General features: G+C 45.0%; 54 protein-coding genes and 1 other RNA gene (1 of these 55 running past the window's edge). 15 read left to right on the top strand and 40 right to left on the bottom strand.

The window, feature by feature from the left end; all coding sequences use genetic code 11:
- The 4 genes from gad to gadC form a co-directional block, all read left to right on the top strand.
- On the top strand, positions 1-608 hold the 3' portion of the coding sequence (gene gad / locus C233_RS0113520; protein ID WP_018668109.1) for a glutamate decarboxylase. It extends 829 nt beyond the left edge of the window; only the last 608 of its 1,437 coding nucleotides appear in the window; its start codon lies off the left edge, out of view; the stop codon is at positions 606-608.
- 129 nt (positions 609-737) lie between these two features.
- Positions 738-1,703 carry a glutaminase A gene (gene glsA, locus C233_RS0113515; RefSeq protein ID WP_018668108.1) on the top strand — a complete coding sequence of 322 codons (966 nt, stop codon included), beginning with the start codon at positions 738-740 and terminating at the stop codon, positions 1,701-1,703.
- Between the two features lie 109 nt (positions 1,704-1,812).
- Positions 1,813-2,556 carry a potassium channel family protein gene (locus C233_RS0113510; RefSeq protein WP_018668107.1) on the top strand — a complete coding sequence of 248 codons (744 nt, stop codon included), beginning with the start codon at positions 1,813-1,815 and terminating at the stop codon, positions 2,554-2,556.
- 103 nt (positions 2,557-2,659) lie between these two features.
- On the top strand, positions 2,660-4,309 hold the full coding sequence (gadC, locus tag C233_RS0113505) for a glutamine/gamma-aminobutyrate antiporter GadC (RefSeq protein WP_018668106.1): 1,650 nt from the start codon (positions 2,660-2,662) through the stop codon (positions 4,307-4,309).
- A gap of 270 nt (positions 4,310-4,579) precedes the next feature.
- On the opposite strand, the gene C233_RS0113500 is transcribed toward gadC, so the two are convergent.
- From C233_RS0113500 to C233_RS0113470, 7 genes are all read right to left on the bottom strand, one after another.
- The gene (locus tag C233_RS0113500; RefSeq protein WP_018668105.1) at positions 4,580-5,545 is read right to left on the bottom strand and encodes an NAD(P)H-dependent flavin oxidoreductase; all 966 of its coding nucleotides are present in this window, start codon (positions 5,543-5,545) and stop codon (positions 4,580-4,582) included.
- A gap of 134 nt (positions 5,546-5,679) precedes the next feature.
- Positions 5,680-6,351 (bottom strand): DUF4858 domain-containing protein, encoded by a 672-nt coding sequence (locus C233_RS0113495; protein ID WP_025068960.1) that lies wholly within the window; start codon positions 6,349-6,351, stop codon positions 5,680-5,682.
- A gap of 56 nt (positions 6,352-6,407) precedes the next feature.
- Positions 6,408-6,953: a DUF4943 family protein gene (locus tag C233_RS0113490; RefSeq protein WP_026314856.1), complete on the bottom strand. Its 546-nt coding sequence runs from the start codon at positions 6,951-6,953 to the stop codon at positions 6,408-6,410.
- 21 nt (positions 6,954-6,974) lie between these two features.
- Complete coding sequence (locus C233_RS0113485; RefSeq protein ID WP_018668102.1) at positions 6,975-8,060, bottom strand: porin family protein; 1,086 nt, start codon at positions 8,058-8,060, stop codon at positions 6,975-6,977.
- Complete coding sequence (locus C233_RS0113480; protein ID WP_051089648.1) at positions 8,044-8,655, bottom strand: RNA polymerase sigma factor; 612 nt, start codon at positions 8,653-8,655, stop codon at positions 8,044-8,046. Before C233_RS0113480 ends, C233_RS0113485 begins: the two co-directional genes overlap by 17 nt.
- Positions 8,656-8,798: 143 nt before the next feature.
- On the bottom strand, positions 8,799-9,647 hold the full coding sequence (nadC, locus tag C233_RS0113475) for a carboxylating nicotinate-nucleotide diphosphorylase (protein ID WP_018668100.1): 849 nt from the start codon (positions 9,645-9,647) through the stop codon (positions 8,799-8,801).
- Positions 9,640-10,032, bottom strand: coding sequence for a DUF4783 domain-containing protein (locus tag C233_RS0113470; protein ID WP_025068959.1), 393 nt, complete (start codon positions 10,030-10,032; stop codon positions 9,640-9,642). The genes nadC and C233_RS0113470 overlap by 8 nt, the downstream gene beginning before the upstream one ends.
- A 423-nt stretch (positions 10,033-10,455) precedes the next feature.
- On the opposite strand from C233_RS0113470, the gene rlmH reads away from it, so the two are divergent.
- Positions 10,456-10,929, top strand: coding sequence for a 23S rRNA (pseudouridine(1915)-N(3))-methyltransferase RlmH (rlmH, locus tag C233_RS0113465; RefSeq protein ID WP_018668098.1), 474 nt, complete (start codon positions 10,456-10,458; stop codon positions 10,927-10,929).
- Between the two features lie 20 nt (positions 10,930-10,949).
- Here the strand turns inward: rlmH and C233_RS0113460 are convergent, their stop codons facing one another.
- The 7 genes from C233_RS0113460 to C233_RS0113430 form a co-directional block, all read right to left on the bottom strand.
- Complete coding sequence (locus tag C233_RS0113460) at positions 10,950-12,167, bottom strand: clostripain-related cysteine peptidase (protein WP_018668097.1); 1,218 nt, start codon at positions 12,165-12,167, stop codon at positions 10,950-10,952.
- 28 nt (positions 12,168-12,195) lie between these two features.
- Positions 12,196-12,588: a hypothetical protein gene (locus C233_RS0113455; protein WP_018668096.1), complete on the bottom strand. Its 393-nt coding sequence runs from the start codon at positions 12,586-12,588 to the stop codon at positions 12,196-12,198.
- 185 nt (positions 12,589-12,773) lie between these two features.
- Complete coding sequence (locus tag C233_RS0113450) at positions 12,774-13,634, bottom strand: sigma-70 family RNA polymerase sigma factor (RefSeq protein ID WP_002561589.1); 861 nt, start codon at positions 13,632-13,634, stop codon at positions 12,774-12,776.
- 192 nt (positions 13,635-13,826) lie between these two features.
- On the bottom strand, positions 13,827-15,356 hold the full coding sequence (locus C233_RS0113445; protein WP_018668095.1) for a Do family serine endopeptidase: 1,530 nt from the start codon (positions 15,354-15,356) through the stop codon (positions 13,827-13,829).
- A gap of 322 nt (positions 15,357-15,678) precedes the next feature.
- Positions 15,679-17,013: a transglutaminase-like domain-containing protein gene (locus C233_RS0113440; RefSeq protein ID WP_018668094.1), complete on the bottom strand. Its 1,335-nt coding sequence runs from the start codon at positions 17,011-17,013 to the stop codon at positions 15,679-15,681.
- Positions 17,014-17,105: 92 nt separating this feature from the next.
- Positions 17,106-18,275 carry a dipeptide epimerase gene (locus C233_RS0113435; protein WP_018668093.1) on the bottom strand — a complete coding sequence of 390 codons (1,170 nt, stop codon included), beginning with the start codon at positions 18,273-18,275 and terminating at the stop codon, positions 17,106-17,108.
- A 31-nt stretch (positions 18,276-18,306) separates the two neighbouring features.
- Positions 18,307-19,509, bottom strand: coding sequence for a C40 family peptidase (locus C233_RS0113430; protein ID WP_018668092.1), 1,203 nt, complete (start codon positions 19,507-19,509; stop codon positions 18,307-18,309).
- Between the two features lie 171 nt (positions 19,510-19,680).
- Here C233_RS0113430 and rnpB point away from each other — a divergent pair.
- Both rnpB and C233_RS0113425 read left to right on the top strand, forming a co-directional pair.
- An RNA gene (rnpB, locus tag C233_RS23265) (RNase P RNA component class A) lies at positions 19,681-20,083 on the top strand.
- 99 nt (positions 20,084-20,182) lie between these two features.
- Positions 20,183-21,502: a YihY/virulence factor BrkB family protein gene (locus C233_RS0113425; RefSeq protein WP_018668091.1), complete on the top strand. Its 1,320-nt coding sequence runs from the start codon at positions 20,183-20,185 to the stop codon at positions 21,500-21,502.
- Positions 21,503-21,578: 76 nt separating this feature from the next.
- Here the strand turns inward: C233_RS0113425 and C233_RS0113420 are convergent, their stop codons facing one another.
- The 3 genes from C233_RS0113420 to phoU all read right to left on the bottom strand — a co-directional run bounded on the left by C233_RS0113420 (position 21,579) and on the right by phoU (position 23,785).
- The gene (locus C233_RS0113420) at positions 21,579-22,118 is read right to left on the bottom strand and encodes a nitroreductase family protein (protein WP_018668090.1); all 540 of its coding nucleotides are present in this window, start codon (positions 22,116-22,118) and stop codon (positions 21,579-21,581) included.
- 14 nt (positions 22,119-22,132) lie between these two features.
- A complete protein-coding gene (locus tag C233_RS0113415) occupies positions 22,133-22,735 on the bottom strand; it encodes a riboflavin synthase (protein WP_018668089.1) in 603 nt (200 codons plus the stop codon).
- A 354-nt stretch (positions 22,736-23,089) separates the two neighbouring features.
- Positions 23,090-23,785, bottom strand: a complete 696-nt coding sequence (gene phoU, locus C233_RS0113410; RefSeq protein ID WP_018668088.1) for a phosphate signaling complex protein PhoU — start codon at positions 23,783-23,785, stop codon at positions 23,090-23,092.
- A gap of 492 nt (positions 23,786-24,277) precedes the next feature.
- Here phoU and C233_RS0113405 point away from each other — a divergent pair, with 492 nt between their 5' ends.
- From C233_RS0113405 to C233_RS0113395, 3 genes are read left to right on the top strand one after another with little or no spacing between them, the layout of a single operon-like run.
- The gene (locus C233_RS0113405; RefSeq protein ID WP_018668087.1) at positions 24,278-26,017 is read left to right on the top strand and encodes a glutamine--tRNA ligase/YqeY domain fusion protein; all 1,740 of its coding nucleotides are present in this window, start codon (positions 24,278-24,280) and stop codon (positions 26,015-26,017) included.
- Positions 26,018-26,030: 13 nt separating this feature from the next.
- Entirely contained in the window at positions 26,031-27,446 is a 1,416-nt protein-coding gene (locus tag C233_RS0113400) for a tetratricopeptide repeat protein (protein ID WP_018668086.1), read from the top strand.
- Positions 27,447-27,480: 34 nt separating this feature from the next.
- Positions 27,481-28,128: a DedA family protein gene (locus C233_RS0113395; RefSeq protein WP_018668085.1), complete on the top strand. Its 648-nt coding sequence runs from the start codon at positions 27,481-27,483 to the stop codon at positions 28,126-28,128.
- Between the two features lie 71 nt (positions 28,129-28,199).
- On the opposite strand, the gene tpx is transcribed toward C233_RS0113395, so the two are convergent.
- A complete protein-coding gene (gene tpx / locus C233_RS0113390) occupies positions 28,200-28,703 on the bottom strand; it encodes a thiol peroxidase (protein ID WP_018668084.1) in 504 nt (167 codons plus the stop codon).
- A 126-nt stretch (positions 28,704-28,829) separates the two neighbouring features.
- Here tpx and C233_RS0113385 point away from each other — a divergent pair, with 126 nt between their 5' ends.
- Entirely contained in the window at positions 28,830-29,405 is a 576-nt protein-coding gene (locus C233_RS0113385; protein WP_018668083.1) for an HdeD family acid-resistance protein, read from the top strand.
- Positions 29,406-29,526: 121 nt separating this feature from the next.
- On the opposite strand, the gene C233_RS0113380 is transcribed toward C233_RS0113385, so the two are convergent.
- The 19 genes from C233_RS0113380 to C233_RS0113290 all read right to left on the bottom strand — a co-directional run bounded on the left by C233_RS0113380 (position 29,527) and on the right by C233_RS0113290 (position 49,370).
- A complete protein-coding gene (locus C233_RS0113380; RefSeq protein ID WP_018668082.1) occupies positions 29,527-30,117 on the bottom strand; it encodes a master DNA invertase Mpi family serine-type recombinase in 591 nt (196 codons plus the stop codon).
- Between the two features lie 216 nt (positions 30,118-30,333).
- The gene (locus C233_RS0113375) at positions 30,334-30,921 is read right to left on the bottom strand and encodes a sugar transferase (protein WP_018668081.1); all 588 of its coding nucleotides are present in this window, start codon (positions 30,919-30,921) and stop codon (positions 30,334-30,336) included.
- A gap of 9 nt (positions 30,922-30,930) precedes the next feature.
- Complete coding sequence (locus tag C233_RS0113370) at positions 30,931-32,163, bottom strand: DegT/DnrJ/EryC1/StrS family aminotransferase (protein ID WP_018668080.1); 1,233 nt, start codon at positions 32,161-32,163, stop codon at positions 30,931-30,933.
- A gap of 141 nt (positions 32,164-32,304) precedes the next feature.
- Positions 32,305-33,093, bottom strand: coding sequence for a glycosyltransferase family 2 protein (locus C233_RS0113365; RefSeq protein WP_018668079.1), 789 nt, complete (start codon positions 33,091-33,093; stop codon positions 32,305-32,307).
- A 65-nt stretch (positions 33,094-33,158) separates the two neighbouring features.
- A complete protein-coding gene (locus C233_RS0113360) occupies positions 33,159-34,478 on the bottom strand; it encodes a UDP-glucose dehydrogenase family protein (protein ID WP_018668078.1) in 1,320 nt (439 codons plus the stop codon).
- Between the two features lie 14 nt (positions 34,479-34,492).
- Positions 34,493-35,368 (bottom strand): hypothetical protein, encoded by an 876-nt coding sequence (locus C233_RS0113355; RefSeq protein ID WP_025069141.1) that lies wholly within the window; start codon positions 35,366-35,368, stop codon positions 34,493-34,495.
- Positions 35,368-36,525, bottom strand: coding sequence for a hypothetical protein (locus tag C233_RS0113350; protein ID WP_018668076.1), 1,158 nt, complete (start codon positions 36,523-36,525; stop codon positions 35,368-35,370). The genes C233_RS0113355 and C233_RS0113350 overlap by 1 nt, the downstream gene beginning before the upstream one ends.
- 3 nt (positions 36,526-36,528) lie before the next feature.
- A complete protein-coding gene (locus tag C233_RS0113345) occupies positions 36,529-37,614 on the bottom strand; it encodes an EpsG family protein (RefSeq protein WP_018668075.1) in 1,086 nt (361 codons plus the stop codon).
- Positions 37,615-37,617: 3 nt separating this feature from the next.
- Entirely contained in the window at positions 37,618-38,481 is an 864-nt protein-coding gene (locus C233_RS22715; protein ID WP_018668074.1) for a glycosyltransferase family 2 protein, read from the bottom strand.
- A gap of 989 nt (positions 38,482-39,470) precedes the next feature.
- Positions 39,471-40,445, bottom strand: coding sequence for a glycosyltransferase family 2 protein (locus tag C233_RS0113335; RefSeq protein ID WP_018668073.1), 975 nt, complete (start codon positions 40,443-40,445; stop codon positions 39,471-39,473).
- On the bottom strand, positions 40,435-41,799 hold the full coding sequence (locus C233_RS0113330; protein WP_018668072.1) for a lipopolysaccharide biosynthesis protein: 1,365 nt from the start codon (positions 41,797-41,799) through the stop codon (positions 40,435-40,437). The genes C233_RS0113335 and C233_RS0113330 overlap by 11 nt, the downstream gene beginning before the upstream one ends.
- 1 nt (position 41,800) lies before the next feature.
- The gene (locus C233_RS0113325) at positions 41,801-42,700 is read right to left on the bottom strand and encodes a transketolase family protein (protein ID WP_018668071.1); all 900 of its coding nucleotides are present in this window, start codon (positions 42,698-42,700) and stop codon (positions 41,801-41,803) included.
- Positions 42,697-43,503 (bottom strand): transketolase, encoded by an 807-nt coding sequence (locus C233_RS0113320; RefSeq protein WP_018668070.1) that lies wholly within the window; start codon positions 43,501-43,503, stop codon positions 42,697-42,699. The genes C233_RS0113325 and C233_RS0113320 overlap by 4 nt, the downstream gene beginning before the upstream one ends.
- Positions 43,504-44,397: an NAD-dependent epimerase/dehydratase family protein gene (locus C233_RS0113315; RefSeq protein WP_018668069.1), complete on the bottom strand. Its 894-nt coding sequence runs from the start codon at positions 44,395-44,397 to the stop codon at positions 43,504-43,506. It abuts the gene before it with no gap.
- Positions 44,394-45,470 carry a CDP-glucose 4,6-dehydratase gene (gene rfbG, locus C233_RS0113310; protein WP_018668068.1) on the bottom strand — a complete coding sequence of 359 codons (1,077 nt, stop codon included), beginning with the start codon at positions 45,468-45,470 and terminating at the stop codon, positions 44,394-44,396. The genes C233_RS0113315 and rfbG overlap by 4 nt, the downstream gene beginning before the upstream one ends.
- Positions 45,471-45,579: 109 nt before the next feature.
- The gene (gene rfbF / locus C233_RS0113305; protein WP_025069138.1) at positions 45,580-46,359 is read right to left on the bottom strand and encodes a glucose-1-phosphate cytidylyltransferase; all 780 of its coding nucleotides are present in this window, start codon (positions 46,357-46,359) and stop codon (positions 45,580-45,582) included.
- Positions 46,356-47,690, bottom strand: a complete 1,335-nt coding sequence (rfbH, locus tag C233_RS0113300; protein ID WP_018668066.1) for a lipopolysaccharide biosynthesis protein RfbH — start codon at positions 47,688-47,690, stop codon at positions 46,356-46,358. Before rfbH ends, rfbF begins: the two co-directional genes overlap by 4 nt.
- Before the next feature lie 146 nt (positions 47,691-47,836).
- Positions 47,837-48,025 (bottom strand): hypothetical protein, encoded by a 189-nt coding sequence (locus C233_RS23685; protein WP_241217616.1) that lies wholly within the window; start codon positions 48,023-48,025, stop codon positions 47,837-47,839.
- An 829-nt stretch (positions 48,026-48,854) separates the two neighbouring features.
- Positions 48,855-49,370 (bottom strand): UpxY family transcription antiterminator, encoded by a 516-nt coding sequence (locus C233_RS0113290; protein WP_025069137.1) that lies wholly within the window; start codon positions 49,368-49,370, stop codon positions 48,855-48,857.
- A gap of 375 nt (positions 49,371-49,745) precedes the next feature.
- Here C233_RS0113290 and C233_RS0113280 point away from each other — a divergent pair, with 375 nt between their 5' ends.
- From C233_RS0113280 to C233_RS0113270, 3 genes are all read left to right on the top strand, one after another.
- On the top strand, positions 49,746-50,210 hold the full coding sequence (locus tag C233_RS0113280) for a DUF4494 domain-containing protein (protein WP_018668061.1): 465 nt from the start codon (positions 49,746-49,748) through the stop codon (positions 50,208-50,210).
- Between the two features lie 97 nt (positions 50,211-50,307).
- Positions 50,308-50,976: a YggS family pyridoxal phosphate-dependent enzyme gene (locus C233_RS0113275; protein WP_018668060.1), complete on the top strand. Its 669-nt coding sequence runs from the start codon at positions 50,308-50,310 to the stop codon at positions 50,974-50,976.
- Between the two features lie 18 nt (positions 50,977-50,994).
- On the top strand, positions 50,995-51,972 hold the full coding sequence (locus C233_RS0113270) for a dihydroorotate dehydrogenase-like protein (RefSeq protein ID WP_018668059.1): 978 nt from the start codon (positions 50,995-50,997) through the stop codon (positions 51,970-51,972).
- Between the two features lie 468 nt (positions 51,973-52,440).
- On the opposite strand, the gene C233_RS0113265 is transcribed toward C233_RS0113270, so the two are convergent.
- Both C233_RS0113265 and C233_RS0113260 read right to left on the bottom strand, forming a co-directional pair.
- Positions 52,441-54,345, bottom strand: coding sequence for a polysaccharide biosynthesis protein (locus C233_RS0113265; protein WP_025069136.1), 1,905 nt, complete (start codon positions 54,343-54,345; stop codon positions 52,441-52,443).
- 78 nt (positions 54,346-54,423) lie between these two features.
- Positions 54,424-55,749, bottom strand: a complete 1,326-nt coding sequence (locus C233_RS0113260) for a PhoH family protein (protein ID WP_018668057.1) — start codon at positions 55,747-55,749, stop codon at positions 54,424-54,426.
- Positions 55,750-55,901: 152 nt separating this feature from the next.
- Between C233_RS0113260 and C233_RS0113255 the strand changes: the two genes are divergently transcribed.
- On the top strand, positions 55,902-57,155 hold the full coding sequence (locus tag C233_RS0113255; RefSeq protein ID WP_018668056.1) for a bifunctional folylpolyglutamate synthase/dihydrofolate synthase: 1,254 nt from the start codon (positions 55,902-55,904) through the stop codon (positions 57,153-57,155).
- On the opposite strand, the gene C233_RS0113250 is transcribed toward C233_RS0113255, so the two are convergent.
- Positions 57,123-57,497, bottom strand: a complete 375-nt coding sequence (locus C233_RS0113250) for a RidA family protein (RefSeq protein ID WP_018668055.1) — start codon at positions 57,495-57,497, stop codon at positions 57,123-57,125. The two genes, C233_RS0113255 and C233_RS0113250, sit on opposite strands and share 33 nt — an antisense overlap.
- Positions 57,498-57,671: the final 174 nt, after the last annotated feature.

Below are 57,671 nucleotides of genomic sequence, written 5' to 3'. Positions count from 1 at the left end.
TGGTTTATCCGGGTCTGGGCTGGGTTTGCTGGAAGGGCAAGGAATACCTGCCCGAAGAAATGTCGTTCAGTGTAAACTACCTCGGCGCCAACATCACCCAGGTAGGTCTGAACTTCTCGCGTCCTGCCGCACAGATTTTAGGACAGTACTACCAGTTTATCCGCTTGGGATTCCAGGGGTACAAAGAAGTGCAGTACAACTCGCTCACGATTGCCAAGTATATCCACGACGAAATCGGTAAAATGGCTCCGTTCGTCAACTACTCCGACGAGGTGGTGAACCCGCTGTTCATCTGGTACTTGAAACCGGAATATGCCAAGACTGCCAAGTGGACTTTGTACGACTTGCAGGACAAACTTTCGCAACATGGCTGGATGGTTCCGGCTTACACGCTGCCTGACAAACTGGAAGATTACGTAGTAATGCGCGTCGTGGTACGCCAGGGATTCAGCCGCGACATGGCGGATATGTTGCTGGGCGACATCAAGAATGCCATTGCCGAACTGGAGAAGCTGGACTTCCCTACTCCTACCCGTATGGCGCAGGACAAGAATCTGCCGGTAGAGAGCAAGATGTTCAACCACGGAGGGAGACGCAAGAAAAAATAACGAAGCCATAAAGCGGCAGGACGGCGACGTAACGGCGGCTCAGGGCGGCATCGGGCACATTGCATATGCAGGAAGCCGCGGCTGCGCTGCTGCCTTACCGTCCCGTCGCTTTCTCTAACATTAATATATATGGAAAAGAAAATATCGATTTCGCAAATCAAGGAAGTTGCCCAGGAGGCATATAACGAGGTAAAAGGGAAAACCGGTGGCAAGAATGCGGATTACATCCCCTACCTTGCCAACATAGATTCCAATCTGTTCGGGCTCAGCATCTGCCTGATGAACGGGCAAACCGTAAACATCGGCGATACAGGCTATCGCTTCGGGATAGAATCCGTGTCGAAGGTACATACCGCCATACTTGTCCTGCGCCAGTACGGTGCTCAAAAAGTGCTGGATATGATTGGCGCCGACGCTACGGGGCTGCCCTTCAACTCTATCATCGCCATTTTGCTGGAGAACGACCACCCCTCTACTCCATTGGTAAATGCAGGCGCTATCTCCGCCTGCTCCATGGTACAGCCGGTGGGCAATGCCGACAAGAAGTGGGAAGCCATTGTACAGAACGTTACCGAGTTGTGCGGCTCCGCCCCGCAGCTCATCGAGGAGCTATACAAATCGGAAACGGCTACGAACTTCAATAACCGCTCCATTGCCTGGCTGTTGAAGAACTACAACCGCATCTACGACGACCCGGACTTGGCGCTCGACCTTTACACCCGCCAATGTTCGCTGGGCATCACCGCCGAGCAGTTGGGCATCGCAGCCGGAACGATTGCCAACAACGGCGTCAACCCCGTTACCGGGCAAACCGTATTTGAAGCCGGCCTCGCACCGAAAATCACCTCGATGATTTCCACCGTAGGTTTCTACGAGCATTCGGGCGACTGGATGTACACCGCCGGCATACCGGCAAAGAGCGGCGTGGGCGGCGGTGTAATGGCCGTGCTGCCCGGCGTAATGGGCATATCGGCTTTCGCTCCTCCTCTGGACGAGGCGGGTAACTCCTTCAAGGCGCAACTGGCTATCAAGTTCATCATGAACAAGCTCGGGCTGGGCGTGTTCAATGGCGACAATGTGACGATTACAGAATAATCTCTTCATCGGCTATGAGTTATTAAGTTACGGGGTATTTGCCTGCATATGCTGCTACCGGCAAATGACCGGTAACTGGTAACTCATAACTTTATAATAGGACTTCATTATGAAAATGGCTCTATCGGAATTCGTGCTGCGGAAAAAAGGGATATACGGCATACTGCATGTCGTCATCCTGCTGCTTTCGTTGTTCCTGGTTATCAGCATCTCCGTCGATACGTTCAAAGGCATCCCCTTCTACGAGCAGTCGGTGTACATGGAGGTACAGCTATGGATTTGTGCATTGTTCCTGGCGGACTTCGTACTGGAATGGATTTTGGCGTCCGATAAGAAACGCTATGTCGCCACGCACTTCATCTTTCTCCTGGTAGCTATTCCTTATCAGAATATCATTGCCTACATGGGTTGGGACTTCTCACCCGAAATCACCTATATGCTACGCTTCATTCCATTGGTACGGGGCGGCTACGCTATGGCTATCGTGGTGGGCTGGCTGACGTACAACCGTGCATCGGGCTTGTTCGTGTCTTACCTCACGATGTTGCTGGCCACCGTCTATTTCTCGAGCCTTGCCTTCTATGTCATGGAGCACGGAACCAATCCCCTGGTAACGGGTTACGGCGATGCCCTGTGGTGGGCTTTCATGGATGTAACGACGGTAGGTTCCAATATCATTGCGGTTACCGTTACCGGACGGGTGCTGTCCGTACTGCTGGCGGCGCTGGGCATGATGATGTTCCCCATTTTCACGGTGTACGTAACGAGCCTGGTAGAGAGGCGTAACAAGGAAAAGCAGGACTATTACAAAAAGATAGAACAAAACCGGGAACCGGCAAACGGCGTTTCCTAATTGTTAAAGCCGTAATTTTCCTTTATCCACCGGGAACAACTGTTTTCCGGACTTGTTATAAACGCTGAATTTCGAATATATTTTTTATCTAAAACCTTAACTTATGGCAAATATTAAACAAACGGTGAAGCTGGGCGTGTTTACCCTGGCAATCATGAATGTGACGGCTGTAGTATCCCTGCGTGGACTGCCCGCCGAGGCCGTGTACGGAATGAGTTCGGCCTTCTATTACTTATTTGCAGCCATAGTCTTTCTTATTCCGACATCGCTCGTCGCTGCGGAACTGGCTGCCATGTTTCAGGACAAGCAGGGCGGTGTATTCCGCTGGGTGGGCGAAGCCTACGGAAAGAAGCTCGGCTTCCTCGCTATCTGGGTGCAGTGGATTGAGAGTACAATCTGGTATCCTACGGTACTGACGTTCGGCGCCGTGTCTATCGCGTTCATCGGCATGAACGACGTACACGACATGTCGTTGGCAAACAACAAGTACTACACGCTGGTGGTGGTGCTCATTATTTACTGGCTGGCTACCTTCATCTCCCTGAAAGGTATGAGCTGGGTAGGCAAGGTTGCCAAAGTAGGCGGCCTGGTAGGAACAATCATCCCCGCCGGATTGCTGATAATCCTCGGCATCGTTTACCTGGCTACGGGCGGCCACTCCAACATGGACTTCCACAGCAGCTTCTTCCCGGACCTGACGAACTTCGACAACGTAGTGCTCGCTGCAAGTATATTCCTCTTCTATGCCGGTATGGAAATGGGCGGTATCCATGTAAAGGATGTGAACAATCCTTCGAAAAACTACCCTAAAGCCGTGTTTATCGGTGCTTTGATTACGGTGCTTATCTTCGTGCTGGGCACATTCGCCCTGGGCGTCATCATCCCCGCCAAAGATATCAGCCTGACGCAGAGCCTGCTGGTAGGCTTCGACAATTACTTCCGCTACATCCATGCCTCCTGGTTGTCGCCTATCATCGCCATTGCACTGGCATTCGGCGTACTGGCAGGCGTATTGACATGGGTTGCCGGTCCGTCCAAAGGTATCTTTGCCGTAGGTAAGGCAGGTTATATGCCTCCGTTCTTCCAAAAGACCAACAAGCTGGGCGTACAGAAGAATATCCTGTTCGTACAGGGCGGTGCAGTAACCATACTAAGCCTTTTGTTCGTTGTGATGCCTTCCGTACAGAGTTTCTACCAGATTCTTTCGCAGTTGACGGTAATTCTTTACCTCATCATGTATATGCTGATGTTCTCCGGCGCTATCGTACTGCGCTACAAGATGAAGAAACTGAACCGCCCGTTCCGCATCGGCAAAGGCGGTAATGGCCTGATGTGGTTCATCGGCGGCCTGGGCTTCTGCGGTTCATTGCTCGCATTCGTGCTGAGCTTCATCCCGCCCAGCCAGATTTCCACGGGTAGCAACACCGTATGGTTCTCCGTACTCATCATCGGCGCGCTCGTCGTTGTAATCGCCCCGTTCATTATCTACGCTTCCAAGAAGCCGAGCTGGGTAGACCCGAACACGAACTTCGAGCCGTTCCACTGGGAGGAACAACCTGCCGCACAAGTTGCCGGTAAAGCTGCCGCAACCACGACGGCAACCGATACGGCTGCTTCTGCAACCACAACAGCAACTACAACTGCAAACGCAACTGTAAATGCAACTGCAAACGGAAGCGCCGCATCTTCCGCCCCCGGAAATACTCCGCCGGCAAGCAGCAGCAAAACTCCGGATACCCCTCCCAAAGGGTAAGGATTATCCTACTGCATAATTTTGCCTATACTGGAAAACCGGGCGATGTACAATCGCAACCGGATTCCGGTATAGGCAAAACTTTTTTTAGATAAATCGAGTGCCAAAGGGAAGAAAGTTCACTGTATAATTCCAAGGCTTGAACAAATATTCTCCCAAGAAAGAATCGTTGAATAAACTACATGCACTTCAACACCAATGTAGTGCATCCAGCTTTCATATGTATTCAATTCAACATCCCAATCCATTACGGAATGACTTGAATCCGTGTTAATCCGTGGCGAACAAGCCTCCTTTGGCAGTAAGCGCCTCATATGCCCTCCGGTAACCCGTCACCAACTCCTCCATGACCGCTGCTGCCGGTTGTATTCCTTTTTCATTGAGTAAGGCGGAGGCCTGCCCTATTTCAAGTTCGCCTTCTTCAAGGTCGCCCTCGAAGATGCCGCGCTTGGCACGTCCTCTCGACAGGAGGATGCGCAATTCTTCTTCCGTAGCTCCGGCTGCCTCGGCTGCCGCTACCGCTTGCTGAAAATTGCCGCGTGCCAAGCGTACGGGAGACAGTTTCTTCAATAACAGGCGGGTATCGCCCTCTTTCAGGTGCAGGCAGTATTCCTTGAATACCTCGCTGGCGGAACTTTCCTCAGTCAAGGCAAACCGCGTACCTATCTGAACACCCTCCGCACCCAATGCGCGTGCGGCAAGAATCGCCTCGCCGGTAGCGATGCCGCCGGCAGCAATCAACGGCAAGGCGGTAACCGCACGTACGGCAGGTATCAGGCAAAGCGTAGTCGTTTCCTCGCGCCCGTTGTGTCCGCCGGCCTCGAAGCCTTCGGCAACAATGGCATCCACACCGGCCTCCTCCGCTTTCATGGCGAAACGCGACGAGGACACGACGTGCACCACCGTAATGCCTCGTTCCTTCAGCCACCCCGTCCATGTATTCGGATTGCCGGCGGATGTAAATACGATGCGGACACATTCGTCCACCACAATCTGCATGATTTCTTCTATTTGGGGATACATCAGGGGAATGTTCACTCCGAATGGACGGCGTGTAGCCTCGCGGCATTTCCGTATATGTTCGCGCAAAGTCTCGGGATGCATGGAGCCCGCACCCAGCAAGCCCAAGCCGCCGGCATTACTTACAGCCGACGCCAGCCGCCAGCCACTGCACCACACCATACCGCCTTGAATAATGGGGTATTTTATCCCGAACAGGGAAGTTATTCTATCCATTGTCTTATCCTTTAATTGTTTTATCTTTTAATCGTTCTATCCTTTAATTGTCCTACCCTTTAAGGGTTATCTTATAAAAACAAGAACAAGAGAGATAAAGTTCGATATTCAAGAACCCGCCGCCCGGACCGTCCCTATTCGGCAACCACCTCTTTACGGCGGACACTGACAGAGTCGCCATAAGCCCTTAACACCTCCAATGTACGCGCACGCCGCCGGGCAGCCTTCCTGTTCCAGAAATCTTTTGTAAAAGGACGCATGAAATCGCCCGAGACAGCACCGCCGCCGACACCCCGCCAGCTACCTACCGCCATATTGTTAGCGCGTTCGGTTACCATATACCGCAGTCCGGTGGCTTCTATCTGCTCCACACTCTCGCGCGGCCCGGCATCCAGCGGAGTCTTAGCCCAATCAGTGTAAATCTTGAGTACCGTCAACTCGTAGAACGGATTGCCCCGCCACGTATTCTTATCCACCTTAATCTTTTTCTGATAAACCGGGTCCCAGTTGTATTTGGTATTTGCCGTATAAGGGTGCAAGGTAAGCACCACCTTCTTTTTCGGCGTCCGGGGCAGTGCGGGCATGGAAACATCGAAGTCCAGCCACGGCTTATCCTCCTCAGCCTCCGGAGTACCCCAGGGAGTGTCGATACCCATTTCCCTAAGCACATCCGGGTTCAGCTCCACCTCTCCCTCGCTATCGAGCAACCGACGCAGGCGCAAGGAGTCCTGCGGCGTCCACTCTTGAGCGCAAAGGGGGAAGGCTACCGCACAAAGCAGCCCCAAAAAGAGAATACGATTTTTCACCGGTTATTCCTTTACCTTATGTTTTATACCCGACATTCCGTGTCCGCCCTCAGAACTCACCACCACATATAGCCGCTTCCGCAAAGCGGTTCGTCGTAACACGGGTCTACAGTCCACATGGTACGCGGATATTTCCGTCCCTCCCACCAGCGACGGTAGCGGGCGGCTGCATCCAACACCTCTTCATCCGTCAGGAAGTAAATGCCTTCATAGTTCTCAGCATCGGTATGCACCATTTTACACCCCATGGAGGCATTGTGCCCAAGCCTGATTGTTTCCACCGTCCACAAGATACACTCGCCCAGCCGCAGCTTACCGCCTGCCGAATAGGATACGGGAGCTAACGGAAAGGAAGGTATCACCGTTAAATCCTCGGCATACTCCAGAAGTTCCCCGATGTCCTCCTTGGCGAAGTTGGGAACATTGTTCAGCCCCTCGGGGCTTTGGGCGGAGTATTTACCGGCTTTCAGTTGTTTCACAAACAAATCCACATCCGGATGCTCGTAGTCCAGCGATTCTTCACCGCAAGAAGCAAGTGCGAGGCAGCATACCGCTGCAAGCACCATGTATCCGTATCTATATATTCTGTAAAGAGTGTCCATTTTGTTGTACTGTCTTGAAGGTTAATAAGTCATGCGTACCCCGCACAAAAGATTCAGGTTCGTGGGGCGTTCCGTTCGCAAAGTCCTGGTTTCGGAATCCGTATCGAAATGGTGGGACACGGACGGTTCGGCAAACAAGGTGAAGCGGTCGTTCAATTTATAGCGTACCCCTACGCCTGCCGCTACCGAGAGCTGGACGGGCTCGGCATTGAACCCGTTGTCCGGAGCGCCGGCGATACATTTATCGGCGGCTCCCCCCACAGTAGCGTATAAATCGACTTTCGGGGTACTTGCCAACGTCATATTCAGCTTCACGGGAATGCCCAGGGTGTGAAGCGCATGACCGGCATGCAAACGGTTATACCGTACACCCGCTTCCAAGGCGAGCCAACCGTTGAGGCTGCGCTCCACCGTAACCTCCGCCGTGAGCGGCATGTGGTAATCCCCTTTAGGCAGAGATGTCCCGAGGGCTGCCTTCAGCGCCCACTTACGCGCTTTCCGGTACTTTAAGGGAGAGGCTTCCCGCTCCTCTACCGGAACGGCAGAAAAGAGACCGGAAACCGGGCTTGCCCCGCCGGTGGTTTGCTGATAAGGATTGCTGTCCTGTGCGGTGGCATCGTTGCCGAAGTAACCGCCACCTGCCTGTACCCGCTGGCGGATAGTAATGGAAAACCTGACGGATACGGACTCGTCCGCATCTCCCTGCCGGGCGGCCATGCCTGCGGGTATGCCGCTTACGGGCTGCCTCGTACCGGGGTTCTGCGCTGCCGGAGCCGCCTGGTGTATGGAGGGAAAAGCTTCCTGCACGGCATCGCCGTTCAAGCTGCCTTCCGGCGTCAGGGCGGCCACTTGTGTAAATGCCTCCTTTATCTCTTCTTTCGGAGAGAAATACCAGAAAGCGGCCGAAGCAGCCCCCAACACAAATACAACGGAGGCGGCAGCCGCCACCCGGTAATACTTCGGAGAAAGGAAGGCGGTCTTTTTACGGCTTGCGGCAGAAAGGGGCATATCTTCCTGCAACTTCTCCCAGAAGCCCTCGCGCACCGTCATCTCCGCACCGTTCAGGCGGCTGCGGAACAATCCGGTTATTTCATCTTTTTCTCTCATGTTCGGTATATTCTTTAATTCTTTTCGCTAACATACATTTGGCACGATGCAACTGCGAGGTAGAGGAATGTTCCTTGATGTGGAGCAGTTCCGCTATTTCCTTGTGCGACTTCTCCTCGAACACGTACAGGTTGAACACCGTACGGCAGCCGTCGGGAAGTTCCGCCACAAAGCTCATCAGCACTTCTTCCGTAAGTCGGTTTCCGCTCTGGGCAACGTCCGTTTCGTCCAGCACATCGGGAAGCCGCTCCTCGTTCACCACCAACTGGCTGAGACGGTGTTGCTTCCGCAGGTAGTCGATAGCTTGTGTCACCATTACCCTCGTTACCCACGTGCCCAGCGCGCATTCGCCGCGGAACGTGAAGTGGGTGAAGATTTTGATAAAGCCGTCGTGCAAAACATCGTGCGCCGCATCCATATCGCCCGTATAGCGGTAGCACACCGCCAGCATCTGCCTGGAATATAGAGTGTAAAGTTCCTTTCGGGCGGAATCCTTTCCTGCCCGGCAGCCCTCTATCAGTTCTATCTCGTTTTCCAATGTCAGTGCTCGTTTTACGGACGCCTCTTTGCGTCGTTTATCAGTTAGACGCAGCATCCGGCAGAATGCTGCAACAGAATCTCTAAAAAGAAGTTAAAGAATTGCGGAATAAATAAAAGACCTTCCATAAGCTTGCTTCTACAATGCAATCCTTACAGAAGGTCTTATTTTTTATCCGAATTACAAGCGCAGGCATTTTGTCAGCATGCCTTGAAGCTCATATCCAGGCCTTTTACGGAATGTGTCAGCGCACCTACCGAAATAAAGTCCACGCCGCATTCGGCATAGTCGCGCAGCGTATCGAAGGTGATGCCGCCGGAAGACTCCGTTTCGTAACGGCCTGCCACCATTTCTACGGCTTTCTTCGTCATTTCGGGTGTAAAGTTATCGAACATGATGCGGTCTACACCGCCCAAGTCGAGCACTTGCTGCAATTCGTCGAAGTTACGCACTTCGATTTCTATCTTGAGGTCTTTGCCTTTCTCCCTGCAATATTCCTTGGCGCGGGTAATGGCCTTGTCTATACCGCCTGCGAAATCCACATGGTTGTCTTTCAGCAAAATCATGTCGAACAGCCCAATCCGGTGGTTCACACCTCCGCCTATCTTTACCGCCATTTTCTCCAGGATACGCATACCGGGAGTGGTCTTGCGGGTATCGAGCACGCGGGTATTCGTGCCTTTCAGCTTTTCGGCATACTTATGCGTCATGGTAGCGATGCCGCTCATGCGCTGCATGATGTTCAGCATCAGGCGTTCGGTCTGCAACAAAGACTGCACCTTGCCCTCTACGACCATAGCCACATCGCCCGGTTTTACCTCCGCACCGTCGCCGATGAACACTTCCACTTTCATGGTGGGGTCGAAACGGCGGAAAACTTCCTTAGCCACTTCGATACCGGCAAGGATACCGGCTTCCTTAATCAAAAGCTTGGACTTGCCCATTGCCGTATCGGGAATGCACGAAAGAGTGGTATGGTCGCCGTCGCCTATATCCTCGGCAAATGCCAGGTCGATTAGCCTGTCAATCAATTCTTCTTCCTTATTCATTTGTCTTATCTATTCTTATTTGATGTATCACATATTTGCTTGCCGCTTTCCTAAAGAAGCAGTTCACCCGGAAATTGCCGTTCGCGGTTGCCAATGTGCCGATAATGAAGCCCGACTCATCGCGTTTGCCCTGGTGGTTCACTGTAAAACCGCTGACCTGGTTGCCGGAAAAGAAAGCTGCCATTTTCCCCTCTGCCGTTCCGCGGTCTACGTTAATCGGGCGGTTTTCGAGAATCAGCTCTACCTTGTCGCTCAAATATCCGTTCAGGTTCCGGGAATCTCCTTTTTTAAAGGCGGCAACGACTCCCTCCGGCACGTCTTGTGCCATGACCGAAACCGTCCAGATAAAGAGGCAGGCGCACAATATTACTACTCGTTTATTCATTTTCACAAGTATTAATGATAGGCAAAGGTAAGCAAATCTCGCAAATAACAAGAAAAAAGCGCGTTTTTATTTAATTAACCTTCCAAAACTACCTACATCACGGTAGAGCCGAAGCATTCCACAGGGCGGATTAGCCCGGCTTGCAGAACGAACGGATTCGGCTTACGAGGTAAATAGATTCGGCTTGCGGAACGGATAAATCCAGCCTATGGAACGAATAAATCCGGCTCATGGGACAAATAAATCCAGCTTGCAGAACGAATTGTCACGGCTTACGGAAAGAATTACGTCCGCCTTCAGAAGGAATTATGCCTACCTTACAGAAAGAATCACGTCTGCCTTGCAGAAGGAATAAATAATACACGGAGGAGAGCTGTATTCTCGCAGGAAAGGAGTATTTTTGCACCAAAATCAGTAATTTGCATGAAAACGACTTTGCTCGTCGTAGGACGAACCGTAGAACAACATTTCATTACAGCTATCAATGACTACATACAGCGCACCCGGCGCTATCTTTCGTTCGATATGGAGGTTATTCCGGAGTTGAAAAATACGAAGAACCTTTCCACGGAAGTGCAAAAGGAGAAAGAAGGCGAACTGATATTGAAAGCTCTCCAACCGGGCGATGTAGTAGTGCTGCTGGACGAAGGCGGAAAAGAAATGCGCTCCATAGAGTTTGCAGACTATATGAAGCGCAAGATGAACACCGTAAACAAACGGCTGGTTTTTATTATCGGAGGTCCGTACGGTTTCTCTCCCAAAGTCTATGAAGCGGCACACGAGAAACTCTCTCTTTCGCGCATGACCTTTTCGCACCAGATGATAAGGCTTATCTTCGTGGAACAGCTATACCGTGCCATGACGATACTGAACGGCGGACCGTACCACCACGAATAAACAGAGAAACAGCCCCTACGCTACCACCCTATCTTATCGAGACCGGCAGCAGTATACCAAGCCGTAGAACGGTATGCGGCGGCAGCCTGGGAATCGGTGGAAAGGGGGATGTAATGCGTGACACCGTTGGTATCTTTCATCGAGAACATACCGAAAACAGAATCAAATCTATAATCAGCATAAGAGGAATAGTTTTTTTCTGTAGTACTCCAATAAACAAGGGCAGAGTCGAAGGCTTGTTTCCATAGCTCATATCCTGCATCATCTGTCAGATGTCGCATCATTTCTTGCATGTCAAAATATCCTATATGCCCATCGCTCATAGTACGTTTATCATAATCAAAAACATCAGTACGGAGTTCCTCTAATACAACATTAGCCTGTAAAACCTGATTAGTAACTGTAGCCAATTTGTTAAGTTCCGAAGTTCTCAAAACTGCAACAGAAACCCCTCCCGTCCAATTCGTATCCAAGATATCTACACCCGCCTTATAGTTTGCATAATAATGATTGAAATAAGCTTTCGCCATTTGAACTACCGCATCTTGTTTAAACATCAGGGGGACAACCTTATCATAGGGAGCACCCGGTCCAGGGGTTTCCGTAGGGCATCCCATATAGTAGTCGGTATAGTTGCGCACCGCATAGGCCACCTCCACCGACATCATAAAACACGCATCGAACATAATAAAATCGAAATGCGGCATATCATCGTCCAGCACAGCCAGGAAATCGGATATATTCATGCGGTTATCTTGCCACCCTCCGGTGTCCTGTCCTATCCAACGGGTGGAAGCGGAAGGAACCGGATAAGGAATCCAGCCGTCTGCATGCGACCAGTAAACCAGCCCGTAGCTGTCCGCCGGATATTCATAAAAGGCGCGGTGCATTACCTCCTGCATCACAGATGTATCCGTAGATACCTGCTCTGCATATTCCTTGATAATCTTCTTTTCGACATTGCCTTTCTTGTCCTTTGCAATGCGGAACAAGACGGGTGTGCTCTTGTCGTCCTGATACACCAACAGATTATAGGATGATGAATCTACAAGCTCCATACCCTTCATCATCTCTTCCACATCCTGTTTTGCAAACGAGGCTAAACTATTATCTGCCACGATATATACAAGCACGGTCTTGCTACCTGCCTCGGGAGCGACAGGGTCGTCGTCCTGGTTACACGCAGTAAACAGAAAAAGAAAGGATATGCATAGCAGGGTATAAAGCTTCAATCTCATAGTCATTCGTATAATTCCGGATTAATAATTATTCTTCCGGTTTCTTAAAGCTGAACTTGTCCGGTTCGATAGCTTGCAGCAGCATTGTCCCTTTCTTATATTTCGCCTTTACCTTGGAAGCTTCTTTCTCCAACTTCTTCTTGCTCTCGCTGAAGTAGACCATACACGTATAATCGGGTTTCTTCAAATCGTATTCTAGGTAGTTCTTCAACTGGTAGCTGTATAAGTCGCGCTTGGGCAGAAAGCCGTTCTTATCCAGCACGGCGCTATCCAGCACCTGGATTTCCGTATAATACACTACCGAGTCGTTGAAAGATGCCGCTATACCGAAAGCGTAGACGGGCTTGTTGCTTTTCATTGTAAATGCCGTACACAGAGTAAAGACGAGCATCACTGCAAATACTATTTTTACGTGCTTCATAACTTCTATTCGTTTATTTAACGGGGCAAAGATAATGTAAACCGGAAGCAGAACAAAATAAGCCGCCTATTTTTTGCATCAAAGTGCAGCTTATCTCACCCGAAGGCAATAAAAAACCGGCTGTCCGCATTGGGACCCGCCGGCTTCCTTAATTTCTTTATTTGTCAGAAACTGATATTTCTTATTTATCCCAAATAAGATTTGAGCAATTTGCTACGATTACTTTGTCTTAACCTTCTGATTGCTTTTTCTTTAATCTGGCGGACACGCTCACGGGTAAGACCGAATTTGTCGCCGATTTCCTCTAATGTCATTTCCTGCTGTCCGATACCGAAAAACATCTGTATGATTTCTTTTTCCCTATCGGTTAACGTAGAAAGAGCTCTATCAATTTCCCTCGCAAGAGACTCGTTCACCAAAGAGCGGTCGGCCATAGGAGAGTCGTCATTAACCAGCACATCGAGCAGACTGTTGTCCTCTCCTTCAACGAAAGGTGCGTCCACCGAAATATGGCGGCCGGAAACCTTCAGCGTATCGGAGATTTTATCGACGGGGATTTCCAGTTCATCGGCAAGCTCCTCGGGAGACGGACGGCGCTCGTTCTCCTGCTCGAACTTGGAAAAAGCCTTGCTGATTTTATTCAGCGACCCTACCTGGTTCAAGGGAAGGCGCACGATGCGCGACTGTTCTGCCAAAGCCTGCAAAATGGACTGACGTATCCACCATACCGCGTAGCTGATAAACTTGAAACCACGTGTTTCATCGAACTTTTCGGCAGCCTTTATCAGTCCTAAATTGCCCTCGTTAATCAAGTCGGGCAAACTCAAACCCTGGTTCTGGTACTGTTTGGCTACAGATACAACGAAACGCAGATTGGCACGTGTCAGCTTTTCCAGTGCAACACGGTCACCCTTGCGGATGCGCTGAGCGAGCTCTACCTCTTCCTCGACTGTAATAAGGTCCTCGCGGCCGATTTCCTGCAAATACTTGTCAAGAGAAGCGCTCTCTCTGTTAGTGATACTTTTGGTAATTTTTAATTGTCTCATTCTTCTTATACAGATTTGGGTTGCAAAGTTACGACAAATTATTTATTACAAACAAACTTACCTGTACTTTTTCACCTTATTTATATCTTACTTTATATAACAAAAAGGATGTCGGCATGTATCTGCCGACACCCTCTTTTTCGTCTTTGTTTGCTAAAATTACAATCTTCTTACCTATCCTACCTTCTTTTGTTATTCTTGTGTCAAATCTACGGCGTAGCTTGCACGCTTGCCCGACGGGAACATACCGGTGATGAACAGTACCTGGTCGGGGGATTGGGTAGCGGCTTTCAGCACCTTCTCCATATCGTCTACCGACTTCATCTGTACGCCGTTTGCCTTGAGGATGATGAATCCCTTGCGGATACCGGCATCTGCCATTTTACCGCCGGATACTCCGGTAACCTCCAGGCCGTAACCCAGGTTGAGCTGTCTCTTCAGCTCGGAAGATACCGGGCGGAAGGCTGCACCCAGGATTTCCATTCCGGCGTCTTTCACGACTTTCGTATTGCCCTGGGAATTCTTAAGGGTCAACTCGAACTCTTTCTCCTTCTTGTCGCGGATTACCTTTACCTTCACCTTGTCACCAGGACGGTGCTTGGCAAGTGCTTCCTGCAAATCGGTGAACTTATGTATTTTCTTGCCGTCGAGCCCTATGATAACGTCGTCCGACTTCAATACGCCGGCAGCCGAACCGCCTTCTACGACTTCAGCAATCAGGACACCTTCCTGTACGCCGAGTTCGTCTGCTTTCTTCTTCATTTCCTCAGCCAGTCTTTCGTCCATTTGCAGGTCTGTGCCCAGCGTAGTACCGGTGATGCCCAGCAAAGCGCGCTGTACCGTACCGAACTGTTTCAGGTCGGCTACGACTTTTGTCATGATGCTGGTGGGGATTGCAAAACCGTAACCGGAATATGCACCCGTAGGCGAATACAGCATGGCGTTGATACCTACCAGCTCGCCTCTTGCATTGACCAGCGCACCGCCACTGTTTCCCTGGTTGATTGCCGCATCCGTCTGGATGAAGGACTGGATGTTGGCAGCCTGCCCGTTGGAAGCGGTAGCACCGATAGCACGGGCTTTTGCACTGACGATACCTGCCGTTACGGTGGAGTTCAGGTTAAAGGGGTTACCTACCGCCAACACCCACTCGCCTACTTTCAGCTCGTCGGAATTGCCTACCGGCACTGTGGGGAAATCGTCGCCCTCAATCTTTATCAGGGCAAGGTCGGTACTGGGGTCAGTGCCGATGATGCGTCCTTTCAGCTCGCGGTCGTCGTTCAGCTTTACGGTAATTTCATCGGCTCCCTCTACTACGTGGTTGTTTGTCACGATATAGCCGTCTTTAGAGATAATCACACCGGAACCGAAGCCTACACGCGGCTGGGTCTGTATCTGGCGTTGCTGTCCGCGGCCGTCGCCGAAGAAGAAGTCGAAGATATCCGGCATGCTCTGCACCGTCTGAGTCTTGCTCAACTGCTTTGCACGTATATGTACCACGGCATGAACCGAGTTCTCTGCCGCTTGCGTCAAATCAACAGGCTGCGCATCCGTTGCATTATAAGCAGCCAACTGCAAATTATTAGGGTTCTGCTTGAACAACTCGCTAAACGTAGCAGGTTCTTCCTTATGCAGCATCTTATAGGTGGTAATACCGGCTACCCCCGAACTAAGAATTACAATGGCTGCAACTCCGAGGATGTTTTTTGTTGTCTGTTTCATATTACTCTTATTCTCTTTAATTGTTAATATTCAAATCTCATTTAACATTCTGACGTTAAAATAACGACAAAAATCGTTCAGTTATTCCGCTTGTCACTCTTTTTTGTTCTCTTTTAACAGTGAATATTTAGGGCTTAACAGCGGTTAACGGCAGAAGCTGACAAATTAGCATTTGTGTACGATTGCTGTCTGTTAAAATACTGACAGATAGGCGAAATAAAAACGCACCGTCCGTTTGCCTGTAACAGACGATGCGTTGAGGGCAAACAGACGGTGTGTTCGGGGTAAACACACCGTCTGTTGCGAAGATGTATACCGCACCTCAATAATTAAGGTAATCAATCTCCATATGATAGCTCCATTGCGGGAAATAAAGGTTACCGCCCTCCCACTCTACCTCGCCACGCTGGAAGTCTACGGTTTCACTGCGCGGATATTTCTTTTCCGGTACTAACGGCATACCGTAATCGCTGTTCACAATCATGCGCCAGGAGTCGATACCGCCCAGGAAGAAGTATTCTTCATCGGCATCGCGGGCAAAGACGGGCACTCCGAACGACTGGTCTACAGGAACCCACCCTACTCCTTCAAAGTACACCTCCGCCCAGTCGTGCAGGTTCCAGGCACGGGGATGCATCATAAATCCGCTTTGGAAATGTGCGGGAATGCCGCTGATGCGGCACAGGGTGATAAACAGAAGGCTGACCTGGCCGCAGTCGCCGTGGCGGTTGTCCAATACGTATTCCGGAATATTCTCTATCGTGGAATATTCGCGGGCGGAAGCCCAGGGGAAGTTGTCGTTGACCCAACGGAAGATGCGTTTCGCTTTCAGATAGGGATTCGTTTCGCCTGCTGTCAATTTGGCAGCCAATTCACGCAGACGCGGGGAGAAAACGATGTGTTTATCCCGCTCGGCGGTATATTCCTTGTAAAGAGCGGTAGTGGTATCGTAGGGCTGCACATCTTCCGCTTGCAGATTATGCCACTCCCCGCAGGATGTGTATTCGAATGTTTCGGAGAATACGGTAGGCTCGCCCTCTACGGCACGCTTCTCCATATAAAGCGTACTATGCCGGCTGTCTTGCGGAGCGAGGATATACTCCGGCTCACTGGCGGAGATAAACTTCACATCCTGCTGGCGCGCCTGGTCTCTACGGGGATAGGGCAACCAGCAACGGATAATCTTACCGGCAGGAACGGCATTCGTATCCACCGTCAGCGTATAGGTAACGCGCATCCGTTTAGGAACTGCAACCGCCTTGCCGCTTTCCTTTACGGCGGCAATGATTTCGGGCAGGTTCTCCCGGTTCACCTTATCGCTTCCACTCAATGCCGTACCTTCTTTGGCTATCTTTATATCATAGCAGGCGGAATCTATACGGAACAGATTGGGGGCGGCATTACGGAAATAGCGTTTTTCACCGTCCAGTATCATGCACTCCAGTGCATTGGATGCTTCCCATTGCCTCATCTGCTCGTCCGTTACATCGGGAATGTATTTCCTGATATAGTCCTTTACCTGGGATTCCGTCAAGCAGAAATCAGTAAGCAGCCGCTGGTGCAAATCGTCGTCCCAGCTATATGGCTTGTTCTCCGGCCTCGTGCCGCAGGCGGAAGCGAGGAGAAATAGGAATATGGTATATAATAGTTTCTTCATGGGAAAACGGAGAGATTTATAAATTATGAATTACGAGTTATGAGTTATACATTATGAATTATGAGTTATGAATTACAAATCATCATACGCATTTAGATTTTCACTACACCGATACCCGGCAAATCCGGCAACGTAATCTTTCCCTTCACCACTTCCATACCTTTGAAGCGGTCGTTGGCAATCAGCAGGCTACCGTCCAAATCGGCAAAGTCTACGGCCGGCGAGAACTGCGAGGCAGCGGATATGGCGCATGATGTCTCGGTCATACATCCTACCATTACCTTCATGCCCAAAGCCCGTGCCAGCGTCACCATTTTCCATGCCTCACGCATACCGGTACACTTCATCAGTTTGATATTGATACCCGTAAAGGCATCTTTCAGCCCCGCTACATCCTTTAAGCGCTGAATGGATTCGTCGGCAAAAATCGGCAGCGGGCTTTGCTGGGTTACCCATGCGATGTCGTCCAACTGCTCCTTGGGCATGGGCTGCTCTATCATAACGATGCCTTTCTCCTTCAGCCAATGAATCATATCGAGCGCATAGTGTTTGTCTTTCCAGCCCTGGTTGGCATCAATGGCAATGGGCAGGTCGGTTACGGAACGGATAGTTTCAATCATCTCCTTATCGTTATCGCGTCCCAATTTCACTTTCAGGATATTGAACTGCTCTGCGCATTCCCTGGTCTTTTCGCGCACTACATCGGCCGTATCGATGCCGATAGTAAACGTGGTGGAAGGTGCTTTCTCCTTATCCAGCCCCCATATCTTGTACCAGGGAGCCTGTAACAACTTGCCCACCAGGTCGTGCAAGGCGATATCTACCGCTGTCTTTGCCGCCGCATCTCCTGCGGAAAGACTGTCTATATAGCCCAGGATATCCTCTAACTGGAAAGGGTCGGAGAACCGCCCGATAACATCCTGTACTTTCTTCAGGAAAGCCAGCACGCTATCCATTGTACCCAGCTCGTGTTGCAGGTAGGGAGGCATGGACGCCTCGCCATAGCCGGTAATACCGTCGTACTCTATCTCGACCTGCACATCAGGCGTAGTGGTACGCGAATAGGTAGCCACCGTAAACACATGGCGCAACTTCAGTTCATACGGAAAGAAACGCAATTTCATCTTAGGCGTAGCCCCACTTTTGTTGATATTGAACAAAGCCGGCACAGCACCCTCTCCTGCCAGTACACTATTGATAGCCATACCCGAACCCAAGGCGGCAAAGGCGGCGGTCTTTAAAAAGTCTCTTCTGTTTTGCATGTTATTGAAGTTTTAGCTGTTAGCCGGATTATCATTTATAATATTCATTCGTTTCTGTCGTATTCAGCCCCGCCTCTTTATTTATATAAGGTAACACGCGCGTGGCAAACAACAACCGCCCGAGATTGTATTCATCGAACAGTTCATCTGCCGGGTCGAAACTGCTGATATGCACATCGCCCTGCGAATGGATGAAGCGCTTGCCGCCGATATACATCCCCACATGCACCACACGCTCTTTCCGCTCCGGAGTTGCCTTGCGGCCGAAGAATATCAAATCGCCCGGTTGCAGGTTGGAGAAATCGGGTGCGATGTCGATATGCTTGCCTGCATAGGCTTGCTGGGAGGCGTCGCGCGGGATAATGATGTCGTGCATAAAGAGTACGGTACGCATAAATCCGCTGCAATCCACGCCTTTGGACGAGGTTCCCGCCCATAGGTAGGGAATTCCAATCAACGTGTGCGCTGTACGGATAATACTGGCGGCATCCTGCTTTAAGCCGGAACGCCACTTTTTTTCGGGCATCGCTATGGATTTGGAGATATACCCCCGGCGGCCGTCGGGATAAGCCACCTTATAAAAAGCCCCTTTACTCCCTTCCCATTTCAGGCGGTTGCCTGCCACGACGTCCGACACCGTCTGCGAAGCCCGGTTCGGCTCGGAATAGACAAAGCCGTAATGCGAGGTTACCACAATCTTTTCCGCATCGTTCCACGCAGCCATTTCTTCTTTAGTTACGGGATGCACGCCTACGCGATGTACCCATGCGATATAGTCGTCGGGCGTCTGGATGCGCACCCAACCGTCGCGTTGCAACACGCGCACGGGCATGCCCATTAATCCTTGCGTCATCATTTCCGATGAAAAATCGGGAGCTACACGCAGGTTTGCCACAGAGACGTTGATAATGCCATATGTTTTGCCCTCCAGCCCTTCTCCGTCTGGAAGGAGTTGCAGGCAGTCCATTACGGTATATCCCCTCTTTGCCAGTTCTTTCAGCAAAACCGCTTTCGCCTCTGCCGAAGTGGTGACGCCGCGCAACATCACATTCTTACCGGAAAAAGAATAATCCACGTCTAGCAAAGCCACGCGTTTATCCGGTGCGAACTGTTGTTTTAAACTGTCGGTAAGCTGTGCTATCTCCACCGGTATGCTGCGGTCGCCCGTTTCCGAAGCGGCTGCAAGAAAGGTTATAAAAAGAAGCAATACAAAGAGTGAGACGAACTTTTTCATGGGCTATCAGGGTTTGGGGGTTATTAATGATAGCAAAGCTAACAATTTATTCCGAAAGAGATACACTTTTTCAGTGTTTTTAATAAATTATGCAAATAAAGCGTCCATACGAACAAATCACCCGCCACTACTCGCCAATCACAAAAGAAATTCCTATCTTTGCAGGACAAAGCAGTCGGTCGGCTTGTCGCCTGCGCCTCGTGCGCATGAGGAAAGTCCGGGCAACACAGAGCATCCTACTTCCTAACAGAAAGCTGTCCGCGAGGGTAGAGTAACGTAGAAGAGAATGACCGCCGCAACCTCCGGGCTGCGGTAAGGGTGAGAAGGTGGGGTAAGAGCCTACCAGCCTTGTGGCGACACAAGGGCTGTACGTCTTGGGAGTTGTAAGGTCATGTAAACCGGCGCTATGAGAGCTGCTCGCTCCATGCCGGAGGGTAGACCGCTAAAGCCGTATGGCGACATACGGCTCAGATAAATGACAGGCGCCTCGCTTCAATGGGGAATGAAACATGAACAATGCGGCATTCTCCATTTACCGAGGATACAGAACCCGGCTTACAGACCGGCTGCTTTTTTATATTTAAAATTAAAAACAGAAGGGTTGGAAGATGACAGCATCCTTTCCGGTAGGGGCTTTATTTTTCGATTCCCGGTTTCCAATTCCCGATTCATTATGAGCAAGCGTATTGCAGCCCTTTGGAAGTTCCTGACCTACGATATCTGGCGCATCACGGAAGATGAAGTCACTAAAACGACTTTCTCCATATACAATATTATCAAGACCATTTACCTCTGCGTCAACCGCTTTACCAAAGACAGGCTCGTAAACAAGGCATCTGCCCTGACGTACAGTACACTGCTCGCTATCGTACCTATCCTGGCTATCGTATTCGCGATTGCGCGCGGGTTTGGCTTCGACAATCTTATGGAGAGCCAAATCGTCAAGGGCTTCGGCGGTCCGTCGGAAGCGACGGAAGTTATCTTCCAGTTCGTCAACTCTTATCTGTCGCAAACCAAAAGCGGCATCTTCATCGGGGTGGGATTAATCATGCTGTTGTGGACGGTACTCAACCTGATTAACAACATGGAAATCACCTTTAACCGCATCTGGCAGGTAAAGAAGGCACGTAGCATGTACCGCAAAATCACCGATTATTTCTCCATGCTGCTGCTGATACCGCTGCTGCTGGTGGTTTCAGGCGGTCTTTCCATATTTATGAGTACCATGCTGAAGAATGTGGAGGACTTCACCCTGCTCGCCCCTATCGGCAAATTCCTAATCCGCCTCATCCCGTTTGCCCTGACGTGGTTTATGTTTACGGGGTTGTATGTGTTTATGCCCAATACGAAAGTCAAGTTCAAGCATGCGCTGATTTCGGGAATCCTGGCAGGTACGGCACACCAGGCTTTCCAGTTTCTCTACATCAGCAGCCAGTTATGGGTATCCCGTTACAATGCCATTTACGGAAGTTTCGCGGCGCTCCCCATGTTCCTGTTATGGTTGCAAATATCCTGGACAATCTGCCTTTTCGGGGCAGAGCTGACATATGCCGGGCAGAACATCCGGAATTTCAGCTTCGACAAGGATGCCCGCAACATCAGCCGCCGCTACCGCGACTTTATTTCCATTCTTATCATGTCGCTCATAGCCAAACGCTTTGAGCAGAACGAGCAGCCGTACACGGCGGAGGATATATCGGAGGAATGCCAGATTCCCATACGCCTAACCAACCAGACCCTCTACGAGTTGCAGGAAATCAATCTTCTGCACGAGGTGGTGACCGATGCCAAAAGCCAGGACATCGCCTACCAGCCTTCTATGGACATCAACAAGCTAAACGTGGCTCTCCTGCTGGACAAGCTGGATACCCACGGCTCCGAAGATTTCAAGATAGACAAGGATAAAGAGTTCCACGGACAATGGGAAACGCTGATGAAAGCGCGGGAGGAGTATTACAGGAGCGCCAGCAAAGTACTGTTGAAGGATTTATAGCTCTCTGCCGGAACTCCTTAAGTATAGCTATGCCCTGAACGCCGGACATTCCGTCGCACCGTTCAGGGCATAGCCGTTAATAATGATTGTAGGAAATGACCTTGTCTTTGGGCTTCCTCGATTTCTTCCGTTTCTCTTTTGCCGGATAGCCTATCGTTATATCGAGCAGCAGGCGCTTATGGGCAGGAATGCCGGTAAGCTTCTTTATCTCCTTCTCGTCGAACCACCCCAGGATACACGACCCCAATCCTTCGCTCTCCGCTGCCAGCGTGATATGGGCGGTGGCAATGCCTATATCTATCAGCGGGAAATATTTGTCCTTAATCTTAGCCCCCAAGAAAGAGGTGATATTCATGGACTCCTCTACGACCAGTATATGCACCGGGGCGTCTTTGGCAAACTTGTTCATTCCCAATCCGGCAGTAGCCTTACCTACTTTTACGGCAAGTTCCGGTTCGGTAACCACCACGAACCGCCACGGCTGGGCATTACACGCCGAAGGCGACAGCCGGGCGGCTTCCAGGATACGTTCCAGCTTCTCCGGCTCTACCGTACGGGACATGTCATAAGCCCGGTCGCTCTGGCGCGAAGCGGCTAATTGCAAGAAATCATTCATAAGGAAAAGGTTTTTCAGCGATATTGTATCATTCTGCTAATATACTTACCGATAATATCGAATTCGAGGTTCACCACGCTGCCCGCCTTGAAGGTATGGAAGTTGGTATGCTCGAAGGTGTAGGGAATAATGGCTACCTGGAAAGTGTCGTCCGTGGGGTTACACACCGTCAAGCTGACGCCGTTCACGGTTACGGAACCTTTGTCTACGGTGATATAACCGCGTTTGGCCATTTCCTTATCGAACTCATACTTGAACGTGAAGTAGTAGCTTCCTTCGGCATCCTTTATATCGGTGCAGGTTGCAGTACAGTCTACATGTCCCTGTACGATATGCCCGTCCAGCCGGCCGTTCATCAGCATGCTACGCTCTACGTTCACTTCGTCGCCTATCTCCAGCAAACCGAGGTTGGAGCGTTCCAAAGTCTCCTTCATAGCCGTTACCGTATAGGTATCATCCGTCATGCCGACAACCGTAAGGCACACACCATTATGAGCTACGCTCTGGTCTATTTTTAATTCACTCACGAACGAACACTTAAAAGTAAAGTGTACATTTTCTTGGTCTTTGACCATAGCCACCAGGGTGGCGCATTCTTCTACTATTCCGGAAAACATAAGCCTGTTTACAATTTAAATTAGATATTCTCCCTTATCGGGATGCTGCAAAGATACAAAAAGGCTCTCATATAGGCATGAAAAAAAGGAAGCTTTTCACAAAGCCTCCTTTTTCAGTTTTCAATAGGTATTAGTTTTTTTTTAAGGTAAAAAGATTGTTTTCAGGATAACGTTGCAAATATAGGCGCTTTTCGTGATACCAACCAAATTAAAAAACATGTCTTATAACATCTTTTCCTAAAATCTTTTGATTTTATTATCATTTCAAAGCATTTTTCTACATCTGCAATCGTTTTCAGTGGACAAATATAGGGTTATTTTCCATGAAACACTAAAATTATCCTAAAAACTTGCCTATTTCTTATCATTCGGATAGTATTCGTCCGTACGTCCGCTATGCTTCAGCACCTTTGCGTCGATAAAGAATACTATTTCCTCTGCGATATTCGTAATGTGGTCTCCGGAACGCTCCAGCTTGCGGAATACGCTGACCAGATGCAGGCAGGAGAGTGCACTCTCGGGATACTTACCGATATAGCGGGCAAGGACTGCCGTGGCGTCGGCGGTGATTTCGTCCAGCAGGTTATCCTTGGCAAACACGGTGGTCGCCATTTCCTGGCTTTCTTCCTGAAGGGCTTTCTTGGCAAGTTCGAGCATCGACAGCACTTGGCTTATCATCTCCTCCAACCGCAACTCTTTCACCAACTCGCTGTCCAAAGCCGGCTCCTTGCAATTAATGGCAAAACGGGCTATTCCCTCGGCAAAGTCGCCCAGCCGTTCCAGGTTCGTATTGATTTTGAGCATGGCAAGCACAAAGCGCAAGTCGATAGCAACCGGATTATAAAGGGCGATGATATCCTCTACATCACTGTCTATCTTAAGCTCGAAAGCATTGACACGGCGTTCGCGCACCAATACCTGCTGCGCCAGCTCGCGGTCTAAAGTCAGCACGGCTTCTCCTGCACGGTCGAGCTGGTTATACACTAAAGTCCACATTTCGTCTATTTCCTTTTTCAGCAAGACGAGTTCTGATTCGATAAACTTTACCATAATTCCGTATTTTAAGTTTGAACAATCATAATGTTTTTCACCACAGAGGGCACGGAGTCTCACAGAGTTTTATAGGGTTTTATAGGCTAAATCTATAACTAATCTGCGTAATCTGCAACAAAAAGAAGAAAACTCTGTGAGACTCTGTGTCCTCTGTGGTGAGTTCTCCTCCTCCCAAGCACCCCGCCACATAATCTTCCCACGAGCTTTTTCATATTGCCTGCCCGGTTTCCGTATGCAAAGAAACGGGGTACATGTTAAGGTAGTGTGACTATCGTTTGAAGGAAATGTTTCAAACATATTACAAACCTGTTACAATACATAAACATGCGCCGCATGTAACATCGCTGTAACATGTTTTTTCTTACAGAGCCGCTCTGCAATTCATATGGTCGTCCGAAGGGCAGGAAATCATTAAAAAGAGCGGATATATTCCCGTGAAATAACATTTTTGCACTATCTTTGCGCCACTATACGAATAATAACAGCATTATGGCAGAAATTAAAAGCGAAGAAACAAGCGAAAAGAAGAGCCTGAACTTCATTGAACAAATAGTAGAGAACGATTTGAAAGAGGGTAAAAACGACGGAAAAGTGCAGACACGCTTCCCGCCCGAACCTAACGGTTACCTTCACATCGGGCATGCCAAAGCTATCTGTCTGGACTTCGGTATCGCTGCCGCACACGGTGGTGTCTGCAACCTGCGTTTCGATGATACCAACCCCACCAAAGAAGATGTGGAGTATGTAGAGGCTATCAAGGAAGACATCCAATGGCTGGGTTACCAATGGGGCAACGAATATTATGCTTCCGACTATTTCCAGCAATTATGGGACTTCGCTATCCGCCTCATCAAAGAGGGCAAGGCGTATATCGACGAGCAGACATCCGAACAGATTGCCGCCCAGAAAGGTACTCCTACCCAACCGGGTATAGAAAGCCCGTACCGTAACCGCCCCATTGAGGAAACGCTCGACCTGTTCCGGAAGATGAACAGCGGCGAGATTGAGGAAGGCGCCATGGTGCTCCGTGCCAAAATCGATATGGCAAGCCCCAACATGCACTTCCGCGACCCGATTATCTACCGGGTAGTGAAGCATCCGCACCACCGTACAGGTACTGCATGGAAGGCTTATCCGATGTACGACTTCGCCCACGGGCAGAGCGACTATTTCGAAGGCGTCACCCATTCCTTGTGTACGCTGGAATTCGTACCTCACCGCCCGTTGTACGACCTCTTCGTAGACTGGGTGAAAGACGGAAAAGACCTCAACGACCACCGTCCCCGCCAGTACGAATTCAACAAGCTCAACCTGAGCTATACGCTAATGAGTAAACGTAACCTGCTGACTTTGGTAAAAGAAGGCCTTGTCAACGGTTGGGACGACCCCCGCATGCCGACTATCTGCGGTTTCCGCCGTCGCGGTTACTCACCCGAGTCCATTCATAAGTTCATCGACAAAATCGGTTACACCACCTACGACGCCCTCAACGAATTTGCGTTGCTGGAAAGCGCCGTACGCGAAGATTTGAATGCCCGTGCCACCCGCATATCCGCCGTACTGAACCCGGTGAAGCTTATCATTACCAATTATCCGGAAGGACAGGTCGAAGAAATGGAAGCCGTCAACAACCCGGAACGTCCCGAAGAAGGCAGCCACCGTATCGAATTCAGCCGTGAACTGTGGATAGAGCGCGAGGATTTCATGGAAGATGCTCCGAAAAAGTATTTCCGCATGACACCGGGACAGGAAGTGCGCCTGAAGAGTGCATACATCGTGAAGTGTACCGGCTGCAAGAAGAACGACGCCGGAGAAATCACGGAAGTTTATTGCGAATACGACCCCGACAGCAAGAGCGGCCTGCCCGGAGCCAACCGTAAAGTAAAAGGCACGATTCATTGGGTAAGCTGCGCCCACTGCCTGCAAGCCGAAGTACGCCTGTACGACCGTTTGTGGAAAGTGGAGAATCCGCGCGACGAGCTGGCTGCCATTCGTGAAGCGAAGAACTGCGATGCACTGACAGCCATGAAGGAGATGATTAATCCGGACTCCCTGCATATACTGCCATGCTGCTATATCGAGAAATACGCTGCCGGCATGAAGCCTCTCTCCTACTTACAGTTCCAGCGTATCGGTTACTTCAACGTAGACCGCGACTCTACACCGGAAAAAATGGTATTCAACCGCACCGTAGGACTGAAAGATACTTGGGGTAAAATCAACAAATAATACATCAGAGTTAATGAGTAAAAAGAACCTGCTATCCGGAAGAGACAAAGAGTTGCAAGAACTTGCCGAGCAATATGAGGCAGCAAAAGCCGAAAACAAAGCAATCTATCTGGACGCAGATGATTTGGCCGACCTTGCCGACTGGTATGCCATGCACGGAAAAGACGAACAGGCCGCCGAAGTCATAGAATACGGGCTGAACATACATCCCGGCAGTACTCCTTTATTAGTGGAGCAGGCTTATCTTTTCATGGATTCCCAGGAAAGGGATAAAGCCAAGCAGACGGTAGACCGGATTTCCGAGGATTACTCCCCGGAAGTAAAGGTGCTGAAGGCTAACATTCTTCTGGGCGAAGGCAAAATGGAGGAAGCGGAACAGCTTCTCGACACCATAGAAGATAAGGACGACCTGGCCAACATCGTGGATATAGCCTATATGTACATCGATATGGGTTATCCGGAGAAAGCGCAACCGTGGCTGGAAGGAGGATTGGACAAATATGCCGATGACGAAGCGTTCATTGCCGCCACAGCCGATTGCTTCCATGCGCGAGGCGAGAACCAGCAAGCCGAGGTGTTCTATAACAAACTGATAGACAAGAACCCGTACTCGGCATCTTACTGGTTTGGACTGGCACGTTGCTATTTCGAGCAGCAGATGTTCGACAAAGCTATCGAAGCATGCGATTATGCAAATGTGGCAGATGAAGAATTCGCCGAAGCTTACATAATGAAAGGACATGCTTTCTTTCAGTTGGGAAATAAAGAAAGCGCCCTGGAGAATTATGCGATAGCGGAGAAATACAACGCTATCGAACCCGATTTTCTCCAGACATTCATCGGATTGAATGAAATAGCCCAGGGAAATTGGGAACAAGGATACCAACACCTCGAAGCGGCTATCCAAAACAAGGATACCGATTCTGCGTTTCTACCTTCCTTATATGCACATGCAGCGCTTTGCCTTTACAAATTAGGAAAAAAGCGCAAAGCGAACCAGTATTTCAAGAAAGCCCACGAAATAGACCCGGAAGATGTGGATTCTTACTTAATCGAAGGCCGCCTGTATATGGAGAACGGCAACTCGGACAAAGCGATAAAAAAATGGGCGCTGGCTTTAGAGTATGCGCCATACGCCGACACATGGGATGAAATCGGTATGTACAGCCTGGAGCTCGGACATCTGAGTTATGCACTACAGGCTTTTGAGCATGTCAAGGAGTTAGACCCCCAATTCAAGAATATCAACGAAAAGCTGGTTTCTCTTTATGTCCTGCTGAAAGACAAAGAGAATTTCCTGAAATACAACCAACTTTGCAAGCAACCGTTCCAACTGGAGGAGCTGGCGAAAATGGAGAAGCTGTTGGAAAGCGAAAACCGGGAAGAACTGGCGAAATTGGTGAAAGATATCCTGAATGCACTACAATAAGAATGTAATAAACCATTAATCACAAGTATAGAATATGGAATCATCAGCAGAACTTATCAAATGGGTACTTGAGAATCTGAATTATTGGGTAGTCACTATCTTCATGACTATCGAGAGTTCATTTATCCCGTTTCCTTCGGAGGTCATAGTGCCGCCGGCCGCATGGAAAGCAATGACCGATGAAAGTATGAATATTTTTCTTGTCGTTATTTTCGCAACTATCGGCGCAGACCTCGGCGCACTCATAAACTATTATCTTGCACGCTGGTTAGGCCGTCCTATCGTCTACAAATTCGCAAACAGCCGTTTCGGCCATATGTGCCTTATCGATGAAGAGAAAATTCACCATGCCGAAGAGTATTTCAGAAAACATGGTGCAGCCTCCACGTTCTTCGGACGTCTTATCCCCGCAGTACGCCAGCTCATCAGCATCCCGGCAGGACTTGCAGGAATGAAGTTAGGGCCATTCCTGCTTTATACAACACTCGGCGCCGGAATATGGAATGCGATACTGGCTCTATTGGGTTATCTCATATACCGGTTTACAGACATTAAAACGACCAATGATGTGTATATATTGGCTACGAAATACAGCCATGAAATAGGTTATATCATTATAGCAATCGCAGTGCTGGTCGTAGGTTTCCTTATCTATAAAGGAATGAAACAGAAAAAACAATAAACGGAAAACGGTGGATGAAGAAAATTTCCTCATCCACCGTTTTCCGTTATATATGGTTAAGTCTAAAGGGTTTATTTCTTAACCGCCTCAATCGCCTTGTCATAATCCGGCTCTTGCGTTATCTCCGGAACAAGTTCCGTATAGACAATCTTTCCGTCCTTGCCGACGACAACCACTGCGCGCGCCAACAAACCGCTCAACGGCCCGTCTGCCATACGTACACCGTAGTTTTCATCAAAATCCGAAAAACGGAAATCAGACAACGGAATTACATTTTCGATACCTTCCGTCGTGCAGAAACGGGCATGGGCAAATGGCAGGTCTTTCGATATAGCCAGCACGACAGTATCCGGCAAACCGGCTGCCAACTTATTGAATTTTCTCACCGAAGTGGCGCATACGCCGGTATCCAGACTCGGGAAAATATTAAGAATTACATTCTTGCCATTCAACTCCTTCAATGAGAAAGAAGATAAATCCGTCTTTACCAACTCGAAATCAGGGGCAACTGCGCCCACTTTTATAAATTCACCGATTACTTTCACCGGTTGTCCTTTAAATTTTGTTATAGCCATAGTTTTATCAATTTATACAGTATAATAACAAACAAGATGCCTAAAAGGTTCAATAGAAACTTTTCTACCCGTAAATTGTTATTCCACAAACAAACTTATAATAATCATTTTTAATTTACGATTCACATGAAAACAATTTTCGATGAACTAAGACAGGAAGTAAAGAACTGGTGGATTTCGCTGATTCTCGGCATCTTGTACATTGTAGTAGCTTTGAGTTTAATGTTCTTCCCTTTCAACGGATATGCGGCATTAAGTATCTTATTCAGCATTTCCATGCTGGTAAGCGGCTTGCTGGAAATATCTTTTGCAGCGAGTAACCGACAAAGGGTATCCAGTTGGGGGTGGTATCTGGCAGGCGGTATTATCGATATGATTTTAGGATTCTACCTGATAGCCTATCCGCTGGTAAGCATGGAAGTCATTCCGTTTATCATTGCCTTTTGGCTGATGTTCCGGGGATTCTCGTCTGCCGGTTATGCTATGGACTTAAAAAGATACGGTACAAAAGACTGGGGCTGGTATATCGTATTGGGCATCCTCGCCATTGTATGCTCGCTTATCATCCTATGGCAGCCCGCCGTCGGAGCTATATATGCAGTCTACATGATTTCATTCGCCTTCCTCATTATAGGGTTATTCCGCATTATGCTTTCCTTCGAATTGAAGAATCTGCATAAGCGGGGACACCAAAACCCATAATCCACCATAGACTATACGGATTTACACAAGGCTGTTTAAAAATCCCGTTAGCTGCTTGTGTAAATCCGTATAATCCAAGATGAATTATGGCATGCTCCTATCAGATATTCCAGGGCTGTTCTTATTGATGCAAAAAACGGAACATCGTTGTTCTGGATACCCCCATTTGCCGGGCCAGTTCAGAACAGGATGTTCCTTTCTTTCGTTCTTTAAGCAGTTGCTTCTTGTTCTCGGTAAGTATCCTCATCTTAGGCATATCCCCTTTTTTACGCCCTAAACGTTTCCCCTCCTGCTTCCTGCGTGCCAGCGCCTCCTTGGTACGCATGGAAATCAGATTACGCTCAATCTCCGCCATTAAACCGAAAGCAAATCCCAGGACTTTACTATTAATATCATTCTGAAAAACATATCCCTCTTTGGTACTATACAATATCACTTCTTTCTTGATACACGAATTAAGAATAGTCATAATCTCAAGTAGCGTACGGCTCAACCGTGATATTTCCGTAACAATCAGGGAGTCACCGGGACGCATACTATCCAGCACGCCCGACAGCTTACGTTCTTTACTGCTCACACTACCGCTGACCGTCTCCGTATACCATTTGTCGATACTCATCCCGTTCCGTTCCGCGAAACGTATAATCTCCTCCCGCTGGTTTTCCAAGAACTGTTTTTCTGTACTTACTCTTAAATAAGCTACTACTGCCATAATTTTGTTGTTTTTATTGGTTTTATGACACCAAAGAACGGCTATTCCAATAAAATTGCCAACGTATCGATGTATATCCTCTAAGAGGATTTCAAATTATGGCAATACCTCCTTTTTATTCAGTTTTATAATCAAGAAATATATGAAAACAGTAAATAGGCGAAGTTATCGACAGTATCCAAATAAGATAAACGAAATCACATCAGCCTATTGCTATCAGCGTACGATACTCCAAAACGTCAAAAAGATTATCTTAAAATATTCTTTTAGAGAATGATTATCGATATATTTCATATTATACCTGATTTTATCGGGCATAATCAACTCTATGTAAGCTTTATCCGCATCTTCCGCCTGCCCTAATATGGTATTTTCATCTACATATTCTATTGAGGCATAGTCTGTTATACCCGGCCGTACGGATAACACTTTCCGTTGTTCTTCCGTGTACAATTCAACATATTTACGTACTTCGGGACGTGGACCTACCAAGCTCATATCCCCCTTAAGGACATTAAATAACTGGGGTAATTCATCCAACTTATATTTCCGGATGAAATAGCCGATACGGGTTATCCGGGAATCTCGCCCGCCCACAGTTATCAGTCCTTGCTTATCAGCACCTACACGCATAGAACGGAATTTGTAAACATAGAAATCCCTACCATAGCGTCCAACGCGTAATTGGCGATAAAACCCACCGCCCTTACTTTCCAGGCAAATTAAAATATAAAGAATAAGAAAAACCGGAGATAACAGAAGAAGCCCTAAGAGGGAGAAAAGAATATCAAAAAAACGAATCATAACCTTATCCTACTGCTCTGCAACCCTATTACCTGCTACTTTATCATATGCTTTCTTCACAGTCTGAATGATAAAGGCCAGCTTTTCTTCATCTAATTGCGGATAAACAGGCAGTGATATTTCACCTTTATAATTTTCATAAGCCTGGGGATAGTCCTTTATATCATACCCCAAAGATTTAAAGAACGACAACATTGGCATCGGAATAAAATGCACATTCACAGCGACTTCGCTTTTAGAGATTTCATCAATCATCCGGTCACGCTGCTCCTCGGTAAAGTCCTTGATACGTAGTGCATAAATATGATAAGAACTTTCTTTATCCCCTTTTATCGAAGGCGGGATAACCGCCCAATCACAATTTTCGAAAGCCCGGGTATATGTATCGAATACTCTTTTCCTTTCCTGCAACAGTTTCGGATACTCCCGTATCTGGGCAAGACCGATAGCGGCATTTACATCGGCCATGTTGATTTTCATACCCAGGCCAACAATATCATAACGCCAACCGCCGGCTTTGGATTTGGAGAAAGCATCTTTAGTCTGGCAATTCAAGCTCATCATACGGAGTTCCCTATAAAGCTCCGCATTATCAAAGGGAGCAGGTAGATTCAGACATATAGCACCGCCCTCGGCAGTCGTCACATTCTTTACAGCATGGAGAGAGAAAATAGCAATATCCGTTTCACAGCCGGTACGCTGGCTCTTACTGTAATACGCTCCCAAGGAATGGGCAGCATCATTCATTACAAGAACACGTCCCAATTTTTCCTGTACCGGGCTTTCCGTCTTGAACATTTCTTGTATTTCAGGTGCAGTAACCAACTCCATAATCCGCCCATAATCGCAAGGAAAGCCTGCGATATCTACCGGAATAATCGCTTTTGTTTTCGGAGTAATTGCCTTACGAATAGCATCTACCGAGATATTGAAGTCCGTACCCGAATCCACCATAACAGGCTTAGCACCGGCATGTAACACCGCCAATGCCGTAGCACTGTACGTATATGCCGGCACAATAACCTCATCACCTGCTTTTACTCCCAACCAACGAAGCATCATAATAGCGCCCGAAGTCCAGGAATTTACACAAAGCACTTCTTGCGCACCGGAAAAAGATTTGATTTCTCCTTCCAATGCTTTTACTTTAGGCCCGGTGGTTATCCAACCGGAACGTAAGGAATCAACCACTTCATTGATGACAGTGTCATCAATGTAAGGGGGAGAAAATGGTATTTTCATGATTAAAATAATTATATTGCTGGAATGATAAGCTTTTTAAGTAAAACATCACATACTTAATGGCTTGGTAACCTTTTATAAAGAATATTTTTTATTGAACTAGAAACATAAAATTTTGACAGTACAGCTATGTAACACGTATCAACGCAAAGATGGAAGATATTTTTTTACATAGAAGATTTTCTTATAAGCATTACCTAATACATTCATCAATGTCCAGAAACAGGCAATTATCGGATTCATATTTTCAGCCACACGAAATAATGGATAATGAGCCCAAATACGTTTAGTCACTGATGGTGGGGTAATACTTCCCTTACGTCTACGATAGCAACCAAGATTCTCTCTCAATAAATAACAAGGAGTTTTCTTTATCACTTTTAACCATATAGCTGTATCATTATTCCTACGTATATCCTTAATCTGAATCAGTCCGATTTTATCAGCATCATACACCACAGTCAGGCATCCAGGCCAGCAACAAGCAAACATATGAAATGTATTGACCTTTTTAAGTCCACTTACATATACACCAAGCTCCTTTCCTTCTTCCGTTATCTCCACATACTCATGATAAGTAAATGCATAATCATTCTCCACCATAAATCTCAACTGTCTCTCTAACTTCTCAGGCATCCACATATCATCACTATCCAAAAAAGCAATCCATCTGCCTTTAGCTCTTTTCAATGCATTATTACGAGTAATAGCAGCACCACTATTCTGCAAATTAGCCCTATATTTGATACGAATATCTTCATCTTCCAATGGAGTTATTACTTTATCAGTTCCATCTGTAGAACAATCATCTTGAATTAGAAGCTCCCAGTTAGTATATGTTTGGGCCTGCACACTTTTGATTGTATTACAAATAAAGGCAGCACAGTTCCATGTAGGAGTAATAATTGATACTAAACCATAATCTTGCATACACTAATTATCATAAAAAATCAACAACATTCAAAACTAGTACTTTTCACTCTCATATATTATAATTATTCACCAATAGTAGTATATGCAAACCCCTCTGCTTCAAGTTCTTCACGATGATAAATATTACGTCCGTCCACAATAATATTGCCAATCATAACTTTCTTTATCACGTTCCACGAAGGCAAGCGGAATTGGCGCCATTCAGTCATTAATAACATAGCATATGCACCATCCACACAATCATAGATATTATCAGTATAAGTTACAACATCACCGATACGGCGTTTACATTCTACCATAGCAATAGGATCAAAAACACGCACCTTTGCACCTACTTTCAACAATTTATCAATCACCACTAATGCCGGTGCTTCACGCATATCATCCGTCTCAGGTTTAAAAGCCAACCCTAGTACTGCAACAACCTTACCTTGTAAAGTGTCGCCTTTCGGCATCATCTTTTGTAATTTCTTAAATACAATTTCCTTCTGACTCTCGTTCACTTCTTCCACTGCTTCAACTACCCGCATACGATAACCATGCTCCATACCTGTGTGTACTAAAGCTTTTACATCTTTAGGAAAACAAGAGCCACCATAACCACAACCTGCATACAGAAATTTAGTTCCAATACGTGTATCAGTTCCTATTCCACGGCGAACATGATGTACATTTGCCCCAACCAATTCACAAAGATTCGCAATATCATTCATAAATGAGATACGAGTGGCCAGCATGGCATTAGCCGCATATTTCGTCATTTCAGCACTAGGAATATCCATAAAAATCACACGAAAGTTTTGAAGAAGAAAAGGCTGATAGAGTTTTGTCATCACCTCTTCAGCACGCTTACTTTCAACACCTACAACCACGCGGTCAGGACTCATAAAATCTTTAATGGCAGCCCCCTCTTTCAAGAACTCTGGATTAGAAGCCACATCAAAAGGTATATTCACTCCGCGCTTATTCAGCTCTTCTTGAATAACAATTTTTACTTTTTTTGCTGTACCTACCGGAACTGTAGATTTTGTTACCAAAATAGTATACTTATTAATGTTTTGCCCAAACTGCCGAGCTACTGCCAACACATATTTTAAATCAGCAGCCCCATCTTCGTCCGGCGGTGTACCTACAGCACTAAATACCACTTCTACTTCATCAAGTACAGACGTAAGTTCTGTTGTGAAATTAAGTCGCCCATACCCTACATTACGTTTCACCAATTCCTCCAAGCCTGGTTCATAAATAGGCATCTCTCCAGACTGAAGTTTCTCTATTTTTTCCTGGTCTACATCAATACAAGTCACTTTCGCACCCATTTCTGCGAAACAAGTACCTGACACCAAACCTACATAACCAGTGCCGACAATTGCTATATTCATAAGTTAAACTCTTTTTAAGTCCCTAAATCTATTGCTGTCAAACCATAATAGTCCATTACCGCCTTTATCTGTACATCATTTTGGGATTCATTACAATTAGTACTTGCTAAACTTGCCCCCTGATGGAAATGCTGATAAAAAGCATCTAGTGGAAAATATATATATCCTTTATAAGGCAAAACTTTACAGCTGGTATTTTGAAGAATCTCCATAAAATAAAACCAAACATCATCTGCTTTCGGAGCTAACTTCATAAATAACTCTTCACTACATATATCTTTATAGAGCATCGAACGTTTATATAAGCATCCTGCTCCCCCCGTTGGAAATACGTTTTTACCAATCTCATCTGATATTTCTTCTTTCCATTCATTATAAGGTAATAAACAACCTTCTGCATTAATACTAATTTTATGAGCGCGATGAGTATAAATACAAGAAGAATCTTTTTGATATTCTTTCATTAACCTCTCCACCATATTCTTTTTATAGTAAATATCATCATCAACAGTAATAATGATTTCATCAGGGTAGAGTTTTAAAGTAGGAATCAACTTTTTATAGGACTTAATGTCATTACAAAATCTAATCGTCAATCCATACTTCTGCAGTTTCTTGATAGAAGAAGGCAAATTTCCTTCATTCCAGTTATCATAATCCAACCAAAGTAGAATCATATCTGGTTTATAAGTTTGACGAAGCAAAGAACATATGGTATAGGGAAGTACTGCAGATACACGACGACCATAGCTGGTTAATGAAACAATCACCTTATGCTTACGAGAATCTGCAACATTAAGCCCATACAAAGGTCGACAAATATGAAGTTTATATAATAGCTTAATTAACTCACCCGCAATCGAAAGAAATATAATTTTCAATTTAGACATCATAATTGTTGTTTCAACTTAAATGAGAGTACCGATAAAGACAGGTCTGCTTTAGCTCTTCTTATAGCCTTTATTTGTTCTTGGTAATGAGTCTTATAAAAGTATTCCAACCCATCTTTATCAGCAATAAACAATGCCATATCATCCAAAGAATCAAAAGAAAGACCGATACCGGAATATTTATTTAAATAATAATCTATAAAAGAATTACCTTTAAGAGCCAAAATAGGTTTCTCGAATTTGAGACAATCAAAAAAGCTTCCACTCGCTAAAGCTTTATTCATATCAGAGGTATAGAAAAGTAAGGAATAAGTTAAAACCAATATTGCTTTAGAATACTCTTCTTTAGATAATCTAATAGCAGAATTACTAAAATGAACGAATGAATTAGTTTTATTTTTAAGTTTCCTTTCCACTGTACCAGCAATACTAAAGCGTATTCTATCTTCTTTTATTTGTGTAAAAACTTTTGCAGCTAATTCAAATATTTTCTCACTGTTTTTTCTTTCCATAGCCTTGCCAATTATTCCTACATTCAACACAGATGCAAACGTAACTGTAGTATTAGCCAAAGGTAACGCATAATCATAAGGGTGATCTATTGTTATGATATTCGCTTTTCCAAAATTCAATTTTGATATATTTTTCTTTATAGATTCACCTAATACAATATAAGACATATACGATTGAGATAAGAGATACGGTAATCTAAATATCTGATAATAATATTTAGTAAGTCCTATAACATTCTGATAATTTACAAGAGATTCTAGTTCACCATGTAAAATAGAAATAATCTTTCGCTTAAAAAAAAGATTCAGGATATTTACCCAAAGCAAACTTATAGGTAATCTATTCAATAAAATTATGATATCACCATCCTGCTGCGCATTCCTCAAGAATCCCAGTATATACCTACAAGAATAAATATCACTTCCTAATAGTCTCCATGTTTGATGTGATTTAACATTTATACATTTAAAAAATATTTCATTTATACCATTAAGTTCAGATTGTACACGTAAACAGTGTTCCTTGTCGCCATAAAAATAAATAGCAGCACTAGGATAGATATCACTTATAATTTTTATAAATGCAGAATTAAAGAACACGTGTTCTTCTTTTCGCATACATAAATCAACAAGCAAGATTCTCATTTTTTAAAAGAAAATTGTCTTATAAGGTACAAAGCAATGGGCATACCCCCCGTTTAATGTTCCCATAAAAAAACGTAAAAACATATATATACTTAAAATAAATACGATAACAAATCTGTCTTTCATTATAAATTTAGATAAGCCAATACCAATAATTAAAATGGATAATTGCTCATAACTATTTGCTAAACGCATGAGAGGAAGACTTATTGGAACTAACATTAAAAATAATACATAATTAAATGTATAGACTTTAATTAAACCAGACAATACTACATCTGCTTTATTTTTCATATACAAATAAATAAAAAGAGATAGAAAAAATAGCCTATTTATTGAACCTCGTATAAGAGCTTCTTGTAAAGATATCCCCATTCCGAAATCTTCATCACCATATTCTAAATAATTAGCAATTTTCCATTGAAAAACTCCTCCTAACGTATTACCCAAAGTTGATAATACAACCGTTGAAGCTATTGAAAAGAATGCTACTCCTATGGCAAGAACTATCAGTCGACATTTGGTTAATCTCATCGAATAAATATAGTAAGCAAATATAAATACTATAATTGATGAGTGAAATTGCAATGCAAATAATAGACATATAAAGAATTTCCATTTTTCTCTATTAATAATATATCTAACAGAAAAAAAAGCTATAGAAAGTGCTATAGTTTCACGTACAAAAAAAATATCTGCTTTACTTAATAAAAGCGATAATACAAGAGAAAAAAAAGGATATGGAGAATACTGCCATATCGTACTATATTTTAGAGGAAATATAATACATGACACTGAAAATAACAGAAATGAATAATTATCGCTTATTTGTTTAACTCCAAAATTTATTGCAGTAAATCCAACCTCAAATGAAGCATCTAAAAATTCCTGCCAGGTATAGCGACTATTAAAAAAGTTATAATAAGCTTCCCAATCTGTACCCGTTTCCCATCGTACAAAACTCATTATCCAAAAGAACAATGAAATTGTTATATACAAAAAAAGTCGATCTCTTTTTCTAATCCGATAAATGCTATCCAATACAGTAAGAGAAAATAACCAAAAACTTATTAAAACATAAATCTCCATATTCTATAATCTCTTGTAGAGCATCTTGAAATATATCAAATTATCATTTAAAGTAAAGTCCGACTTAAAAAACACAGAAAGTTTTAATAAGATATAAAGAAAAGAGAAAAAAAGCCCTAAACAATTGCCATAATAAAGTTTCCAATAAGTAAATAAACTAATATCCATTTGTATCCGTTTACTATTGGACAACCTCTCTTTATATGAACCACCTTCTAAATGTATTATTTTAGGAGATGAAATAACAATTCTACGTAATTTCATTCTTTTTAATTGAGTTTGCAACCAAGTTTCTTCATAGTACATAAAGAATAGTGGCGAAAACATACCTGCTTTAAAAAAATTATTATAAGATATAAACAAATCTGCTCCAGTCACATAATCAACCTCATTCTGGTCACTATTTAAAATCTTACTTTTTCTATTATTTCGAAAGACTTTATCAATTAATACTCGTCTAAATGTTGGGAAGAAACCATAAGAATGAGTTATTGTCTCATTCTGGGACAATAAAAAACTTCCTAAACATCCCATGTTCTTATCTTTATAGCGTTGCCAATACATCCAAAATTCATATACTGCATTATTAACTAATATAGTGTCAGAATTTAGAAATAATAAGAACGTTCCTTTTGCATACTCTACTCCTAAATTATTAGCCTTTCCAAAGCCTAAGTTTTCTGAGCTTTCTATTACATTTACTCGTGGAAATAGCTGTCTAATCATTTCAACAGAATTATCAGACGAAGCATTATCAACTACAATTACTTCAAAATCAATATTGGCAGTCTTTTCATAGACTGACCGTAGGCACTGTAAAGTAAGGTTACATGTATTATAGCTAACTATAATAATAGACACATCCATATTCTATTTACTGAAAGATAATATTGTAAATAAAAAGCAAAAAGGAAAGAGGTGAGCAAAGATAAATATCAGCATTACTCTGTACTGAAAAAATAATCTATATCTGTAGTTTGGAAGTCCTACAAAAAAAATATAGACATTTAACCATCATGCAAGCTACGACACGTAATATGTACTAATATTTTTTTCTTTCATGATTTATTTACTACATTCTTTCCATTATCTGCATGTAACAAAGTATCAGCCACAGAATACATTTTATATTCCCGTAACAATGCGACTGTATCAAAATTACCACCATACATAATCAAATATTATATATTCATTTTATCAATCTAATCCGAAACATCCTCTTGATTAATAGAAACACCATACTTACCATTTTCTCCGTTATATCATTAAAAGTAACATATATCTATAGATAAGATATCATTACGAAATCCTTGAAATTCACCCTATACCAAAACACAGCTCTCCCATCTTGATGTAAGTACAAATACCTCCGACCGATTATTATATTCTCATAATTCTTTCTTATTATAAACAAGAGTTGGCAAAATCACTAGATTCCGCTTTTCAGGAAAGTGACGATAAAAATCTTCTATATCAACCTTCAAATTTGAATCTTTCGGTCCTATCAAGTAAAACTTACAGTCTTTCAAATCAACCTTTTCTAAAATAGATATTCCCAGGAGTCACCAATTGGAAAGCTTTTAACTGGCGGTCCTCCAAAATACTTTAGGACTCCACAGCCTCGTAAACCGTCTTTGTAAAAGAAACGGATATCCTACATCCCTTCTTGGCAACTTTACTCTTAATACAAAAGGATTAGATAAATTCGCCCCAAAGCACTGACTTCGACTTACAACAAATGAAAAACGCTCAAATCACGGCTGCTATATATACAAATGGCTTTTTATAATACAATAACGAGAGCCACAGTTTACAGACTAATTTGCAATACGGCATAATTGGACGCTTACTATTTATTATCTATTTTTATACTTATATATTTTATCATAAATTCGCTTCAAAATACGCCAAATCCATGCAGTATGCATTATTATATTATATTTCCACATTGGTACAGCAGAAACAAATTTGAGATACTTCTTATACCGTTTAAATTCATTTATAAACATCATATCCTTATCCGCAACATGTACAATAAAAAATAAAGATGACAATATTGAATTATACCGCGCATGATCCATTAGGATTTTTTCTTTTACAGATAAATTAATATTGTTTGGTAAAGACATAACTATCATATACCATTGCATAGCACAAATACTAATAGTTTTTGAAGACCAAGATGTCATTTTTTTATCAAACCCTTCCACTTTTAACTCCTTAACATATACAACTTCATGATTTATATATTCGACTTTAAAAGAACTTAACCTCGACAAATACTCTATGAACCCACCTAACTGAATAAAATTCGTATTCAAATACCTCTCATAAATACCAGTAACAGCAAACTGCTGAGATACTATACAGGATGCCATATTAGTAATATGCCACCCTTGTTCACTGAGTAAATTATTTATATCAGTATACATTTTAAATGGTAATCTCATTAACGGATGACAACACAGAATGAAAGCATCATACCCCTTATCTAACTCATTTAATAAAAATCGCATTTCGTTATATGAAATCATACGCGTATCTCCCAAAAGCCATAAATAAGGAGTGGTAAAAGTCATATAGCAAGTTAAGAAATTGGCATCGGCACCTACATTTTTTTCTTGCCTATAATAAGACAAAGTAGGTATTTTGTCCATCCACTTTTTCACTACATGCTCTGTTGAATCTAATGATGCATTATCACAAACAAATATATCAAAAGACAACCCTTGCTCCATATATGAAAATAGTCGGTCTAACAAACTATCTACCGCAATAGCACGATTACAAGTTGGTATAGCAACAGTTAGTTTATTCATTTTATTTTCCATGCCAATCTCTTTTCTTAGTTTTATAAATCCAATACCCCCAAGGCATCAAAGCAATAGTGATACAGCAATATCCGCCAGTTACTCCCAATACTCCAAACCATTTACCCAACAACACTGTAGAAAGGCAACAAATTATACCGGCGCAGATAGAGTTTATCAAAAACGGTTCTCGTTTATGGCAACGCAAATAAGTAGCCCACGAACTGATAAATTGATTTATAAATAAAGGTATCATCATTAAAATCATAGGCACATAAGGTAAAAAACGATTACCTAAATCCATACCTCCTATAACAATATGCCAATGCCGAACAGCCCAAACAATAATAAACATCAAAACAAGCAGTACTCCATTGATGAAAACGGATTGTTTCAAGGTACGATTAAAAATAGTATCCAATTGCAAATAGTCTTTCGTTGCTACCAGACCGGAATACAAGGGTACTTTTGTAGTCATCCAACTGATTGATAATGCCTGTATCCCGTTCAACGCAGCCAATGTCATTCCCATTTGCCCGGCAACAACTGCTCCCTCCGTAGCAAACAACACAGGATTGAACAGTTGAAAAATAAAATAGCCGCTAATCCAGCTCAATGCTATTTTCCATTGATAAGGAAATATCTCTTTACGATAATCTACAGTTTCTGTCAGAGATACATTCCAAATATTCAATAGCAGCTTTCTGAAATCGCTAAAGAATAATATAGATGTAACCAATAATATGATGACAAGCCAATTTATGCCGGATACATACAATTTAGCACCTAATATCAAGCCTCCCCAAACCACCAAGATGCTGATACATTGCTGATATAAACGTACTTTTGCAATTTCTTTTACTTTCCCCAATCCTTCTATGAAGGCAAGGACAGGAGCCAGTAGCAAATTTAAGGCAGTACCTACAGCAAGTAAAATCCAAGGCAACTTCCACGTCACATCGCCATCTGTTCCGTATTTACCAAAGAAAATAAATCCTACAATTATTAAAGTAACCAACAGTATCCCGGCAAAACACAGATACCACTTTACACAGAAGTGGAGCAAAGATGATAAACGGGACAGATATTTATGTTCACCCGCCAGTTCCGTTGAAGTCTTCCATTGCAGATGTGCTGTTTCGTGGGCCACATATTGGGTTATAATCCCGTTCAATCCCAGCTCAAAGAACACCTGAATAGCAACAAAACTTCCGAATGTATAATAAAATCCTTGTTCTATCCCTGTCAGATACCGAGCTATAAACAAGATAGAAACAACTCCCCCTACTGCCTGGATAATCCTTGCAAGAGAAGTAAAGAAAATGGATTTGTCTATTCCTAACTTATCCTTCAATTTTAACAGTACTGTTATCATCTTATATCTGCAAACCCGCCAACTTTCTTAAATAGGCTTGCGAACCGGAGACTGAATAAAAAGTATCATCAATGCCGATACGCTTTATTCGAGGATAATTAGAAATTTGTCGCCCTGCATACATATCGCTGATAACTTCTATTATTGCAGAGCCTATTCCACAGCTTTTTTGATGCTCTTCCAAAACCCAAATATCCGTATACTCAGAAGCAATTTTACGCAATATTTCATCATTCAGAGGTTTTATGAAAGGAACACTATAAACATCGAAAAAATTTCCAAGTTCAGCTACACGTTTTACGGCATAATCCAAGATTGAACCACTAACCAATAAAGCCTTCGTTGAGCCAACATTATTCAACACAGGAAGAAGATCGCCTATGTTTAAACCAGTGATTGGTATTGGATGTACTACCGCTTCCCCTGCTTTCCCTAATCGTAAATACATAGGGCCATCATAATTAGCCGAAAGGGTAGTTATAGCCTGTGCTTCAATTGGATCACCAGGCGAACAAACCACCATATTGGGAATTGTACGCATCATCCCTAACTCCTCTGTGGCATGATGAGAAGAACCTAACGAGCCATAAGCATATCCTGCACCCACCGAAACTATTTTCACATTCAATTTATGATAAGCGATATCATAACGTATCTGCTCCATACAACGTAGCGTTGGGAAATTTCCAATAGAATACACATAAACATTATATCCTGCCATTGCCAAGCCCGCAGCAACCCCAACCATATTTTGCTCTGCTATTCCCGCATTAAGAAAACGTTCCGGATATTTCTCTGCAAAAGTTTCGACCACACTATACCCCAAATCGCCTACAATTAAAAAAATCTTATCATTCGTTCCAGCTTCTTCAACAAGCTGCTTTATAAATGCCGTCCTCATCTTTCGATCTCCTTTATTGCTTGTTTATATTGTTCTTCATTGGGTGACTTATAATGCCATGCAAGATTATTCTCCATAAAAGACACACCTTTACCTTTCACAGTATTTGCAATAATAACAGTCGGTCTATATTTTTCATGCTTAAAATCATCAAAAGCACGCAACAATTCATCATGGTTATGTCCATCCACATTGATTACGTTCCAGTTAAAAGATTTCAATTTATCAATCAACGGCTCAAGACGCAGGACATCATTAGTGTTACCAAAACTTTGGATTTTATTGTAATCGATAATGGCACATAAATTGGATAAGTTATGATGTGCTCCAAAAAGAAGCGCTTCCCAATTTGACCCCTCGTCCATTTCTCCATCACCTAATATAACGTAAGTCTTAAATTTCTCTTTCTTTATTTTTGCACCTAAAGCTATGCCACAAGCAATGGAAAAAACATGCCCTAAGCTACCTGCTGAAATTTCAATTCCCGGCACATGATGGGTCGTATGACATAAAAAAGCAGAACCATCCTGCGAATAAGAATCAAGTTCACTCATCGGAAAAAATCCTGTATGGGCAAGTACTGCATAGAATGATACACAAGCATGCCCTTTTGATAGCAAACAGCGGTCACGTTTCTCCCAAGCAGGATTGTTGGCATCATAATTCAGAACATCACTATACAACACGGCCAAAATATCGGCCATAGACAACGCTCCACCAATATGAGAGGAATGAGCTTTATATACCATGGCCACAGAAGTTTTCCGGATCTTCTTCGCCATTTCCAAACTTTTAGTACTCATTTATTTAAAGGATTCTATAGTTTTATTTAATGCTAATTCAAAATCTGTATGAGGGATAGGACCGAAAGCATTGACAAATTTTTCCACAGTTCCATCCATTAACATAACCTGCCCATCTTCATAAGGAATTGCACCGAAATTAAATTGGATATCAGAATGCATCTTTTCTTTTATACACTCCAAAATATATCGGTTGCTATGTACCTCCGTGGGTTGGCTTAGATTATATATACCAGATTTTCCTTTAACTCCAAGCACTTGACATAAGGCTTTGGCAAAATCTATTGCATACAGGTAAGAATATTTTTGGTAACCTTCTGTTGTATCAAATTCTTTATCTCCTCTCTTACATTTATCAACAACCAGTTTTATCAATCCTCCGGTTTGTCGTTCACCAAATACGGTAAAAATTCTAATCCACTGCCACTCAATACCGTTTATTTCACAATACTTTTTCAAATCATCACAGCATTGCTTTTTTGCATACGCATACTCCGTCAACGGATGTAACACATGATTTTCATCCACAGGACCATGATAAAAGCCATATTCAGCCTGGCTGCCAATAGCAAGTATCTGTTTATAAGGATATAGTCCGAACATTTGCCGGGACATAGCCAAATTGCTATTCTGAATATGCCTATCTTCACGTCCGTATCCTCTTACTCCACCCCAAGCAGCATGAAATAACACATCCGGCTGAAACAAACGGATTTTCTCTTTCAAACTTAAATCTTCGACGTCTATCCATGCAATTTGAGCTTCCACAACAGAATCAAACATGGATTTAGAGGAATTTCTTCGTAAGCAAAGAACTTGATGTCCCAAACGGACTGCTTCATTCACAAAGTGAAATCCTAAATAACCAGTAACGCCTGTAGCAAAGATTTTCATATTCCCAAATAGCGATTTATTTCTTCTACACAAAGTTCATAAATATTTTCCGACCGATATTTCTTATACCAGTCCACCACTAAACTGATACATTGGTCTATATTCATCCTCGGCTCCCACCCCAAACGGAATTTTGCCTTACTGATATCAAGCATCAGTAACTTTGCCTCATGCAACGCATCAGGATTGGACAAGTCTTTCAACTCACCGCTGCCATACTGTTCTATAACTTTCGTTGCCACATCCCAAACCGTGGATATACTCTCCGCTCTCGGACCGAAGTTCCAGCCCTCACAATATTTCGTCGGAGCATGCCACATCTTCCCGGCAAGAAGCATATAGCCACTCAAAGGTTCGAGCACATGCTGCCAAGGACGAATAGCCTGGGGGCTACGGATTTCTATCGGTTTGCCCGCTTCCAACGCCCTGATACAGTCCGGGATGATACGGTCCAGTGCCCAATCGCCGCCACCTATCACATTGCCCGCCCTGACACTGGCGATGCTCTTACCGTGCTTTTCATACTCATTGGGATTAAAGAAACTTCTGCGCCATGAAGCAATGGCTATTTCAGCGGCACCTTTACTGCTGGAGTAAGGGTCGTAACCACCCATAGGTTCATTCTCACGATAACCCCAAATCTGTTCCTTGTTCTCATAACACTTGTCGGTGGTAATCATCACCCCCACTTTCACGCTGTCCGTGGCACGGATAGCCTCAAGGATATTGATTGTGCCCATGACATTCGTGCGGTAGGTTTCTACAGGAATGTCATAGCTAAGGCGCACCAATGGCTGGGCGGCTAAATGGAAGACAATCTCCGGCCGGTATTCACGGAAAATGGCTTTCATCCGTTCGCCGTCGCAAATATCGGCACGGATATCAGCTTTAATCCGATTTCCAATACCGGAAAGCACAAAGTTATCACGGTCGGAAAAAGGTTCTTGGGCCACACCGATAACTTCAGCGCCCAGTTCATTCAGCCAAATGGAAAGCCAACTGCCTTTAAAGCCGGTATGACCGGTAACAAGTACACGCTTTCCCTGATAGAAAGCGTTGAAAATGTCTATCATGAATAAATGGAATAAGTTTAAACAGGATGATTAATGTTATTTCGTCATGGTAGCACAACGGTATTTTATCCGGCACTAACAAATATTTCAAATATCACTGTCCAATTCGTTACCAAACCTTCCAGGGAGCACATTCCCTCTCCCACATCTCATTCAATTCCGTATTGTCACGAAGCGTATCCATAGGTTTCCAGAACCCCTTGTGACGGTAAGCATGCATCCTGCCGTCACTGGCTATACGTTCCAAAGGAGTACGCTCAAAAATGACCATATCGTCATTCTCCGGAATGTAATCGAACACTTCTGGTTCACAGACAAAATAACCGGCATTAATCCAATTACGGTCACCGTCCGGCTTTTCTTGGAAAGAAAGTACCTTGTCGGTGCTCAGGTCTATCTGCAAAGCACCGAATTTACCTCCCGGTTTATAGGCTGTCAATGAAAGAATAGCCCCTGATGCCTCATGTACGGCAATAGTGTCAGCGATATCCAAATCTGCAACGCCGTCGCCATATGTCAGCAGAAAACGCTCGTTACCTATATATTTCTGTACACGTTTAATACGGCCTCCGGTCTGAGTGTTCAGCCCGGTGTCTACCATGGTTACTTTCCAGTTCTCCGAATGGTTGTCAAGAATTGTTGTGGTATTATTGGACAAATCCACAGTCATGTCACTGTTATGCCGGAAATAATTGGCAAAATATTCCTTAATGACATACTGCTTGTAACCACAACAGATTATAAAATCATTTATACCATAATGGCTGTATATCTTCATAATATGCCAGAGGATAGGCTTACCACCTATCTCGACCATAGGTTTGGGTATCAAATTGGTAGCCTCACTTAAACGTGTGCCGAGACCACCGGCCAAAATTATTGCTTTCACTTTGCAAACTCCTTAATAGCGGTTATCATATAATCAAGCATCTCATGGGTCATACCTGGATAGACACCTATCCAAAGTGTGTTGTTCATGATAAAGTCTGTACCGTTAAGTTTGCCGACAACACGGTATCCTTCACCCGAACGGCGCATCTCATCAAAAGCCGGATGTTTCAGCAAATTGCCGGCAAAAAGATTGCGGGTCTGTATCTTCCTGCTCTCTAAGTATTGGGACAGTTCATTACGTGTGAATCCCGCATCCGGCTTTACAGAGATTAGGAAGCCAAACCAACTGGGATTGGAATTATTCTGGGCTTCGGGAAGGATTAGCCCTCGTGTACCTGCAAGCCCTTGTTTTAAGTAAGAAAAATTCTCACGGCGGGCTTCCACAATATCATCCAGCTTCTCCAACTGCGCGCAGCCAATGGCAGCCTGCATGTCAGTCACCTTCAAATTATAACCGAAATGGGAATAAACATATTTGTGGTCGTAACCCAAAGGAAGTTCACCGAATTGCTTGGTGAAACGACAACCGCAAGTATTGTCCACACCGCCTACACACCAACAGTCACGCCCCCAATCGCGAAAGGAATTGACAATCTTGTGCAATCGTGGATTATTTGTATATACAGCACCGCCTTCTCCCATAGTCATATGGTGCGGAGGATAAAAACTACTCGTCCCGATATCCCCTATCGTTCCGGTTTTTCTCTCTTCGCCATTAATAGTATAAGTGGAGCCTAAAGCATCACAGTTGTCCTCTACCAACCAAAGATTATACCTGTCGCAAAAATCCTTTACCGCTTCCAGGTTAAAAGGATTACCCAAAGAGTGCGCAATCATTACCGCCTTTGTCTTGTCAGAATAAGCGGCCTCCAACTGTGTCACATCAATATTATATTCGGGAACAGTGACATCTACGAATACAGGAACAGCGCCATACTGAATGCAGGGGGTGACAGTAGTAGGAAAGCCACACGCAACCGTGATTACTTCATCCCCACGTTTGATTCGCCGTTCACCCAACAAAGGCGAAGTCAACGCTGAAAAAGCCAACAGATTGGCGGAAGAACCTGAATTTGTCAAGGAACAATATTTTACTCCCAACCACGACGCAAAGCGTTTCTCAAACTTATGTGCCCACGGACCGGCTGTCAGCCAAAAGTCAAGGGAAGAGTCTACCAAGTTGACTAACTCAGCATGGTCATAATAACGGCCACCGTAATTCACAAATGTATTACCCGGTTCAAAAGGTTTCTCCTGCCCATGGACTGCAGCATAATATTCCTTGGTTAAGGCCAGGATTTCTTGTTTAAGCTCATCTTTTCTACTCATATTCAATAAACAGGCTAGCGTCCAATTTTGACATATAGCATAAGGTAGGTCATCCGTGGATGGTTTCCTCCTAAATAACACAAAAATTGAACTTGTTTTTTAAATTTGTTAATATAGATTCCATTCGTCATAGGGAACAGATTTTACTAATCCTTTCTTCCTTTCACGATTTCACAGAAGAATTTCTTGAAGTATTCGAGTGTCAGCATCCTGTTCATCCAGCAGGTGGATATCAGCGTATGACAAACAGCCGACCATAGGACACCTACGTTTCCAAAGGATAGGTAGCTTTTCCGCTCTCCCGCAAAAGAATGAATGAAGCGTTCGGCTATCAAGTTGTCAATATCGTAACGTACATCCTAAGGTAAGCAAACAGCTACTTACAGAAACGGTTTAGATAACCTACTCTACCCTATCCATCCCTCCGAAGAGGATGGACTGCCAAAGTACCACATCCTATTTATCCGTCCAATGATTTCTTTCGTATTCAAAGATTGCTGACATTGAGTAATTCAACTGATAGGCAGTTTTACGGATTTGGCACGCGCATGCACCATGCAATAAAAATACCCCACATAAATAAACGCATTATCCAAATATATATAGACATTATATCCGTTGGATTGAAAAGCTTTCAATTAGCGGTCCTCCAAAATACCTTTCAAGACTTCACAACCTCGCAAACCATCTTCGTAAAAGCAAACGGATATCCTACGTTCCTTCTTGAAAACTTTGTCTTAATACAAAAGGATTGGCTGGACTCACTCAAAGACGCTGACTCCGATTTATAACGAATAAAAAACATTTAAAATCACTGTACTATACATACAAATGACTTTTTTAAAATACAATACGAAGGTCATGATTTGCAGGCTAAAATATGGCCTAACTGGGCACTTATAGTAAAATCAAATGAAAACTAAATACTTTCCTAAATATAAGATTAACCCTATTCTTTATATTCACAAAGACAATTTACATTCTATTAACTAATTAATAGTAATCAAGTTAACTTTCACATTACGCTAAAGTTAACTTCCTTATATATAATAAATTAATATCATAAAAATTGAAAGTTAACTTTTAATCAGGAGGCTTTTTATAAGATACTTTCTAACTTAACATTGTTAAAGCTATAGCTCTATTCCGTACAGTCATATTTACTCACCCACGCCTCACACAACTCACCGGCACACTAACCAATGCACATCCCAATTCCTGTAACCTTACAGCTATGTAATACTTGCTTTCGTACTTCACCATTTCGCCGCGAATGCCCTGCATGCTTCCTTTTGTCACAGTAACCATAGTTCCCGGGGCAATCGGTTCGTTGACCATTAATATAGAAGTATCGGAAAGGTCGACCATGAAGCGGAAGTCTGCCATTTGCTGGTCGGGAATGATAAGAGGGGCGTTCGTACCACGTTTGCTAAAGAAATGATGAACGTTGGGAGCATGTTCTACGGTGGGAAGCTCGGAACGGGAAAGACAGACGAAAACCATGCCGCTAATTACCGGTCTGGTTATCTTAACACGCTTTCCGGCATGTTCCCGATATACATCCTGCACAGGCAAATACACTTCTATTCCTTGCTCGCGAAGCCACAACTCGACTTTGAACTCGGTGTTGTGACGAACATAGACAGCATGCCAATGCTTATGAACCGACGTAGTTAACAAATGCTAATAATAGATTATTAATAGTTTAGTAATAAGCGTTTTATGATTTTATTGAAACAGAGCCTCTTTTACGGCTCCGCCGAATGTAACACTCGCTACATTTCTTATTTCAGAACAGAATTGCACCCACGATTAGCTCGTTTTGCGAGGACAAAGATAAACACTCCGTATGGAACTACAAAATATTTAATAGATAAAAAGTTTCGGATTAACATAATCTTCTTACATATACCTGCAACATTTTTCCCCTTTTTCGTTTATCTTTGTACACCCTTTCCAATGCAAAAAGGAAAGAATTTCTTCGGCAAGTCCCAGAATGACAAGAAGAAGAAAAGATATTTATTAATCGAAAACACTAACTAAAATCAGAAAATTATGGCAATGCATACATGGTTTGAGTGCAAAATCCGCTACGAAAAAACAATGGAAAACGGAATGAATAAAAAAGTGACCGAGCCTTACCTGGTAGACGCACTCAGCTTTACGGAGGCGGAAGCACGCATCATTGAAGAAATGACGCCGTTTATTTCGGGTGAGTTTACAGTATCGGATATTAAACGGGCGAATTACAGTGAACTATTCCCCAGCGAGGAAGATGCTGCCGACCGTTGGTTCAAATGCAAGCTGGTTTTCATCACATTGGACGAAAAGAGCGGAGCAGAGAAAAAGACATCCACCCAAGTACTGGTACAGGCTGCCGACTTACGCGATGCGGTAAAGAAACTGGACGAAGGCATGAAAGGTACAATGGCGGACTACCAGATTGCATCGGTAGCAGAAACCGCTATTATGGATGTATATCCGTACAGCGCGGAGCCGAATGACAAACCGGAAGTCTGAGCAGTTAAAGCTAAAGATAAAAAATCGGAGTACGGAAAGATGCAACGCTTCAACCCGTATGCCGATTTTCAACTCTCAATTTTCAATATCGTAGAATATGAGTATTGCAGAAAACATCAAGCAAGTACTGAGCGAACTGCCCGAAGGGGTACGCCTGGTAGCCGTCTCCAAATTCCACCCCAACGAAGCCATAGAAGAGGCTTACAGTGCAGGGCAACGCGTGTTCGGAGAAAGCAAGGTGCAGGAAATGACCGCTAAATACGAAAGCCTGCCCAAAGACATCGAATGGCATTTCATTGGGCATCTGCAAACCAATAAAATCAAATATATCGTACCCTACGTAGCACTGGTTCACGGTGTGGATTCCTATAAACTGTTGGCCGAAATCGACAAGCAGGCAGCCAAAGCAGGGCGGACAGTGAACTGCTTGCTGCAACTGCATATCGCCCGGGAAGAGACCAAATTCGGTTTCAGCTTCGACGAATGCCGGGAAATGCTTGCAGGCGATGAATGGAAGGAGCTTAAAAACATCCGGATATGCGGACTGATGGGCATGGCGACAAATACAGATAATATCGAACAAATCAAAGCTGAATTTTGTTCATTAAGTAGCTTCTTCAAAGAAGTGAAAGCCACGTGGTTTGCCGATGCGGAATGGTTCCGGGAGTTGTCTATGGGAATGTCGCACGATTATCACGAGGCAATTGCCGCCGGCAGTACGCTGGTGCGCGTAGGGAGTAAAATTTTTGGAGAAAGAATATATTAATTACTAATAACTATTATCATGGCAACATTAGAAACTACTTTTGCAGGGCTGAAACTCAGAAACCCGATTATTATCAGCAGTTCCGGACTTACCGACAGCGCTGCTAAGAACCAAAAGCTTTACGAAGCCGGGGCAGGCGCCATAGTACTCAAATCTCTTTTTGAAGAGCAAATCATGATGGAGGCCGACTGGCTCGGAGACCCCAATATGTACCCGGAAGGCAGTGACTACCTGGTGGGATACATACGCGAACACAAACTGGGAGAATATTTGAATTTAATCAAAGAAAGCAAGAAAGTATGCAACATCCCTATCATTGCCAGCATCAACTGCTACCAGGATGCGGACTGGATTGAGTTTGCCAAGAAAATAGAAGAAGCCGGAGCGGATGCCCTGGAAATCAATATCCTTGCCTTGCAGACCGACATGCAATATGCTTACGGTTCTTTCGAGCAACGCCACATCGACATCCTGAGCCACATCAAGAAAACAGTCGATATCCCCGTTATTATGAAATTGGGAGACAACCTTACCAACCCGATAGCCCTTATCGACCAGCTTTATGCCAATGGTGCGGCGGCAGTGGTGATGTTCAACCGTTTCTATCAGCCGGATATCGACATCGAAAAAATGACCCAGAGTGCCGGAAGCGTATTTAGCACGGAGGCCGATTTGTCTAAATCGTTACGCTGGATAGGCATCGCTTCGGCTGCCGTAAACCAATTGGATTATGCGGCATCCGGAGGAATACATACTCCCGAGGGAGTGGTGAAAGCGATTTTAGCAGGTGCTTCGGCAGTGGAGATATGCAGCGTGCTCTACCAGAATTCTTACAATATTATCGGCGAATATACCCGCTTTTTGGACTTATGGATGGAGCGTAAAGGAATGGAAAACATCAACCAGTTCAAAGGTATGCTGAACATGAGCGATTTGAATGGTATAAATACATTTGAACGTACACAGTTCCTGAAATATTTCTCCTCGCATAAATAAGAAACAGACGGAAAGGCAACGCTTCCGTAGTAAAACAGACGGCGTGTTTACTCTGAACAGACCGCCTGTATACTATAAACGGATAATGTGTTTACCCTGAACAAACAGTCAGTATACTATAAACGGATAATATGTTTACCCTGAACAAACAGTCAGTATACTATAAACGGATAATGTGTTTACCCTGAACAAACAGTCTGTATATTATAAACAGATAGTACGTTTACCCTGAACAAACAGTCAGTATACTATAAACGGATAATGCGTTTACCCTGAACAAACAGTCAGTATACTATAAACGGATAATGTGTTTACCCTGAATAAACCGTCCGTATACTATAAACGGATAATGCGTTTACCCTGAACAGACAGTCCGTATACTATAAACGGATAGTGCATTTATTACAAACGTACTATCCGTTTTTCAATATCCTATTCACTACCTGCCGAAACTTCCCCTCCTATCCCTTACGGCTTCTTATCCAGTACCTCAAAGCAGGAGTTCTTGCTGACGAATTCGGGAACGATATCTTTCATGGCAGCCACAATCTTCATCTGGTCGTAAGTATAGCTGACCTCTATCAACTTCTGAATACGTTCTTTGACTTCGTCATAATCGTACTCGCGCACAGTGGCAATCATAATCTTCTCGTGATAGGTAGGCTTGGTAAGTTCCCTTACATTGAGCAACTCCTCATACAGTTTTTCGCCGTGACGCAACCCCGTAAATTCTATCTTGACATCGGTACGCCCGGAAAGGCTTATCATACGCTTGGCAAGGTCTACAATCCGTACCGGCTTGCCCATATCGAAGATGTAAATCTCGCCCCCGTTGCCCATGCTACCTGCTTCGAGCACCAGGCGGCAAGCTTCCGGAATAGTCATAAAGTAACGTATAATCTCGGGATGAGTTACCGTTACCGGACCACCGCGCTGTATCTGGTCGCGGAAACGGGGTATGACCGAACCGTTGGAACCCAAGACATTCCCGAAACGGGTAGTGATGAACTGAGTGACATGCCCGCCTTCCGACTGCAACTTCTTAGCCAGCGACTGGACGTAAATCTCGCAGATGCGTTTGGAGCATCCCATTACATTGGTAGGGTTCACCGCTTTGTCCGTAGAAATCATCACGAACTTCTCCGCACCGTACTTTACCGCTAAATCGGCAACCGTACGTGTACCGTAAACATTTACCTGAATGGACTCGGACACATTATCCTCCATCATCGGCACATGCTTATAGGCTGCCGCATGGAAGATATACTGCGGTTTATACCGCTTGAATATCTCTTCCATACGAGTTGCATTGGAAATATCGGCGATAATGGTTTCGGCGTCGATGTCGCGCCAGCAATCCTGCAACTCCAGGCGGATGTCGTGCAACGGAGTCTCCGCCTGGTCTACAAGGATTAACTTGTAAGGATTGAAGGAGGCTACCTGCCGCATGATTTCGCTACCGATAGAACCGGCAGCACCGGTAATCATCACCCGCTTACCCTCCAAGTGGGAAGCCACCTTGTGGATATCGATTTCGATAGGATTGCGCTGTAACAAATCTTCAATCTGGATTTCCTTCAACTGGGCACGGTCCAGGAACTGGCCGTTCCATTCGCTCAGCGGAGGAGCCGTCATCAGCTTGATGTTATGCGCCAGCAGGCGGTCGGCCATATCGGAGCGCTTGAGCGCTTCCATTTTGGCGGGAGAAATGATAATGGTGTGCACATCGCGGTCGTCCAGGTTGTCAATCAGCGTATCGTCATTGGGATACACCTTCACCCCCATCATTACCTTATTGATAAGCTCCGGCTCGTCGGCTATGAAACCGCGCAGGCGGTAATGGTTGCGCAAGTTGACACGCAGTGCCTTTGCGATATTCACTCCCGCCTCCTTGGCGCCGTAAATAAACACATTGGCACTGTGCGAACCGTCGAAATTCAACGCTTCGAAGAATATCTTTACAACAATGCGGGAACACGCCATCATGGCGAAACTGATGATATAAGACATGAACAGCACTGCGGCCGGCGCCACGTTGACGTCCATATAACTCCTTGCCAGCACACCCGTTATCAGCAGCAGTGCATACGACACCGTCAGCGATACGAAGATACGCATGATATCTACAAACGATGAAAAGCGAAGCACATTAGAGTATGTACGGAAAACTCTAAAGAATACCAGATTGACGATGACCGTCCATACAATCGTTACGTCTATGGACGACGATTCCGAGAAAAGGCTCCGGAAATCGTATCGCAACGCATAAGCCAGCAGACTGGATATGACGACAATAAGAACATCAATCAATAGAACAGTCCATATCGGCAATACCTTTGCGGAAAGGTACCGATGAAAAAAGTTTCGCTTCATCACGTTTGACAGTTTTTGTTTTAGGCACCGCAAAGATACACTATTTTTTGTCAAAGCGAAGAATAAAACAATAAAATGTTACATCAGGTTACTTGCCAACTCGCTCAACTGGCTACGCTCTCCTTTCACTAAATTAACATGGGCAAACAGGTTCTGGTCTCGCATGCGGTCTATCATGTAGACGAGTCCGTTGGACTGGCTGTCCAGGTACGGCTGGTCAATCTGCTGGATGTCACCCGTGAATACCATTTTCGTCCCTTCTCCGGCACGTGTTATAATGGTTTTGATTTCGTGCGGGGTAAGGTTCTGCGCTTCGTCGATAATACAATAAGTCTCGCTCAGGCTACGCCCACGGATAAACGCCAGGGCTTCGATAACGAGCTGGTCGCTTTTCTGCATGTCTTCCAGCCGCTTCACCTCACTCGAGTTGGAGGCGAACTGATGCTTGATTACGTTCAGGTTATCGAACAAAGGCTGCATATAGGGAGCCACTTTCTCATTGGCGTCGCCCGGCAAGAAACCGATATCCTTATTAGACAATGCCACGATAGGACGTGCCAGCAAAATTTGTTTATAATCCGTCAGCTTGCCCAGGGCGGCAGCCAGTGCCAACAACGTCTTACCTGTTCCAGCCTTACCGGTGAGGGCTACCAGCTTGATATCCGGGTCATTCAGCACTTCGAAAGCAAAACTCTGCTCGGCATTACGCGGCTCTATGCCATAATTCCTCGTCTTGTTTACACGGCACACGGAACGGGTAAAAGGATTATAGCGGGCAAGCACGCTGCTGCGGTCGCTTTTCAGCACAAAGCATTCATTGGGATGAATGACATCCTTGAAATCGAACTCGCCGATATCCAGCCCTTCCTTGGAGGAATAGATGCGGTCTATCAATGCCGGGTCGATGCCTTCGAACACTTCGTTCGACTTTTCGAATATATCTACATTAATCACCTTGTCATTGATATAATCCTCGCACAGCAACCCGATAGAACGCGCTTTCATGCGAAGGTTGACATCTTTGGTAACAAGAATGGATTTCATCTTCGGCTTCCTCTCCGCCAGCCAATCGACGACGGACAGTATCTGGTGGTCGGGGATGCGTTCCGGGAAAGAGTCGTGTACACGGGGCGAGTCTACCGAACCGGCAACCACGAACAAGCGTCCCAGCCCCTCGCCCAGCGGAGCGCCTTTGGTAAAGAGGTTATCATCGGTAATCTGGTCGAGTTCCCGCACAAACTCACGGGCGTTGAAATTTATCTGCTCGTTGCCTTTCTTGAATTTATCGAGCTCTTCAAGTACTACAATGGGGAGGTAAATATCGTTCTCTTGAAAGTTCTTCAAACAGTTATAGTCGTGAAGGATAACATTGGTATCAATCACAAAGTTTTTCTTGGCTCCCATACGCTTTAGATTTAAATTGTTTATAACAGATACCGGCCACATAAAATAAAGCAAGTGTACACACTTAAATAAAATTGCCTTATCTTTGCCGTTCCTAAAGATAACACTTTAATAGAGAGAAAGAATTGCTTTCCCGTTAATTTTTATAAAAGATGAACTATCAGAACACTTTAACTTACTTATATAACAGCGTGCCCATGTTTCAGCAAGTGGGCGGCGCGGCATACAAAGAAGGGCTGGAAAACACGCGGATATTGGACGAACATTTCGGACATCCCCACCGCTCATTCCGTACAATCCATGTGGCGGGAACCAACGGGAAGGGGTCTTGCTCGCATACACTCGCCGCCATATTGCAGGAAGCGGGGTATCGTGTAGGGCTTTACACCTCTCCCCATTTAGTGGACTTCCGCGAACGCATCCGCGTAAACGGCAAGCCCGTACCGGAAGAATACGTGGTGCGTTTCGTAGAAAAGGAACGCAGCTTTTTCGAGCCCCTGCATCCCTCCTTCTTCGAGCTGACTACCGCTATGGCATTCCGTTACTTTGCCGATGAACAAGTGGATGTAGCCGTTATCGAAGTGGGAATGGGCGGCCGCCTGGACTGTACGAACATCATTCGTCCGGATTTGTGCATCATTACCAACATAAGCCTCGACCATACACAGTTCTTAGGAGATACGCCGGCGAAGATTGCGGGAGAAAAGGCGGGTATCATCAAGACCGGCATCCCCGTGGTCGTCGGGGAAACCACGCCGGAAACCAAGCCCGTCTTTCTGCAAAAGGCAGAGGAAAAGAAGGCTCCGGTATTCTTTGCGGAAGAAATGGAAGGGAATGACTATCCGGGGATAGAACCCGAGTTACAAGGGCTTTACCAGGTAAAGAACACCCGCACCATACTTGCCGCCCTTCCCATACTGAAAGAGGCCGGTTACCGGATAGACGAGGCAAGCGTGCGCAGCGGTTTTGCCCGGGTCTGCGAACTGACGGGGCTAATGGGACGCTGGCAGAAGTTACAGGACGCCCCTACCCTGATATGCGACACCGGACACAACGTAGGCGGCATTACCTACATTGCCGAGCAACTGAAACAACAACGTTACCGCCGGCTGCATATGATAATAGGCATGGTGAGCGACAAGGACATCAGCGGCGTGCTTGCCCTGCTTCCCAAAGACGCCGCCTACTATTTTACCAAAGCCAGCGTAAAGCGCGCCCTTCCCGAAGAAGAACTGCGCAGGCTCGCCGCCGAAGCCGGCCTGCAAGGAGATTGCTATCCGGACGTGCCTGCCGCCGTAACTGCCGCACAAGAAAAAAGCCACCCGGAAGACTTTATCTTCGTAGGTGGCAGCAGTTTCATTGTAGCAGACCTGTTAGCGAACCGCGATGCACTCAATCTCCACTAAGGCATCTTTCGGGAGCGCTTTTACGGCAACCGCCGAACGGGCGGGGAAAGCTCCGTCAAAATAGGTGGCATACACCTTGTTCATATCGGCGAACAGGGACATATCCGCCAGGAAAACGGTGGTCTTTACAATATTCGCCATACCCAGTCCTGCTTCTTCCAGGATGTGCTTCACATTCTCCAACGACTGGCGTGCCTGGGCTTCCGCCCCCTCCGCCATTACTCCGGTAGCCGCATCGATAGGCAACTGGCCTGATACGAACACCATTCCGTTTGCTTCGATAGCCTGGCTGTAAGGGCCTATCGCACCCGGCGCCTTCGGGCTGCAAATTACTTTCTTCATAATTTCCAATTCTTTTAGGGATATTCAGTAAATGTCCCTAAAAATCAAGATGGCATATGAAGATGATAGAGCATACTCACTTCATATGCCATTTTTATAGTCCTATTCCTGTAATTTCTCACACAATCTTACCCTACAAGACATGACGCTCGGGAAGAAGTCTGAAGACATCTT

This window comes from Bacteroides gallinarum DSM 18171 = JCM 13658 (assembly GCF_000374365.1).
Taxonomy (GTDB): Bacteria; Bacteroidota; Bacteroidia; order Bacteroidales; family Bacteroidaceae; genus Bacteroides; species Bacteroides gallinarum.
This window is presented reverse-complemented; position numbering and strand designations above follow the sequence as displayed.

Bases quoted from the DNA above. Each gene is read 5' to 3' on its own strand.
- glsA (WP_018668108.1), top strand. From the start codon at position 738: ATGGAAAAGAAAATATCGATTTCGCAAATCAAGGAAGTTGCCCAGGAG.
- C233_RS0113510 (WP_018668107.1), top strand. From the start codon at position 1,813: ATGAAAATGGCTCTATCGGAATTCGTGCTGCGGAAAAAAGGGATATAC.
- gadC (WP_018668106.1), top strand. From the start codon at position 2,660: ATGGCAAATATTAAACAAACGGTGAAGCTGGGCGTGTTTACCCTGGCA.
- C233_RS0113500 (WP_018668105.1), bottom strand. From the start codon at position 5,545: ATGGATAGAATAACTTCCCTGTTCGGGATAAAATACCCCATTATTCAA.
- C233_RS0113490 (WP_026314856.1), bottom strand. From the start codon at position 6,953: ATGGACACTCTTTACAGAATATATAGATACGGATACATGGTGCTTGCA.
- C233_RS0113485 (WP_018668102.1), bottom strand. From the start codon at position 8,060: ATGAGAGAAAAAGATGAAATAACCGGATTGTTCCGCAGCCGCCTGAAC.
- C233_RS0113480 (WP_051089648.1), bottom strand. From the start codon at position 8,655: ATGCTGCGTCTAACTGATAAACGACGCAAAGAGGCGTCCGTAAAACGA.
- nadC (WP_018668100.1), bottom strand. From the start codon at position 9,647: ATGAATAAGGAAGAAGAATTGATTGACAGGCTAATCGACCTGGCATTT.
- C233_RS0113470 (WP_025068959.1), bottom strand. From the start codon at position 10,032: ATGAATAAACGAGTAGTAATATTGTGCGCCTGCCTCTTTATCTGGACG.
- rlmH (WP_018668098.1), top strand. From the start codon at position 10,456: ATGAAAACGACTTTGCTCGTCGTAGGACGAACCGTAGAACAACATTTC.
- C233_RS0113460 (WP_018668097.1), bottom strand. From the start codon at position 12,167: ATGAGATTGAAGCTTTATACCCTGCTATGCATATCCTTTCTTTTTCTG.
- C233_RS0113455 (WP_018668096.1), bottom strand. From the start codon at position 12,588: ATGAAGCACGTAAAAATAGTATTTGCAGTGATGCTCGTCTTTACTCTG.
- C233_RS0113450 (WP_002561589.1), bottom strand. From the start codon at position 13,634: ATGAGACAATTAAAAATTACCAAAAGTATCACTAACAGAGAGAGCGCT.
- C233_RS0113445 (WP_018668095.1), bottom strand. From the start codon at position 15,356: ATGAAACAGACAACAAAAAACATCCTCGGAGTTGCAGCCATTGTAATT.
- C233_RS0113440 (WP_018668094.1), bottom strand. From the start codon at position 17,013: ATGAAGAAACTATTATATACCATATTCCTATTTCTCCTCGCTTCCGCC.
- C233_RS0113435 (WP_018668093.1), bottom strand. From the start codon at position 18,275: ATGCAAAACAGAAGAGACTTTTTAAAGACCGCCGCCTTTGCCGCCTTG.
- C233_RS0113430 (WP_018668092.1), bottom strand. From the start codon at position 19,509: ATGAAAAAGTTCGTCTCACTCTTTGTATTGCTTCTTTTTATAACCTTT.
- C233_RS0113425 (WP_018668091.1), top strand. From the start codon at position 20,183: ATGAGCAAGCGTATTGCAGCCCTTTGGAAGTTCCTGACCTACGATATC.
- C233_RS0113420 (WP_018668090.1), bottom strand. From the start codon at position 22,118: ATGAATGATTTCTTGCAATTAGCCGCTTCGCGCCAGAGCGACCGGGCT.
- C233_RS0113415 (WP_018668089.1), bottom strand. From the start codon at position 22,735: ATGTTTTCCGGAATAGTAGAAGAATGCGCCACCCTGGTGGCTATGGTC.
- phoU (WP_018668088.1), bottom strand. From the start codon at position 23,785: ATGGTAAAGTTTATCGAATCAGAACTCGTCTTGCTGAAAAAGGAAATA.
- C233_RS0113405 (WP_018668087.1), top strand. From the start codon at position 24,278: ATGGCAGAAATTAAAAGCGAAGAAACAAGCGAAAAGAAGAGCCTGAAC.
- C233_RS0113400 (WP_018668086.1), top strand. From the start codon at position 26,031: ATGAGTAAAAAGAACCTGCTATCCGGAAGAGACAAAGAGTTGCAAGAA.
- C233_RS0113395 (WP_018668085.1), top strand. From the start codon at position 27,481: ATGGAATCATCAGCAGAACTTATCAAATGGGTACTTGAGAATCTGAAT.
- tpx (WP_018668084.1), bottom strand. From the start codon at position 28,703: ATGGCTATAACAAAATTTAAAGGACAACCGGTGAAAGTAATCGGTGAA.
- C233_RS0113385 (WP_018668083.1), top strand. From the start codon at position 28,830: ATGAAAACAATTTTCGATGAACTAAGACAGGAAGTAAAGAACTGGTGG.
- C233_RS0113380 (WP_018668082.1), bottom strand. From the start codon at position 30,117: ATGGCAGTAGTAGCTTATTTAAGAGTAAGTACAGAAAAACAGTTCTTG.
- C233_RS0113375 (WP_018668081.1), bottom strand. From the start codon at position 30,921: ATGATTCGTTTTTTTGATATTCTTTTCTCCCTCTTAGGGCTTCTTCTG.
- C233_RS0113370 (WP_018668080.1), bottom strand. From the start codon at position 32,163: ATGAAAATACCATTTTCTCCCCCTTACATTGATGACACTGTCATCAAT.
- C233_RS0113365 (WP_018668079.1), bottom strand. From the start codon at position 33,093: ATGCAAGATTATGGTTTAGTATCAATTATTACTCCTACATGGAACTGT.
- C233_RS0113360 (WP_018668078.1), bottom strand. From the start codon at position 34,478: ATGAATATAGCAATTGTCGGCACTGGTTATGTAGGTTTGGTGTCAGGT.
- C233_RS0113355 (WP_025069141.1), bottom strand. From the start codon at position 35,368: ATGTCTAAATTGAAAATTATATTTCTTTCGATTGCGGGTGAGTTAATT.
- C233_RS0113350 (WP_018668076.1), bottom strand. From the start codon at position 36,525: ATGAGAATCTTGCTTGTTGATTTATGTATGCGAAAAGAAGAACACGTG.
- C233_RS0113345 (WP_018668075.1), bottom strand. From the start codon at position 37,614: ATGGAGATTTATGTTTTAATAAGTTTTTGGTTATTTTCTCTTACTGTA.
- C233_RS22715 (WP_018668074.1), bottom strand. From the start codon at position 38,481: ATGGATGTGTCTATTATTATAGTTAGCTATAATACATGTAACCTTACT.
- C233_RS0113335 (WP_018668073.1), bottom strand. From the start codon at position 40,445: ATGGAAAATAAAATGAATAAACTAACTGTTGCTATACCAACTTGTAAT.
- C233_RS0113330 (WP_018668072.1), bottom strand. From the start codon at position 41,799: ATGATAACAGTACTGTTAAAATTGAAGGATAAGTTAGGAATAGACAAA.
- C233_RS0113325 (WP_018668071.1), bottom strand. From the start codon at position 42,700: ATGAGGACGGCATTTATAAAGCAGCTTGTTGAAGAAGCTGGAACGAAT.
- C233_RS0113320 (WP_018668070.1), bottom strand. From the start codon at position 43,503: ATGAGTACTAAAAGTTTGGAAATGGCGAAGAAGATCCGGAAAACTTCT.
- C233_RS0113315 (WP_018668069.1), bottom strand. From the start codon at position 44,397: ATGAAAATCTTTGCTACAGGCGTTACTGGTTATTTAGGATTTCACTTT.
- rfbG (WP_018668068.1), bottom strand. From the start codon at position 45,470: ATGATAGACATTTTCAACGCTTTCTATCAGGGAAAGCGTGTACTTGTT.
- rfbH (WP_018668066.1), bottom strand. From the start codon at position 47,690: ATGAGTAGAAAAGATGAGCTTAAACAAGAAATCCTGGCCTTAACCAAG.
- C233_RS0113280 (WP_018668061.1), top strand. From the start codon at position 49,746: ATGGCAATGCATACATGGTTTGAGTGCAAAATCCGCTACGAAAAAACA.
- C233_RS0113275 (WP_018668060.1), top strand. From the start codon at position 50,308: ATGAGTATTGCAGAAAACATCAAGCAAGTACTGAGCGAACTGCCCGAA.
- C233_RS0113270 (WP_018668059.1), top strand. From the start codon at position 50,995: ATGGCAACATTAGAAACTACTTTTGCAGGGCTGAAACTCAGAAACCCG.
- C233_RS0113265 (WP_025069136.1), bottom strand. From the start codon at position 54,345: ATGAAGCGAAACTTTTTTCATCGGTACCTTTCCGCAAAGGTATTGCCG.
- C233_RS0113260 (WP_018668057.1), bottom strand. From the start codon at position 55,749: ATGGGAGCCAAGAAAAACTTTGTGATTGATACCAATGTTATCCTTCAC.
- C233_RS0113255 (WP_018668056.1), top strand. From the start codon at position 55,902: ATGAACTATCAGAACACTTTAACTTACTTATATAACAGCGTGCCCATG.
- C233_RS0113250 (WP_018668055.1), bottom strand. From the start codon at position 57,497: ATGAAGAAAGTAATTTGCAGCCCGAAGGCGCCGGGTGCGATAGGCCCT.